Origin of the sequence: Breoghania sp., assembly GCF_030066895.1 — a bacterium.
Taxonomy (GTDB): Bacteria; Pseudomonadota; Alphaproteobacteria; order Rhizobiales; family Stappiaceae; genus Breoghania.
Genome location: NZ_JASJAV010000033.1, coordinates 1 through 54113, shown reverse-complemented (window position 1 = coordinate 54113; position 54113 = coordinate 1). Strand labels below are relative to the sequence as shown.

At 62.4% G+C, this 54113-nt stretch carries 64 protein-coding genes and 16 pseudogenes; 36 read left to right on the top strand and 44 right to left on the bottom strand.

Annotated elements, in window-relative coordinates:
* Nucleotides 1-103: 103 nt before the first annotated feature.
* Together QNJ43_RS25000 and QNJ43_RS24995 are read left to right on the top strand one after the other, a co-directional pair.
* On the top strand, nucleotides 104-238 hold the full coding sequence (locus QNJ43_RS25000) for a hypothetical protein (protein WP_300474393.1): 135 nt from the start codon (nucleotides 104-106) through the stop codon (nucleotides 236-238).
* 15 nt (nucleotides 239-253) lie between these two features.
* A pseudogene (locus tag QNJ43_RS24995) lies at nucleotides 254-1459 on the top strand (aminotransferase class I/II-fold pyridoxal phosphate-dependent enzyme); the annotation flags it as partial.
* A gap of 4 nt (nucleotides 1460-1463) precedes the next feature.
* On the opposite strand, the gene QNJ43_RS24990 reads toward QNJ43_RS24995, so the two are convergent.
* The 3 genes from QNJ43_RS24990 to QNJ43_RS24980 form a co-directional block, all read right to left on the bottom strand.
* Entirely contained in the window at nucleotides 1464-1754 is a 291-nt protein-coding gene (locus QNJ43_RS24990) for a LysR substrate-binding domain-containing protein (protein ID WP_300474530.1), read from the bottom strand.
* Nucleotides 1755-1766: 12 nt separating this feature from the next.
* A complete protein-coding gene (locus tag QNJ43_RS24985; protein ID WP_300474391.1) occupies nucleotides 1767-2348 on the bottom strand; it encodes a LysR family transcriptional regulator in 582 nt (193 codons plus the stop codon).
* Between the two features lie 238 nt (nucleotides 2349-2586).
* A complete protein-coding gene (locus QNJ43_RS24980) occupies nucleotides 2587-3342 on the bottom strand; it encodes a LysR family transcriptional regulator (protein ID WP_300474527.1) in 756 nt (251 codons plus the stop codon).
* A 200-nt stretch (nucleotides 3343-3542) separates the two neighbouring features.
* Between QNJ43_RS24980 and speB the strand changes: the two are divergent.
* The 13 genes and pseudogenes from speB to QNJ43_RS24915 all read left to right on the top strand — a co-directional run bounded on the left by speB (nucleotide 3543) and on the right by QNJ43_RS24915 (nucleotide 15181).
* A pseudogene (gene speB, locus QNJ43_RS24975) lies at nucleotides 3543-4542 on the top strand (agmatinase).
* Between the two features lie 275 nt (nucleotides 4543-4817).
* Nucleotides 4818-5600, top strand: a pseudogene (locus QNJ43_RS24970) (ABC transporter substrate-binding protein); the annotation flags it as partial.
* 29 nt (nucleotides 5601-5629) lie between these two features.
* The gene (locus QNJ43_RS24965; protein ID WP_300474390.1) at nucleotides 5630-6259 is read left to right on the top strand and encodes an ABC transporter permease subunit; all 630 of its coding nucleotides are present in this window, start codon (nucleotides 5630-5632) and stop codon (nucleotides 6257-6259) included.
* The gene (locus QNJ43_RS24960) at nucleotides 6186-6413 is read left to right on the top strand and encodes an ABC transporter permease subunit (protein WP_300474389.1); all 228 of its coding nucleotides are present in this window, start codon (nucleotides 6186-6188) and stop codon (nucleotides 6411-6413) included. Before QNJ43_RS24965 ends, QNJ43_RS24960 begins: the two co-directional genes overlap by 74 nt.
* A gap of 10 nt (nucleotides 6414-6423) precedes the next feature.
* On the top strand, nucleotides 6424-7203 hold the full coding sequence (locus tag QNJ43_RS24955) for an ABC transporter ATP-binding protein (protein WP_300474387.1): 780 nt from the start codon (nucleotides 6424-6426) through the stop codon (nucleotides 7201-7203).
* Nucleotides 7204-7591: 388 nt separating this feature from the next.
* The gene (locus QNJ43_RS24950) at nucleotides 7592-8263 is read left to right on the top strand and encodes an FCD domain-containing protein (RefSeq protein WP_300474385.1); all 672 of its coding nucleotides are present in this window, start codon (nucleotides 7592-7594) and stop codon (nucleotides 8261-8263) included.
* Nucleotides 8253-9297 (top strand): annotated as a pseudogene (locus QNJ43_RS24945) (ABC transporter ATP-binding protein). The gene QNJ43_RS24950 and the pseudogene QNJ43_RS24945 overlap by 11 nt, the downstream one beginning before the upstream one ends.
* Nucleotides 9298-9436: 139 nt before the next feature.
* Entirely contained in the window at nucleotides 9437-9706 is a 270-nt protein-coding gene (locus QNJ43_RS24940; RefSeq protein WP_300474383.1) for an ATP-binding cassette domain-containing protein, read from the top strand.
* Nucleotides 9654-10418 carry an ABC transporter ATP-binding protein gene (locus tag QNJ43_RS24935; RefSeq protein ID WP_300474381.1) on the top strand — a complete coding sequence of 255 codons (765 nt, stop codon included), beginning with the start codon at nucleotides 9654-9656 and terminating at the stop codon, nucleotides 10416-10418. Before QNJ43_RS24940 ends, QNJ43_RS24935 begins: the two co-directional genes overlap by 53 nt.
* Before the next feature lie 3 nt (nucleotides 10419-10421).
* Nucleotides 10422-11884 (top strand): annotated as a pseudogene (locus tag QNJ43_RS24930) (ABC transporter substrate-binding protein).
* Between the two features lie 115 nt (nucleotides 11885-11999).
* Nucleotides 12000-12923 (top strand): ABC transporter permease, encoded by a 924-nt coding sequence (locus tag QNJ43_RS24925; RefSeq protein ID WP_300474524.1) that lies wholly within the window; start codon nucleotides 12000-12002, stop codon nucleotides 12921-12923.
* Between the two features lie 41 nt (nucleotides 12924-12964).
* The gene (locus QNJ43_RS24920) at nucleotides 12965-13390 is read left to right on the top strand and encodes an ABC transporter permease subunit (RefSeq protein WP_300474522.1); all 426 of its coding nucleotides are present in this window, start codon (nucleotides 12965-12967) and stop codon (nucleotides 13388-13390) included.
* Nucleotides 13391-13425: 35 nt separating this feature from the next.
* Nucleotides 13426-15181: pseudogene (locus QNJ43_RS24915) on the top strand (gamma-glutamyltransferase family protein).
* A 41-nt stretch (nucleotides 15182-15222) separates the two neighbouring features.
* Here the strand turns inward: QNJ43_RS24915 and QNJ43_RS24910 are convergent.
* From QNJ43_RS24910 to dctP, 9 genes and pseudogenes are all read right to left on the bottom strand, one after another.
* Nucleotides 15223-15528 carry a hypothetical protein gene (locus QNJ43_RS24910; protein WP_300474378.1) on the bottom strand — a complete coding sequence of 102 codons (306 nt, stop codon included), beginning with the start codon at nucleotides 15526-15528 and terminating at the stop codon, nucleotides 15223-15225.
* Between the two features lie 3 nt (nucleotides 15529-15531).
* Nucleotides 15532-15693 carry a hypothetical protein gene (locus QNJ43_RS24905; RefSeq protein WP_300474376.1) on the bottom strand — a complete coding sequence of 54 codons (162 nt, stop codon included), beginning with the start codon at nucleotides 15691-15693 and terminating at the stop codon, nucleotides 15532-15534.
* A 25-nt stretch (nucleotides 15694-15718) separates the two neighbouring features.
* Nucleotides 15719-16036: a hypothetical protein gene (locus tag QNJ43_RS24900; RefSeq protein ID WP_300474373.1), complete on the bottom strand. Its 318-nt coding sequence runs from the start codon at nucleotides 16034-16036 to the stop codon at nucleotides 15719-15721.
* Nucleotides 15918-17276 (bottom strand): annotated as a pseudogene (locus QNJ43_RS24895) (hydroxymethylglutaryl-CoA reductase). Before QNJ43_RS24895 ends, QNJ43_RS24900 begins: the two are co-directional and overlap by 119 nt.
* A gap of 66 nt (nucleotides 17277-17342) precedes the next feature.
* On the bottom strand, nucleotides 17343-17765 hold the full coding sequence (locus QNJ43_RS24890) for a TRAP transporter large permease subunit (protein WP_300474371.1): 423 nt from the start codon (nucleotides 17763-17765) through the stop codon (nucleotides 17343-17345).
* Nucleotides 17735-18487: a TRAP transporter large permease subunit gene (locus QNJ43_RS24885; protein WP_300474368.1), complete on the bottom strand. Its 753-nt coding sequence runs from the start codon at nucleotides 18485-18487 to the stop codon at nucleotides 17735-17737. Before QNJ43_RS24885 ends, QNJ43_RS24890 begins: the two co-directional genes overlap by 31 nt.
* Entirely contained in the window at nucleotides 18484-18903 is a 420-nt protein-coding gene (locus tag QNJ43_RS24880; RefSeq protein WP_300474367.1) for a TRAP transporter small permease, read from the bottom strand. The genes QNJ43_RS24885 and QNJ43_RS24880 overlap by 4 nt, the downstream gene beginning before the upstream one ends.
* A gap of 107 nt (nucleotides 18904-19010) precedes the next feature.
* Nucleotides 19011-19190, bottom strand: coding sequence for a hypothetical protein (locus QNJ43_RS24875; RefSeq protein WP_300474364.1), 180 nt, complete (start codon nucleotides 19188-19190; stop codon nucleotides 19011-19013).
* Nucleotides 19151-20017 carry a TRAP transporter substrate-binding protein DctP gene (gene dctP / locus QNJ43_RS24870; protein WP_300474361.1) on the bottom strand — a complete coding sequence of 289 codons (867 nt, stop codon included), beginning with the start codon at nucleotides 20015-20017 and terminating at the stop codon, nucleotides 19151-19153. The genes QNJ43_RS24875 and dctP overlap by 40 nt, the downstream gene beginning before the upstream one ends.
* Before the next feature lie 286 nt (nucleotides 20018-20303).
* Between dctP and QNJ43_RS24865 the strand changes: the two genes are divergently transcribed.
* The gene (locus tag QNJ43_RS24865; protein WP_300474358.1) at nucleotides 20304-20450 is read left to right on the top strand and encodes a GntR family transcriptional regulator; all 147 of its coding nucleotides are present in this window, start codon (nucleotides 20304-20306) and stop codon (nucleotides 20448-20450) included.
* Nucleotides 20447-20635, top strand: a complete 189-nt coding sequence (locus tag QNJ43_RS24860; RefSeq protein ID WP_300474355.1) for a hypothetical protein — start codon at nucleotides 20447-20449, stop codon at nucleotides 20633-20635. Before QNJ43_RS24865 ends, QNJ43_RS24860 begins: the two co-directional genes overlap by 4 nt.
* A gap of 154 nt (nucleotides 20636-20789) precedes the next feature.
* Here the strand turns inward: QNJ43_RS24860 and QNJ43_RS24855 are convergent, their stop codons facing one another.
* On the bottom strand, nucleotides 20790-21023 hold the full coding sequence (locus tag QNJ43_RS24855) for a hypothetical protein (protein WP_300474352.1): 234 nt from the start codon (nucleotides 21021-21023) through the stop codon (nucleotides 20790-20792).
* Between QNJ43_RS24855 and QNJ43_RS24850 the strand changes: the two genes are divergently transcribed.
* Complete coding sequence (locus QNJ43_RS24850; RefSeq protein WP_346433128.1) at nucleotides 20952-21674, top strand: PLP-dependent aminotransferase family protein; 723 nt, start codon at nucleotides 20952-20954, stop codon at nucleotides 21672-21674. The genes QNJ43_RS24855 and QNJ43_RS24850 overlap by 72 nt on opposite strands.
* Before the next feature lie 88 nt (nucleotides 21675-21762).
* Here QNJ43_RS24850 and QNJ43_RS24845 read toward each other — a convergent pair whose 3' ends face one another.
* From QNJ43_RS24845 to QNJ43_RS24815, 7 genes are all read right to left on the bottom strand, one after another.
* Nucleotides 21763-22014, bottom strand: a complete 252-nt coding sequence (locus tag QNJ43_RS24845; protein WP_300474349.1) for a hypothetical protein — start codon at nucleotides 22012-22014, stop codon at nucleotides 21763-21765.
* Between the two features lie 17 nt (nucleotides 22015-22031).
* Nucleotides 22032-22427 (bottom strand): alpha/beta fold hydrolase, encoded by a 396-nt coding sequence (locus tag QNJ43_RS24840; protein ID WP_300474348.1) that lies wholly within the window; start codon nucleotides 22425-22427, stop codon nucleotides 22032-22034.
* A gap of 151 nt (nucleotides 22428-22578) precedes the next feature.
* Entirely contained in the window at nucleotides 22579-22836 is a 258-nt protein-coding gene (locus tag QNJ43_RS24835; protein ID WP_300474347.1) for a hypothetical protein, read from the bottom strand.
* On the bottom strand, nucleotides 22805-23299 hold the full coding sequence (locus QNJ43_RS24830; protein ID WP_300474344.1) for a hypothetical protein: 495 nt from the start codon (nucleotides 23297-23299) through the stop codon (nucleotides 22805-22807). The genes QNJ43_RS24835 and QNJ43_RS24830 overlap by 32 nt, the downstream gene beginning before the upstream one ends.
* Nucleotides 23300-23311: 12 nt before the next feature.
* Nucleotides 23312-23773, bottom strand: coding sequence for an MFS transporter (locus tag QNJ43_RS24825; protein WP_300474342.1), 462 nt, complete (start codon nucleotides 23771-23773; stop codon nucleotides 23312-23314).
* Nucleotides 23774-23833: 60 nt separating this feature from the next.
* Nucleotides 23834-24283 carry a PaaI family thioesterase gene (locus QNJ43_RS24820; RefSeq protein WP_300474340.1) on the bottom strand — a complete coding sequence of 150 codons (450 nt, stop codon included), beginning with the start codon at nucleotides 24281-24283 and terminating at the stop codon, nucleotides 23834-23836.
* Entirely contained in the window at nucleotides 24280-25476 is a 1197-nt protein-coding gene (locus QNJ43_RS24815; RefSeq protein ID WP_300474337.1) for an acetyl-CoA C-acyltransferase, read from the bottom strand. Before QNJ43_RS24815 ends, QNJ43_RS24820 begins: the two co-directional genes overlap by 4 nt.
* Nucleotides 25477-25581: 105 nt before the next feature.
* Here QNJ43_RS24815 and QNJ43_RS24810 point away from each other — a divergent pair, with 105 nt between their 5' ends.
* Both QNJ43_RS24810 and QNJ43_RS24805 read left to right on the top strand, forming a co-directional pair.
* Nucleotides 25582-25926 (top strand): TetR/AcrR family transcriptional regulator, encoded by a 345-nt coding sequence (locus QNJ43_RS24810; RefSeq protein WP_300474334.1) that lies wholly within the window; start codon nucleotides 25582-25584, stop codon nucleotides 25924-25926.
* Between the two features lie 31 nt (nucleotides 25927-25957).
* On the top strand, nucleotides 25958-26137 hold the full coding sequence (locus tag QNJ43_RS24805) for a hypothetical protein (protein WP_300474331.1): 180 nt from the start codon (nucleotides 25958-25960) through the stop codon (nucleotides 26135-26137).
* Between the two features lie 464 nt (nucleotides 26138-26601).
* Here the strand turns inward: QNJ43_RS24805 and QNJ43_RS24800 are convergent, their stop codons facing one another.
* The 6 genes and pseudogenes from QNJ43_RS24800 to QNJ43_RS24775 form a co-directional block, all read right to left on the bottom strand.
* A complete protein-coding gene (locus QNJ43_RS24800; protein WP_300474329.1) occupies nucleotides 26602-26988 on the bottom strand; it encodes a hypothetical protein in 387 nt (128 codons plus the stop codon).
* A gap of 21 nt (nucleotides 26989-27009) precedes the next feature.
* Nucleotides 27010-27521 (bottom strand): annotated as a pseudogene (locus QNJ43_RS24795) (threonine/serine exporter family protein).
* Between the two features lie 217 nt (nucleotides 27522-27738).
* Nucleotides 27739-28272 carry a sulfite exporter TauE/SafE family protein gene (locus QNJ43_RS24790; protein WP_300474327.1) on the bottom strand — a complete coding sequence of 178 codons (534 nt, stop codon included), beginning with the start codon at nucleotides 28270-28272 and terminating at the stop codon, nucleotides 27739-27741.
* 676 nt (nucleotides 28273-28948) lie between these two features.
* Nucleotides 28949-29671 carry a sugar kinase gene (locus QNJ43_RS24785; RefSeq protein WP_300474517.1) on the bottom strand — a complete coding sequence of 241 codons (723 nt, stop codon included), beginning with the start codon at nucleotides 29669-29671 and terminating at the stop codon, nucleotides 28949-28951.
* Between the two features lie 17 nt (nucleotides 29672-29688).
* Nucleotides 29689-29835, bottom strand: a pseudogene (locus QNJ43_RS24780) (PfkB family carbohydrate kinase); the annotation flags it as partial.
* A gap of 59 nt (nucleotides 29836-29894) precedes the next feature.
* Nucleotides 29895-30307, bottom strand: a pseudogene (locus QNJ43_RS24775) (hypothetical protein).
* On the opposite strand from QNJ43_RS24775, the gene QNJ43_RS24770 reads away from it, so the two are divergent.
* On the top strand, nucleotides 30245-30403 hold the full coding sequence (locus QNJ43_RS24770; RefSeq protein WP_300474533.1) for a hypothetical protein: 159 nt from the start codon (nucleotides 30245-30247) through the stop codon (nucleotides 30401-30403). The pseudogene QNJ43_RS24775 and the gene QNJ43_RS24770 overlap by 63 nt on opposite strands.
* A gap of 458 nt (nucleotides 30404-30861) precedes the next feature.
* Here the strand turns inward: QNJ43_RS24770 and QNJ43_RS24765 are convergent, their stop codons facing one another.
* The gene (locus QNJ43_RS24765; RefSeq protein ID WP_300474324.1) at nucleotides 30862-31008 is read right to left on the bottom strand and encodes a hypothetical protein; all 147 of its coding nucleotides are present in this window, start codon (nucleotides 31006-31008) and stop codon (nucleotides 30862-30864) included.
* Nucleotides 31009-31059: 51 nt separating this feature from the next.
* Nucleotides 31060-31329, bottom strand: coding sequence for a response regulator (locus QNJ43_RS24760; RefSeq protein ID WP_300474321.1), 270 nt, complete (start codon nucleotides 31327-31329; stop codon nucleotides 31060-31062).
* 242 nt (nucleotides 31330-31571) lie between these two features.
* Between QNJ43_RS24760 and hemA the strand changes: the two genes are divergently transcribed.
* A complete protein-coding gene (gene hemA, locus QNJ43_RS24755; protein WP_300474318.1) occupies nucleotides 31572-32852 on the top strand; it encodes a 5-aminolevulinate synthase in 1281 nt (426 codons plus the stop codon).
* 267 nt (nucleotides 32853-33119) lie between these two features.
* On the opposite strand, the pseudogene ccoS reads toward hemA, so the two are convergent.
* The 4 genes and pseudogenes from ccoS to QNJ43_RS24735 all read right to left on the bottom strand — a co-directional run bounded on the left by ccoS (nucleotide 33120) and on the right by QNJ43_RS24735 (nucleotide 34365).
* Nucleotides 33120-33305: pseudogene (gene ccoS, locus QNJ43_RS24750) on the bottom strand (cbb3-type cytochrome oxidase assembly protein CcoS).
* A gap of 24 nt (nucleotides 33306-33329) precedes the next feature.
* Entirely contained in the window at nucleotides 33330-33878 is a 549-nt protein-coding gene (locus QNJ43_RS24745) for an HAD-IC family P-type ATPase (protein ID WP_300474316.1), read from the bottom strand.
* Nucleotides 33830-34165: a hypothetical protein gene (locus tag QNJ43_RS24740; RefSeq protein WP_300474314.1), complete on the bottom strand. Its 336-nt coding sequence runs from the start codon at nucleotides 34163-34165 to the stop codon at nucleotides 33830-33832. The genes QNJ43_RS24745 and QNJ43_RS24740 overlap by 49 nt, the downstream gene beginning before the upstream one ends.
* Before the next feature lie 35 nt (nucleotides 34166-34200).
* On the bottom strand, nucleotides 34201-34365 hold the full coding sequence (locus tag QNJ43_RS24735) for a hypothetical protein (protein WP_300474311.1): 165 nt from the start codon (nucleotides 34363-34365) through the stop codon (nucleotides 34201-34203).
* 12 nt (nucleotides 34366-34377) lie between these two features.
* Here QNJ43_RS24735 and QNJ43_RS24730 point away from each other — a divergent pair, with 12 nt between their 5' ends.
* The gene (locus tag QNJ43_RS24730) at nucleotides 34378-34749 is read left to right on the top strand and encodes a radical SAM protein (RefSeq protein WP_300474309.1); all 372 of its coding nucleotides are present in this window, start codon (nucleotides 34378-34380) and stop codon (nucleotides 34747-34749) included.
* Between the two features lie 129 nt (nucleotides 34750-34878).
* On the opposite strand, the gene QNJ43_RS24725 is transcribed toward QNJ43_RS24730, so the two are convergent.
* Nucleotides 34879-35112, bottom strand: coding sequence for a hypothetical protein (locus tag QNJ43_RS24725; protein ID WP_300474308.1), 234 nt, complete (start codon nucleotides 35110-35112; stop codon nucleotides 34879-34881).
* Nucleotides 35113-35215: 103 nt separating this feature from the next.
* Between QNJ43_RS24725 and QNJ43_RS24720 the strand changes: the two genes are divergently transcribed.
* Nucleotides 35216-35545, top strand: coding sequence for a hypothetical protein (locus QNJ43_RS24720; RefSeq protein ID WP_300474305.1), 330 nt, complete (start codon nucleotides 35216-35218; stop codon nucleotides 35543-35545).
* A 357-nt stretch (nucleotides 35546-35902) separates the two neighbouring features.
* On the opposite strand, the gene QNJ43_RS24715 is transcribed toward QNJ43_RS24720, so the two are convergent.
* The 7 genes and pseudogenes from QNJ43_RS24715 to QNJ43_RS24685 form a co-directional block, all read right to left on the bottom strand.
* Nucleotides 35903-36229, bottom strand: a complete 327-nt coding sequence (locus QNJ43_RS24715) for a helix-turn-helix domain-containing protein (RefSeq protein ID WP_300474303.1) — start codon at nucleotides 36227-36229, stop codon at nucleotides 35903-35905.
* Nucleotides 36145-36447 (bottom strand): cyclic nucleotide-binding domain-containing protein, encoded by a 303-nt coding sequence (locus tag QNJ43_RS24710; protein WP_300474301.1) that lies wholly within the window; start codon nucleotides 36445-36447, stop codon nucleotides 36145-36147. Before QNJ43_RS24710 ends, QNJ43_RS24715 begins: the two co-directional genes overlap by 85 nt.
* A gap of 589 nt (nucleotides 36448-37036) precedes the next feature.
* Complete coding sequence (locus QNJ43_RS24705; protein ID WP_300474299.1) at nucleotides 37037-37384, bottom strand: response regulator; 348 nt, start codon at nucleotides 37382-37384, stop codon at nucleotides 37037-37039.
* A gap of 341 nt (nucleotides 37385-37725) precedes the next feature.
* Nucleotides 37726-38339, bottom strand: a pseudogene (locus tag QNJ43_RS24700) (response regulator).
* Between the two features lie 69 nt (nucleotides 38340-38408).
* Nucleotides 38409-38719: pseudogene (locus tag QNJ43_RS24695) on the bottom strand (ATP-binding protein).
* Nucleotide 38720: 1 nt separating this feature from the next.
* Nucleotides 38721-39104 (bottom strand): histidine kinase dimerization/phospho-acceptor domain-containing protein, encoded by a 384-nt coding sequence (locus QNJ43_RS24690; protein WP_300474511.1) that lies wholly within the window; start codon nucleotides 39102-39104, stop codon nucleotides 38721-38723.
* A 66-nt stretch (nucleotides 39105-39170) separates the two neighbouring features.
* A pseudogene (locus QNJ43_RS24685) lies at nucleotides 39171-39581 on the bottom strand (PAS domain S-box protein); the annotation flags it as partial.
* A 463-nt stretch (nucleotides 39582-40044) separates the two neighbouring features.
* On the opposite strand from QNJ43_RS24685, the gene QNJ43_RS27740 reads away from it, so the two are divergent.
* Genes QNJ43_RS27740 through QNJ43_RS27720 form a run of 5 tightly spaced genes read left to right on the top strand, consistent with a single transcriptional unit; the run spans nucleotide 40045 to nucleotide 43434 of the window.
* Nucleotides 40045-40509 (top strand): hypothetical protein, encoded by a 465-nt coding sequence (locus QNJ43_RS27740; protein WP_346433122.1) that lies wholly within the window; start codon nucleotides 40045-40047, stop codon nucleotides 40507-40509.
* A complete protein-coding gene (locus QNJ43_RS27735; protein ID WP_346433121.1) occupies nucleotides 40510-41577 on the top strand; it encodes a hypothetical protein in 1068 nt (355 codons plus the stop codon). It abuts the gene before it with no gap.
* Nucleotides 41529-42242: a PAS-domain containing protein gene (locus tag QNJ43_RS27730; RefSeq protein WP_346433120.1), complete on the top strand. Its 714-nt coding sequence runs from the start codon at nucleotides 41529-41531 to the stop codon at nucleotides 42240-42242. Before QNJ43_RS27735 ends, QNJ43_RS27730 begins: the two co-directional genes overlap by 49 nt.
* Nucleotides 42161-42724 (top strand): PAS-domain containing protein, encoded by a 564-nt coding sequence (locus tag QNJ43_RS27725; RefSeq protein WP_346433127.1) that lies wholly within the window; start codon nucleotides 42161-42163, stop codon nucleotides 42722-42724. The genes QNJ43_RS27730 and QNJ43_RS27725 overlap by 82 nt, the downstream gene beginning before the upstream one ends.
* Nucleotides 42697-43434, top strand: a complete 738-nt coding sequence (locus QNJ43_RS27720) for a hybrid sensor histidine kinase/response regulator (RefSeq protein WP_346433119.1) — start codon at nucleotides 42697-42699, stop codon at nucleotides 43432-43434. The genes QNJ43_RS27725 and QNJ43_RS27720 overlap by 28 nt, the downstream gene beginning before the upstream one ends.
* A 233-nt stretch (nucleotides 43435-43667) precedes the next feature.
* Here the strand turns inward: QNJ43_RS27720 and QNJ43_RS24675 are convergent.
* Nucleotides 43668-44317, bottom strand: a pseudogene (locus QNJ43_RS24675) (response regulator transcription factor).
* A 491-nt stretch (nucleotides 44318-44808) separates the two neighbouring features.
* Here QNJ43_RS24675 and QNJ43_RS24670 point away from each other — a divergent pair.
* The 4 genes from QNJ43_RS24670 (at nucleotide 44809) to QNJ43_RS24655 (ending at nucleotide 48672) form a co-directional block, all read left to right on the top strand.
* The gene (locus QNJ43_RS24670; RefSeq protein ID WP_300474296.1) at nucleotides 44809-45681 is read left to right on the top strand and encodes a hypothetical protein; all 873 of its coding nucleotides are present in this window, start codon (nucleotides 44809-44811) and stop codon (nucleotides 45679-45681) included.
* Nucleotides 45584-46654, top strand: coding sequence for a hypothetical protein (locus QNJ43_RS24665; RefSeq protein WP_300474294.1), 1071 nt, complete (start codon nucleotides 45584-45586; stop codon nucleotides 46652-46654). Before QNJ43_RS24670 ends, QNJ43_RS24665 begins: the two co-directional genes overlap by 98 nt.
* 119 nt (nucleotides 46655-46773) lie before the next feature.
* Nucleotides 46774-47733 (top strand): alpha/beta hydrolase, encoded by a 960-nt coding sequence (locus tag QNJ43_RS24660; RefSeq protein ID WP_300474291.1) that lies wholly within the window; start codon nucleotides 46774-46776, stop codon nucleotides 47731-47733.
* A 69-nt stretch (nucleotides 47734-47802) separates the two neighbouring features.
* Nucleotides 47803-48672: a thioesterase family protein gene (locus QNJ43_RS24655; protein WP_300474289.1), complete on the top strand. Its 870-nt coding sequence runs from the start codon at nucleotides 47803-47805 to the stop codon at nucleotides 48670-48672.
* Between the two features lie 366 nt (nucleotides 48673-49038).
* On the opposite strand, the gene QNJ43_RS24650 is transcribed toward QNJ43_RS24655, so the two are convergent.
* From QNJ43_RS24650 to QNJ43_RS24640, 3 genes are all read right to left on the bottom strand, one after another.
* On the bottom strand, nucleotides 49039-49272 hold the full coding sequence (locus QNJ43_RS24650) for a hypothetical protein (RefSeq protein WP_300474286.1): 234 nt from the start codon (nucleotides 49270-49272) through the stop codon (nucleotides 49039-49041).
* 114 nt (nucleotides 49273-49386) lie between these two features.
* The gene (locus tag QNJ43_RS24645) at nucleotides 49387-50007 is read right to left on the bottom strand and encodes a 2-hydroxychromene-2-carboxylate isomerase (RefSeq protein ID WP_300474284.1); all 621 of its coding nucleotides are present in this window, start codon (nucleotides 50005-50007) and stop codon (nucleotides 49387-49389) included.
* Between the two features lie 108 nt (nucleotides 50008-50115).
* On the bottom strand, nucleotides 50116-50505 hold the full coding sequence (locus tag QNJ43_RS24640) for a nuclear transport factor 2 family protein (protein WP_300474282.1): 390 nt from the start codon (nucleotides 50503-50505) through the stop codon (nucleotides 50116-50118).
* A 294-nt stretch (nucleotides 50506-50799) separates the two neighbouring features.
* On the opposite strand from QNJ43_RS24640, the pseudogene QNJ43_RS24635 reads away from it, so the two are divergent.
* The 3 genes and pseudogenes from QNJ43_RS24635 (at nucleotide 50800) to QNJ43_RS24625 (ending at nucleotide 54039) form a co-directional block, all read left to right on the top strand.
* Nucleotides 50800-53317 (top strand): annotated as a pseudogene (locus QNJ43_RS24635) (ligase-associated DNA damage response DEXH box helicase).
* A 59-nt stretch (nucleotides 53318-53376) separates the two neighbouring features.
* Nucleotides 53377-53673: a hypothetical protein gene (locus tag QNJ43_RS24630; RefSeq protein ID WP_300474278.1), complete on the top strand. Its 297-nt coding sequence runs from the start codon at nucleotides 53377-53379 to the stop codon at nucleotides 53671-53673.
* Between the two features lie 117 nt (nucleotides 53674-53790).
* On the top strand, nucleotides 53791-54039 hold the full coding sequence (locus tag QNJ43_RS24625; protein ID WP_300474276.1) for a hypothetical protein: 249 nt from the start codon (nucleotides 53791-53793) through the stop codon (nucleotides 54037-54039).
* The last annotated feature ends 74 nt before the right edge of the window (nucleotides 54040-54113 follow it).

The following is a 54113-nucleotide window of genomic DNA, read 5'->3' as shown; positions in this document are numbered from 1 at the left end:
ACCTCCTCCCGGAAACAAAGGCCCGGAGCCCCAAATGGACGCCCTCTCTAAGGACCACTTTGTCCCCGCTGCCCGTCTTTCAGAGATCGGAGTGTCGGCAATCATGCTGATCGATGCCGAGACCCAACGTCTGTGCGAATGCGGACATTCGATCGTCTCTCTGGCCGTCGGAGAACCGAACATCGCGATGGAAGACCGCATCGCCGCGGCAATATCGAAGGCGATTGACGACGGTTAGACGCGCTATACTGCCACCGAGGAACGCGCGGAGTTGAAGCGCGCGATTGCGCACTATGAGCACGGCGAACTTGGATACCGACCGGAAAATGACGAAATCGTCTGCACGGTGGGAGTAAAGCAGGCGATTTCCGATGCCATGCTCGCCAGTCTGAACGCGGGTGATGAAGTCCTCATCCCCGCCCCTTGCTGGACCAGCTACATGAGCATCGTGGCGATGGCGGGCGGAAAGGTCGTTCCCGTGCAGACAGATCCGGCAGACGATTTCGTCCTACGGGCAGAACTGCTGGAACGCCATATCGGCCCGCGCACCCGCTGGATCTTTCTCAATTCCCCTTCAAATCCCACCGGCGCGATGCTGTCACAGTCCAATCTGCAATCGCTTGCCGAGCTCTTACGCCGTCACCCGGGCATCCGTATCCTCTGCGATGACATCTATCACCGGCTCATTCTGGACGAGCGCCCCTTTCTGCGCCTGAGCGCTCTCGCAACGGACCTGCGCAACCGTATTCTGACCGTCAACGGCGTGTCGAAGACCTATGCCATGACGGGCCTTCGGATCGGCTGGGCCATCGGCGACGTAGATTTGATCAAGGCCATGACGATCGTGCAGAGCCAGACGAGTTCCTGTCCCAACTCCGTCGGTCAGGCCGCCGCCATCGAAGCACTTGGCGGATGTCAGGATGGGGTGTCACGCGCCCGTGCGTTCTATCGACGGCGGCGCGACATACTCCTTGAACGGTTGAGCGAGGTTCCCGATTTGAAGCTTCTTCGTCCGGCGGGCGGCTTTTTCGCCTGGGTCGGCTGTTACGATCTCATCGGCAGATGCGACAAGGAGGGCAAGGTTCTGCAAAACGATATTGATGTCGCCTCCCATTTTCTTGCCCACGGAGTGGCAGTGTACCCGGATCGGCCTTTCAGGGCGAAGGTCATCTGCGCCTTTCCTTCGCCGCAAGCAAGGAGCGTCTGGAGGAAGGAGGCAGACGCATCGCCCGAGCCGTCGAAGCACTGCAAAGCGCTTCGACGCCACTTACCGACCTCCTGCCGTCCTTTCCCTCTCCAGGGGTGCACTGATCCGTTCACAGCGCGTAGCCGCAGATATCCGGTCGTCGGATTACTTCTCACACGCTTTCGCTCATCTGCATGCGAGCGGCGTGGTCCGTCGCGATATCCGCGTAGAGCGAGACAATCGGCCCGGTCGTCGTCGGATGCGGCGGTGTAATGAGTTAAAGATCCCATTTGAGCATCGGTTCGAACGCGCGACATCGCAGATCCAGCATATCGATGTCGGCTAGATAGCTGCGCGGTGCGATCGCGACGCCGATCCCTTCACGCACCATGTTCAGGGCTGTCATTGCCAGATGATTGCGAACGAACTCCGCCCTGCATCCAGCCGCCTCCAGAAGTGGCGCAATTACGGTTTCGCACCCGTTGGTGAGCAGGACGATCTTTTGCGATTTCAGATCCTCAAGCGACAGCGCCTTCTTGCGCAGGAGCGAATGCCCCACGCGCAGAATGACGACGAGTTCCTACTTCATCAGGAATTTCGTATCAACCTTGGGCGAGGCGAAGGCGGTAATTCCGATATCGACGACGCCGATACTCACCCATTCGTTGATCTCCATATGATCACCTTCAAACAGTCTGACGTTGACATAAGGATGAAGCGCCTGGAACTCGCGCGTGCGACCGGAAACGAGATCGTGAAGAGCATTCGAAACACTCGCGATCTTGAGGATTTGCGGCGCACGGGCCCCGGGCGAAAGGACGAGGCCATCTATTCGAGAGGTCGCCATGAACGCAACCTGCGCATATTGAATGACCTGCTCGGCCAATCCTGTCTGTTCGACCCCGTTCCGGGTACGCTGCAAAAGTTTCCGACCCAGGAGGTTTTCCAGCGATGAAACGGCTTGGCTGGCTGCCGACTGTGTAATCCCGAGCTGACGACTTGCTCTGCCGATACTTCCAGTCTCTATAACAGTGCGGAGTTTCCTTAGTTGGCTGAGCGTTACTCGGGACCGCGCTCTACTTGCAAGATGATTCATCCCAATATCTCTTCCCTCGATATATTCTTTAATAAAAATACATAATTTATTTTGATAAAGAATCATATATATCTAAAATATAATATGAATTAATTTTTTAATATAAATTATAACAAATTAGTTTTTTTTCAGATATTTCTCCTATATTATTTTATATAAAATATATGTTTTGAAACATTTAAATATAATCGAAATGTAATATGGCGAATATTAACCACATTAGGTGGAGGCCATATTTCTCGATTGATGCAAAAGACGAGCCAACACCCACCGGACGGGGTGAGGTTCAGGCCGACATCGCAGCTCAATGCACCTCAAGCAGGCAGCCGCAGAAGATTTCGGCGACCCGCGATAGTGTGCTGACGGGGTAGTAGGCGATGCACATGCCGATCTGGAAGCTGACGAGATCCGACCGTAGGGCCCGCATCTCGCCGCGTTCCACCCATCGACGTGCGTAGTGATCGGGCAAAAAACCGACGAAGCGGCCGCTCAGGATTAGGTGGACCAGACCTTCCATGGAATAGGTCGTCGCCATCGGTACGTTGGCAAAGACGGAACTGTAGGCGGTCGCGATCGTATAGCCGCACCGGGCGTGGGTCAGGCCGGAGATCCTCTCAAGCGTCAGCTCCTGCGGCTCGAAGAAGAGCTGTTGAAGCTGCACCGCCGCGTTCAACGGCTGATTGGCGACGATGACGACCTCGACTTGCTTGTTCAGGAGCGCACTGCTGAGCTGGTTGGACGTGAGCACCATGATCGTCAGTTCAACGCCCGGCACCCGCTCGTTGAAGAGCGCAATCGCATCCGACAGTCGGCATTTCGGATTCTCGACCAGCGCATCGACCGCACCGATGCGCAATTCTCCCATCAGCCCGCCCCGCATGGCGCCGACTTCGTTGCGAAAATTCTCCAGTGCGGCAAAGCACTTGATGGCCTCAACGTAGATCTTTTGGCCCTGCTCGGTCAGCGAGAAGCCGGAGCGACCGCGGCGGCAGAGCTTCAGGCCGAGCCGGGTTTCCAGGGCCGCCATCTGAGCGCTAATCGTGGAGCGCGCAAGCCCCAGCTCATCCTACGCGGCGGTGAAGCCCGTGCTAGACCACTGCGCGGAAGATGAGAAGCTGGCGCAGGTCGATGTCGCTCAAGGGAGAAACGGGGGAGACCATGATACGTCTATTTTCCCGGACGTTTATTCTTGTAATTCGTTAATATCGAACGTGTTGGTGCGTGGCAACATGAGAGGGTCGCAATCAAGCGGAGCCCGCCATGTCCGAAACGATCCAGCCTGCGTCCGAGGACACCTCCGACTTCTTCCAGCCGACCTCCGGCTTCGACCTGCCCCGCTATGCAGGCGTTCCCACCTTCATGCGCTTGCCGCTGCTCGACCTGGAGAATGAGCGGACGAAGAAGGTCGATATCGGCATCGTCGGCGTGCCCTGGGACGGGGGGACGACCAACCGGCCGGGCACCCGCCACGGCCCGCGCCAATTGCGCGATCTGTCGATCATGATCCGCCGCATTCATCCCGCCAACGGCACGCGCCCCTTCGAGGCCCGCAACATCGCGGATCTGGGCGATGCGCCCGTCAATCCCGCCGATGTCGCGAACGCGCTCGATCGTATTTGCGGCTTTTTCGCCAAGCTGAAGGCACAGGGCATCACGCCGCTGAGTGCGGGTGGCGATCATCTCGTCTCAATATCCGATCCTCAAGGCGATCGCGGCCGATGCGCCGGTCGGCATGATCCATTTCGATGCCCACACGGATCTCTTCGACAGCTATTTCGGCGGGTTCAAGTACACGCACGGTACCCCGTTCCACCGGGCGATCGAGGACGGCTATCTCGACCCCAAACGCGTCGTCCAGATCGGCATTCGCGGCACGATGTATGACGACGAAGATATCCGCTAGGGCCTGTCGCAGGGTGTGCGGATCATCCGCATCGAGGAACTCGACGAACGCGGCGTCACCGACGTAATGGCAGAAGCGCGCGAGATCGTCGGAGAGCAGCCGACCTATGTCAGATTCGATATCGACGGCATAGATCCTGCTTTCGCTCCGGGTACGGGAACGCCCGAGATCGGCGGCTTCTCCACCCGCGAGGCACAGAAGATGGTTCGATTGCTCAACGGGCTGAACATCGTCGGCGCGGATCTCGTCGAGGTGTCGCCGCCGTTCGCCCCCTCGGGTGGCACGGCCTGGGTCGGCGTGCCGATCATGTTCGAATTGCTCTGCATTCTCGCAAGAGCGCCGGGGACGAAACGCTGAAGGGCGCCATAAGCCAACGACAACATCAAACCAGAGCATCACCATTCCGGAGCAGAACAGATAAAAACGATTTTTCAGCATATCGGGGCGGTCGCGATCGCAGCCGTGACGGCGTTCTCCGTTCCCGCAGCCATCTCCGCGGCACAGGCGGTCGAAAAGCTGGTCATCGCCCATTCCACCTGGGTCGGCTACGGGCCGCTCTACATCGCGCACAACAAGGGGTTCTTCAAGGAGGAAGGGCTTGATGTCGAGCTGACGATTATGGAGGACGTCAAGACCCTCAGCCTGCACTCGCCGCCGGGCGCATCGATGTCGCGGTGGCGACCATCGACACGGTTCTCGCCTTCACCACGCCCAAGCGCCCGCTGGTCTACCTGTTCGCACTCGACGACAACAGCGGCGGCGGTATCGTCGCCAACAAGGAGATCACCTCGATCACCGGACTGAAGAGCAAGAAGATCGCCTATACGGAAGGCTCCGTCTCCCAGTTCTTTCTCAGTGTGCTGCTGAAGAAGGGCTGAAAAAGGAGGGCATGACCGCTCGCCGACGTGGAATCGCTGAACATGACCGCAGGCGATGCGGGCGCGGCCTTTGTGGCCGGTCGGGTCGATGCCGCCGTCACCTGGGAACCGTGGCTGACGCGGGGCAAGGAAAGCGAGCAAGGAACGCTGCTCGTCGACAGCTCCTCCACCCCCGGTCTCATCACTGACATCGCCGTGACCACGAAGAAGATGCTCGGCGAGCGCAAGGGCGCCCTTCAGGCCTTCTACCGGGCCTGGGCCAAGTCGGTGGACTGGCAGAAGGAGCACGAGAAGGAAGCCGACGAGATCATGGTCAAAGGCGTCGGCGGCTGGCTGAAGGATCCCGCCACCTTTGCCGAAACGCGTACCGACATCACCTTCTACGACATTGAAATAAATAACAAATTAATGGATCCGGCGAATGAGGGCGGCATTCTGACCACCGTTACCGACGCCAAGACGCTCGGCGAGGAGGCAGGTCTGTTCAAACTCGACGCCGATCCGAAATCCATGATCGCCACCGACATTGTAGAGTAAGGCGCCTCGGCAGACATGGAGCAGACACCATGAACATCGCATCTCTGCTTTCACCGAAAACCGAGATACCACGCAGCCTTTACGTGGGGCTGAGCGTCGCCTCCGTCCTGGCGGTGTTGTGTTTGTGGTGTCTGCTTACCTATGGCGGTTATATCCCGTCCGACTTTCTGGCAACGCCCTTGCAGGTGCTGACCGCGGGCGTTACGCGGATCGAGGATCTTTCCCTGTTCGAACACATGGGATCGAGCCTGACGGACATCCTGTCCGGCTTCTTCTTCGCCTCCTTGCTGGCGGTGCCGCTCGGCATCCTGATGGGCAGCTTCCGCGCCGCGCAGGCGGTGCTGGAGCCGATCACCGGCTTCATGCGCTACATCCCCGTCTCCGCCCTGATCCCGCTGCTCATCCTGTGGATCGACATCGGCATCGAGCAGAAGGTGACGGAGATCTTCCTGGGCACGTTCTTCCAGCAGCTGATCCTCATTTCCGACGTCTCGGCCCGCGTCAGCAAGGATCTCACCGATTGCGCCTATACGCTGGGGGCGAACCGTCGTCAGCATCCTGCTTCCCGCCTGCCTGCCCGGCGTGATGGACAATCTGCGCGTCACGATGGGATGGGCGTGGACCTATCTGGTGGTCGCGGAACTGGTCGCCGCCAATAGCGGGCTCGGCTACCTGATCCTCAACGCCATGCGCGGCCTTTACACGGACGTGATCCTGCTCGGCGTCTTCACGATCGGCATTCTCGGCCTCCTGACCGACTTCCTATTCAAATGGCTGCGCCAGAGGCTTCTGCCCTGGTCCGCCGAATTCTAGGTCCCGTCCCATGAACCTTCTGACCCTCAACGACATCACCGTGCGGTTCGAGCCCAAGGGAAAGCCTGCCGTTCTGGCACTCGACGATGTCTCGCTCACGGTCGTGCACAACACGTTTGCGGTCATCGTCGGGCCGTCGGGCTGCGGAAAGTCGACGCTCCTGCGTCTCGTCACCGGGCTGGAGATCCCGACCGCCGGACAGCTCACCCTCGACGGCTCACCGATCGTCGGGCCTTCCGCCGATCGCGGCATGGTGTTTCAGAGCTACACGCTGTTTCCCTGGCTTAACGTGCGCGAGAACGTGATGTTCGGCCCGAAGCTGAAGCATCTGCCGAAATCGCAATGCGAGGATATCGCGGACGATCCGATCGCCTCGGTTCATCTCAAGGGGTTCGAGAAATCTTACCCGAAGGAGTTGTCCGGCGGCATGCGTCAGCGCGTGGCGCTCGCCCGCACGCTCGCCAACGATCCGCGCATTCTGCTAATGGACGAACCTTTCGGCACGCTCGACAGCCAGACGCGGCAACTGATGCAGGAACTGCTTCTGGAGATCTGGCAGGATCGGCGCAAGACCGTGCTGTTCATCACCCACGATATCGATGAGGCGGTCTTTCTCGGCGACGAGGTGCACGTCATGACGGCGCGGCCGGGTCGCATCAAGTCGACACTCTCCATCAACATAGAACGCCCGTGCGGCATCGACGTTCTGACCTCGCCCTGCTTCACCGACTACAAGCGCGAAATCCTTTCGTCGATGCACGACGAATCCGTCCGCGCGCAAATGACCTGAAACCCTCCCGAAACGTCCGGTCCGGGGCGCACAAACGCCCCCACCGCCTGACTGGCACGGTAGCTCGCGCGTTGCGCGAATTGCTCAGTTTTTACACACCACCTGCTCAGCTTTCGAACACGGGAGACCAATTCGGCGGGGTGATTCCCGCCGGTTGCGGTGGTGCGCACAAGTTCAAAACCTCTTTTGAATCAGCTACGAGTCCTAATCGACGTACGGTTTTCCGGACCGCCGCGACGTTACCCCCCAGCTTGTCGCACCCGCGCCCAATTCTGCGGCTTGCGTTGATGCAAAGCGGGACCAATACTGGAACCAATGTGAATTGGTCCACTAAGTTTCGCTGATATCCGACGAAGATCGTCCAACCGCGCGCAATTCCAGCCTCACTTTGGAGCGGCTTCGCGTCATCCTCAATCAATTCGAGGCTGAGGGACGCGACCAATTGCCGACCGAGCGGGAGTTGGCGGAAGAGATCGGCGTCGGCCGGCGTGCCGTGCGTCCCGCGCTGGAGGTTCTGGAGGCGGAAGACCGCATCTGGCGGCGGCAGGGTGCGGGCACGTTCATCGGCGCGGCGCTGGAGAGGTCGGACGCGAGCCTGCGCGACCTCGCCCAGCAGACGAACATTCTGGAAATGATGGAAGTGCGGTTGCGCATCGAGCCGGTTCTCGCCCAGCTCGCGGCATTGCGCGCAACCCCGCCGGACATCGCCAAGCTTCGCAACACCACCGAAAAGCTCGAGCAAGCCGGAGATTCCGACGTGCGCGAACTGTGGGACAGCGCCATTCACCGCACCATCGCCAACATGGCGGGCAACCGGTTGTTTCTGGCCCTGTTCGACGTCATCGACCGGGTTCACCAGGATGAAAACTGGCGCCATACCCGCGAGGCGGTGCGTACTCCCGACTCCATGCGCCAAGCCACCCAGCAGCACCGCGATCTGGTCGAGGCAATTTCCCGCCGCGATCCGCTGGCTGCCGAACGCGCCATGCGCCGACATCTGACGTTTCTTCAGGAGAACTTCCTGATGCTGAACACCGAGGCCCATATCGATGGCGCCTAGGTCTCGCAAAGCCTCCGATCTTTCGGCTCACGACACGTCCGGAAAGGACGCGCCGCTGTTGGACGTTCAGAAACTCGCCATCCGTTTTGCCGGCGCTTCGGCCAACGTGGTGGACGGGGTTTCCTTTTCCATCAACCCTGGCGAGACGCTGTGCATCGTCGGCGAAAGCGGCTGCGGCAAATCGGTGACGGCGCTGTCGTTGATGGGGCTCCTGCCGATCCCGCCGGCCGAGATCGTCGACGGACGGGCGATGTTCAAGGAACGCGACCTGCTGTTCCTACACCGGCGCAAGATCAACGAGATCCGCAGCGATCAGATGTCAATGACCTTTCAGGAGCCGATGACCTCGCTCAATCCGGCCTACCGGATCGGCGACCAGATCGCTAAAATCGTGCTGAGCCATCGCAAGGTCTCCCATGCCGAGGCGCGCGCACGGACGCTGGAAATGCTGGACCGGGTGAGGATCCCGGCCGCCGCCAAGCGGCTGAACGACTATCCGCACCAATTGTCCGGCGGCATGCGCCAGCGCGTGATGATCGCCATGGCGCTGGCCAACGATCCCGCACTGCTGATCGCCGATGAGCCGACGACCGCTCTCGATGTGACGATCCAGGCGCAGATCCTCGATCTCATTAGCACCCTTCAGAAGGAAACCGGCACGGCGCTGATGCTGATCACCCACGATCTCGGCGTGGTCGCACAGATCGCGAACCGTGTGGCGGTGATGTATGCGGGACGGATCGTCGAGCAGAGCAGCGTCGTCCAGATCTTCGAGGACCCGCAACACCCCTACACGCTCGGCCTGATGAGCTCGATCCCTTCGCTTGGCGAGCGCACCGGTCGGCTGACGACGATCTCCGGCATGTTCCGACCTTCAATACGATGCCCGCCGGGTGTCGGTTCACGCCTCATTGCCCGTTTGCCGACAAGGCCTGCGCGACGGCGGTTCCCCCGCTTGTCGAAATCGAACGGGGACACGCGGCGACCTGCTTCGCGCACCGTTCGAAACGACCTTCGCGGAGGCGGGACAATGACCGACGCGGTTGATCACAACACACCCTATATCCTGGAGATCCGCGATGTGGTCCGCCACTTCGATGCCGGAGGCCCGCTTTTCGGGCCCCGGCAGGTCGTTCGCGCCATTGACGGGGTCACGCTTGGCGTCAAGCCGGCGTGGGCGAGAGCGGATGCGGGAAATCCACCCTGGCCCGTCTTCTGGTCCGGCTGCTGCAACCGACGGATGGCGCCGTGCTCTATCGCGAGCGCGATATCAGCGACCTGTCGGACAACGAGATGCGCCACCTGCGGCGCGATCTCCAGTTCGTGTTCCAGGATCCGTTTTCCTCGCTCAACCCGCGCATGACGGTGGGTGCCATCATCGAGGGAGCCAATGCGTGTGCACGGGCTAGGCGACAAGACGCAGCGTCGGCACAAGGTAGGTGAGCTTCTCGCCCGCGTCGGGCTCAGGGCCGAATTCGCCGAGCACTATCCGCACGAGTTCTCCGGCGGCCAGCGCCAGCGCATCGGCATCGCGCGGGCTCTGGCTTGCGGCCCGAAAGTGGTGATCGGCGACGAACCGATCTCCGCCCTCGACGTCTCCGCTCAGGCGCAGGTGATCAACCTGCTGGAAGACCTGAAGGAAGAATACGACCTGGCGCTCGTTCTGATCGCGCACGATCTGGCCGTCATCCGCCACATGAGCGACCGGGTCGCGGTCATGTATCTGGGCCAGGTGGTGGAACTGGCGGAGACCAACGCCCTCTACGATACGCCACTGCATTCCTACACCCAGGCCTTGATGCGGGCGATCCCCGTCCCCTCACCGAGTGCCCGTACGATGAACGGCGGGCTGACGGGGGACGTCCCCTCCCCGATCGCACCGCCTTTGGGGTGCCGCTTTCACACGCGCTGTCCCATGGCGGACGCGGTGTGTTCCGAGAAGGAACCCCTTCTCAACTCCGCCGGCAACGGACGTTTCGTGGCTTGCCATCACTGGCAGGCAGAAGCCGGAAACGTCACGCCGCGCGACATCGGAACGGAACGTTCAGCCGCAGCCAAACGCCGTTTCACTCTCTACCGAAACCATAGCCTAGGGCGGAGAACCGCCCAGCCTGCCCCATATTCCACACCCTCACCTGCCACGAAGGAGAGGTAACACATGAATAAGAAGCTACTTGTCGGATTGATGCTCGGCGTGGGCCTATCGATCACGCCGGCACTCGCAGCCGATCTCCGGATCGCTCTGAATTCCGATGCCGACATGCTCGACCCAGATCAGTCGCGCACGTTCGTCGGCCGTATCGTCTATGCCTCGCTGTGCGACAAGTTCATCGACATTACCCCGGAACTGAAGATGATCCCGCAGCTTGCGACTTCGTGGTCGTGGAGCGACGACGGCAAGACGCTGACGATGGAGCTGCGCAAGGGCGTTACCTTCCATGACGGCGAACCCTTCAACGCGGAAGCCGTTGCTTACAACATCAAGCGCTCGATGACGTTGCCGGAATCGAAGCGCAAGTTCGAGTTCACCCCCGTCGAGTCGACCGAAGTGACCGGCGAATACGAGATCAAGTTCCACCTAAAGAACCCCGACGCCACGCTGATGGCGCAGCTCGCCGATCGCGGCGGCATAATGATCTCGCCGAAGGCGGCTGAGGCCAAAGGCACCAATTTCGCGGCCAATCCGGTCTACTCCGACCCGTTCAAGTTCAAGGAACGCGTCGCCCAGGACCGCATCGTTCTGACGAAGTTCGACAAGTACTGGAACGCCGACCAGATCCATTTCGACAGCGTCACCTTACTGCCGATCCTCGATACGACCGTGCGCCTGGCCAACCTGCGCTCGGGCGACATCGACATGCTGGAACGTCTCGCGGCGACCGATATCGCCTCCACCAAGGCCGACAGCAAGCTCAAGGTCGAAGCGGCGACCGGGCCAAGACCCCGTTCGGCCAGAACAAGCTCCTGCGTCAGGCCCTGTCATATTCGATCGACTGTGAAGCCCTGAACCAGGTCGTCTTCGAAGGCGCCTTCCAGCCGGGCAACCAGCAGATCTCGCCCGCGAGCCCCTGGTACAACAAGGACGTCCCCGTCCCGGCCCGTGACGTGGAAAAGGCGAAGACCCTTGTGAAGAAAGCCGGGTTCGACAGCGTCGAGATCGAATATTCGGTCCCCAACAACCCGGTCCAGATGCAGATCGCGCAGGTCGTTCAGTCGATGGCGGCGGAAGCCAACATCCACATCAAGATCGTCTCCAAGGAGTTCGCCAAGCTGCTCGATGACGACAGCTCGGGCAACTACGAGGCACGCCAGATCGGTTGGTCCGGCCGCATCGATCCCGATGGCAACATCCACCAGTTCGTCACCTGCGGCGCCGGGATGAACGATGCCGGGTACTGCAATCCGGAGATCGACAAGCTGCTGAACGCCGCGCGCTCGGCCCCCGACGATGCGGCCCGCAAGGCGCTCTACGACAAGGCGACCAAGATCCTCGATGACGATCTGCCGCTGATCTACTTCTACCATGTGAAGTGGATCTGGGCGCTGTCGAACAAGATCGAGGGCTTCGTGCCCTACCCGGACGGGATGATCCGCCTGGAGAAGGTCAAGTTCGCCGACTGATCCCCCGATCGATACGCATTACGTCCGGGGCGCCGCCGAGGTGTCCCGGACCGCTTTTCCCCGAAGGTTCGCGGAACCAGCCATGCTGTCCTATATCGCCTGACGCCTCGCCGTCATCATCTCAACGCAGATCCTCGTCTCGATCTTCATCTTCACCTTGCAAAAGTTGCAAAAGATCCTGCCGGGAGACCCCGCGCTCGCACTTGCGGGCGAGGAACGCGATGCGGTATCGTTGGCTTTCATCCGCGAAAAATACTACCTCAACGATCCGATCTATCTGCAGTACATCAACTGGGCCGGATCGGCCCTGAAGGGCGATCTCGGCATTTCGCTGCGCACCAACGAGCCGGTGACGCAGCTGATCGGCGAGAAGCTGCCCGTCACGATCCAGCTTGCCATCATGGCAATGATCATCGCGTTCCTGGTCGGCGTTCCAGCAGGCGTGTTGTCGGCGGTCAAGAAGGGCACGGTTATCGACTACCTCGCCAATATCGTGACCCTATCCGGGCTATCGATACCGAATTTCTGGCTCGGCATCATGCTCATCCTGCTGGTCTCCGTGAACCTGGGCTGGCTACCGGCCTCGGGCTACGAGTCCATCTTCAAAGACCCGGTACGATCGTTACAGACGATGATCATGCCCGCCTTCGTGCTGGGCACATCGCTCGCCGCAACACTGATGCGACATACCCGCTCCGCCATGCTAGGCGTACTGAAGGCCGACTATGTGCGCACCGCCCGCTCGAAAGGCGTGTCCAAGCACTCGGTCATCATCAAGCACGCCTTCCGAAACGCCCTTCTGCCGATCGTGACGCTGAGCGCAGTGCTGTTCGGGCAGTTGCTGGCGGGCGCCGTGCTCACCGAGCAGATCTTAACCATTCCCGGCTTCAGCAAGCTGATCGTCGATGCCGTCTTCACCCGCGACTATGCCGTCGTGCAAGGCGTCGTGCTGTGCACCGCCATCGGCTTTCTCGGCATGAACCTGATCGCCGACATCGCCTACTTCCTGCTCAATCCGCGCATGAGGAGCATGCTGTGAGTGCCGCCTTCGATACGGTCGACACAGCCGAAACAGAGGTCCTGCCGCCTCGTTCGGGCAGCCGCGCCTGGAAAAAGCTGAAGCGGAACCGCAGTGTGCTGGTCGGTCTGGTGCTGGTCGTCTTCTTCATCATCATTGCGCTGGCCGCGCCGTTGCTGCCTGTGCCGGATCCGGCGGCGACAAGCTGGAGCGCGGTACGCAAGGCACCGTCGGCCTCGCATTTCCTGGTGCAGGCAACGCTGACGCTTGCCACCGCGATCATCGCGGAGGCGAGCCTGTCCTTCCTGGGCCTCGGCCAGCAGCCGATCTCACCCAGCTGGGGCTCCACTCTCAACGTCGCCAAGAACTTCCTAACCCAGGCGCCGTGGATGGCGTGGTGGCCGGGGGCCGCGATCTTCCTCGTCGTGCTCGGCTTCAACCTGCTCGGCGACAGTCTGCGCGACGCGCTTGATCCGCGCGAAAGCTGATCACACCGCAAAACAACAATAATCAGGGAGTCACCATGTCGTTTTTCACAATGAAACCAGAGATTCAGGGGACGTTCGGCGTCGTCACCTCGACGCACTGGATTGCATCCGACGTCGGCATGCGGATGCTTGAACTGGGAGGCAACGCCTTCGATGCGGCGATCGCGGCCGGTCTGGTTCTGCAGGTGGTCGAGCCGCATCTGAACGATCCGGTCGGCGATCTGCCGATGGTCCTCCACAATGCCAAGACCGGCAAGACGGAGGTGATCTGCGGTCAGGGCCCGGCACCGGCCGGCGCCACCATCGAGCACTATCGCGGCGAGGACCTGTCGCTCATTCCCGGCGACGGATTTCTGGCAACCGTCATTCCCGGCTCGTTCGATGCGTGGATGCTGATGCTGCGCGATTACGGCTCGCTGCCGCTGCGCACGGTGATGGAACCGGCAATCTATTATGCTGAGGCTGGTCACCCGATCTTATCGCGCGTCACGGCCACGATCGCCGGGCTGGCGGATTTCTTCCGCGACGAATGGCCAATCTCCCATGCGACCTGGCTTCCCGGCGGCAAGGTGCCCGAAGCCCGTTCCCTGTTCCACAATCCCGTTCTAGCGCAGACCTGGACGCGGTTCCTCGCTGAGGCGGAAACTCGGCAGGGCCGCGAGGCGCAGATCGAGGGCGCACGCTACTGCTTCTATCGCGGCTTCATCGCCGAGAGCATCGTCGCCTTCCTGAAGGATGCCGAGGTTCGCGACGGCAGCGGCGAGAAGCACAAGGGTGTTCTGAGCGTCGAGACGCCGCTGGCCTACGATTATCACGACTGGACCATCACCAAGATCGGTCCCTGGGGTCAGGGCCCGGTGCTGTTGCAATCACTGGCGCTCTTGAAGGGCTTCGATATCGGCAAGCTCGATCCGACGGGGTCGGATTTCGTGCATGTGGTCACGGAAGCGATGAAGTTCGCCTATGCGGACCGCGAAGCCTATTACGGCGATCCCGCCTTCATCGAAGTGCCGATGGAGCATCTGCTGTAGGATGCCTACAACGACGAGTGTCGCAAGCGGATCGGGGAGAAGGCCTCCTTTGATCTCGTGCCGGGAACGGTTCCCGGCTTCGAGGCGCAAGTGAAAGAGATGATGGCCGTCAGACAAGGCGGGCGTCTCGCCGACCGGCGTCTACGAGCCGACCATGGCGCATCCGTCGGAAAAGCGCGGCGACACGGTGCATATCAACGTCATCGACCGCTGGGGCAACATGGTCGCGGCAACGCCCTCGGGCGGCTGGCTGCAATCTTCGCCGGTCATTCCCGATCTCGGCTTCTGCCTCAATTCGCGCGCGCAGATGTTCTGGCTTGAAGAGGGCCTGCCGGGTTCGCTGATGCCGGGCAAGCGGCTGCGCACGACGCTGACCCCGTCCATCGCCTTTCACGAGGGACGCCCGACGCTGGCTTTCGGCACGCCGGGCGGCAACCAGCAGGACCAGTGGCAGCTCTCGCTGTTCCTGCGGCTTGCCCATCACGGACTCAACCTGCAGGAGGCGATCGACCTGCCACTCTTCCACACGACCCACTTCCCCGGTTCGTTCTATCCGCGCCAGCGCCAGCCCGGTCATCTGATGATCGAGAAGACCATCGACGAGGAAACGCTCGCCGCCCTGCGCGCCCGCGGCCACGAGGTGGAAACGGCACCGAAATGGTCGATCGGCAGACTGACGGCCACCAAACGCGAACCGGACGACCTGCTGAAGGCAGGCGCCACGCCACGCCTGATGCAGGCCTACGCCATCGGGCGCTGAGCTGGTAGGCACCGGTGTGAAGGACGCGCACTCCTCTCCGCTCACGGGAGAGGAGCAGTCGGCAACGATTCGACGTGTAGCCCATCCTTCGAGACGGCGCTTGGCTCGAAAAACACGGCTGACCGCGCAATGCCGATTTCATCTCGGCAATAGGCGGCCGCATCGAGCAAGACGTTGAGGTCGATCCCGATCTCGACCCCCTCGCCATGCAGCAGATAGACAATGTCCTCGCTTGCGACATTGCCGGTCGCACCAGGGGCAAACGGACACCCGCCGAGATCGCCGACGGCCGCGTCCACCGTACGGATGCCGAGCCGCACCGCCTCACGGACATTCGCCACGCCCATGCCTTATGTGTCGTGGAAATGCGCGGCCAGAGCCTCCATCGGCACAACGGCTGCCACGACCTCGATGAAGGCTGCGATCCGACGCGGCGTCGCCCGGCCGAGCGTTTCACAGAGCAAGATCTCACCGCATCCCATGTCCATCAGGGCGCGCGCGACAGGCGCCACGGCTTGCGGAGCGACCTCGCCAGAATTAGGGGCAATCGGTGATCGTCGAAATATAGCCGCGCACCGCGATATCGGCCGCGCGGGCCCCTGCAACGATGGGTGCAAAACGCTCCAGCGAGGCAGTGACCGTACAACCGATGTTCTTTTCCGCAAAGGCATCGCTTGCGGCGGTGAAGACGGCGACGGACGACGCCCCGGCGTCGATCGCCTGATCGAGACCGCGCTCATTGGCGACCAGCACCATGTCGCCGGGTTGCTCGCGCGAGCCGACGGCCGCCATCACGGTCGCGGTGTCGGCCATGCTCGGCACGCGGGTCGACGAGACGAAGGCGCCCACCTCCATCCGCTTGACGCCCGCCTTGCGCAGACCTTCCACCAGACCGATGCGGGCCTCCGTCTCGATCGGCCGCGACCAGACCTAGAGGCCGTCGCGCGGGCCGACTTCGACGAGGGTGACGGAGCTCGTTACGCCTGCTCCTGATGCGTGCGAGGATCTCTTCGGCCAGATCCTGACGAACCTTGCCGAGCGCCTTCAACTCGTTCGCCACCGTATCGATCTCATCGCCCACGGCACCGACCATCAGGGCAACGTTCTGGGCGTGCAGCGCCATATGGCACTTCTGGATACCAGTCAGCGCAAGCGCCCGCATGGCGCCGAAATTCTGCGCAAGGCCCACCGCAACGATGACACGGGCGAGAGCATCGGCCGTCTCCACGCCAAGGATCTGCAGATTGGCCTGTGCGGTCGGGTGGATCTTGGTCGCCCCGCCGATCAGGCCCACGGCCATCGACATTTCCAGGATGCCGACGAGATTGCCGTCACTGTCGGCCTTCCAGCGCGACATGGAGCGATACCGGCCGTCACGCGCCGCAAATGCATGAACGCCCACCTCGATGGCGCGGGTGTCGTTGCCTGTTGCCGGCACCACAGCCGAGACGCCGTTCATGATGCCCTTGTTGTGGGTGGCGGCGCGGTAGGGGTCGGCATCGGCGAAGTGATAGGCCGACAGCATGTTGTCGCGCACTTCCTCTCCGCCGATCTCTTCGACCGGCCACACGGCGCGAGCGCGCACCACGCGCCGGTCGGCCAGATTGGTGAGGATGCGCAAAAGGGTGCGCGCACCGGTCCATTCGCTGAGCTTCGAGGCCAAAGCCTCGGCCATGGAATTGACCGCATTGGCGCCCATGGCATTGCGCGTATCGACGATGATGTGGACGATGCTCATCGGACCTTACTTGACCAGCATCGGGTCGGAGGCGCCGAGCAATTGAATCTGAGCCGCCATCACCGGGCCGGAGGTGGAGGTGACAAACCCGCCGGCGGAGCGGCAACGCTTGGCGGAATTGCACACCGCGGCGGTGACGGAGAACTCTTTGGTGGCCATCGGCACCAGAACCTCCCGGCCGTCGACGACCATGTTGGTGGCGACGCCCACGGGGATAGACATAGTGGAGATGGCGTTTTCGACCAGCCGGTCGGCCAGTTCGATTTGGCCCTCGCCTGCTGCCGCCAGCGTTTCCACGGCGGCATTGCCGAGACCGGCCTGACAGGTCACGGCGGCGAGGCGCTCGGCCGGGGTCATCTTGTGAAGGCCTTCGATACGGGATGATCGCGCGTCGCTCATCGTGTGTCCTGCTTTCTTGGAGAGTTAGTTGATCATGGAGTGGGGCAGCCAGAGCACCAGCTCCGGGAAGGCGGCGCAGATCAGAATTCCCAGCGCCTGAAGAAGGATGAAGGGAATGATCGCGCGGTAGACAGTGCCCATACCGATACCGGGCGGCAGCACGCCCTTCATGTAGAAGAGCGTGTAGTCGAAGGGCGGGGAGATGTAGGCCATCTGCGCGGAAACGAGGAACAGGATGCCGATCTCGTCCAGGAACATGCCGAGGAAGAACAGGATCGCCAGCATCACCGCCAGCACGACCCAACGGTTTGCATCGAGATTTTCGATGAAGCCGAGCAAGAAATCCGCCCCGCCGGTGCCGGTGAAGACCGCCACGAAGGCGCGCGCGCCGATGGTGATCCAAAGGATCATCGTCGTCACCTTGACGACGTCGAGCGCGACGCCCACGGCTGCGGCTTCCATCGGCGTTGCGACCCCCATGTAGATGGCGCCGAGCACACCGAAGATGATGAGGAACGGCAAACCAGCGACTTCAGCGAAGCGATCCGCATGGCCCAGGTGATCGTCACGTCGTCCATTGAGCGTGGGGCGATCGACGGGTTCAACGCAGAACGCAGCACGATGTAGCCGATATAGAGCAAGGCGAGCAGCAGGCCGGGCACGACGCCTGCGATGAACATCTGCCCGATGGAGGCCTGGGCGGTGACTGCGTAGACGATGGTGATGACGGAGGGCGGAATGAGAATGCCGAGCGTGCCGCCCGCGCAGATCGTACCGATGGCGAGTTCCGGCTGATAGCCGCGCTTCAGCATCGAGGGCAACGCGAGCAGTCCCATGGCGGCGATGATCGTACAGATCGCGATGGTGCCGACCGCCAGGCCGCCGGGCAAACGCCGCGACCACAGTTCCATTGCCTTGTAGAAACTTTCGATCACGCCTGCGCACTGCAGGATGCTGACCATCATCACGTAGAGCGGGATCGCCAGCAGCGATTCCGAATGCATCGTGTCGAAGAGGTTGAGCACCGTAACGGTGAGCGCCGCCGGGCCCCAAAGAGTGATGGTGAAGAGCAGAGCCAGCGCACCCAGTGTGAAGGCAAGCGGCACGCCGGTCAGAAGCAGACCGACGAGGCTCACGAACATGATGACGAGAACGAGTTCGGAGCTCATAGGCCGGCCTCCGCATCGGAAGGCTTGCGCACGGCTTCGACGGCCTCAACCAGGGCCTGCGCCAACAGCATGACGAAGGCGAATGGCACGATGAATTTCATCCACCAGATCGGCGGGTTCCAGGCGGAAAAGCTCGTCTCGCCGAGCGCGTAGGCGTTGACCGCCAAGGGCCAGCTCACCTTGGCGAAGACGCCTGCAAAGACCGCGATGACGAGGAAGGAGAACACCTCAAGCACCTTACGCGCCACCCCGCGCGCCGCCTCGCTCAGCGTGTCGACGGCTACGTGACCGCGCAGGTGCAGAAGGTAGGGTCCGGCCAGCATGAAATGCGGCACAAAGACGAACGTGCTTACCTCCATTGCCCAGACCGTCGGCGCATCGAAGACGTAGCGCGCCACGACCTCGTAAAGCAGCATGGGAACGGGCCGGAAAGGCGTGTGGGGACACGCAGATGACGCGAAGGTCGTGCCCCCCCCAGGTCAGGCAGAGAGGCGGGCACGACGTCCGGTCTCGGGAGGAGCCTTTAGAGCAGTCCCAGGGACTGCATGAAGGCGACTTGACTGTCGAGGATCTTGCCCGCCAGGGCATCGTCCTTGGTCGCCTTCTTCCAGGAATTGACCGCCTTCTTGCGGTTTGCGGAGACATCTGCCGGATCGAGACGGATCACCTCGACGTCGGCTTCCGCGTACTTGCCGAGAACCACGGTGTTCTGCACCAGAATGTGCTGGCGCAGCGATCCGGAAATCTCGCGCGCGGCAACCGCGAGCGCGGCCTTGTAGGCATCCGGCAGGGCGTCATAGGCCGCCGATTGGCGACGTAGCTCGTCGCGGTGGTCGGCTGGTGGACGCCCGGCAGGATGATGTACTTGGCGACTTCGGCAAGGCCCGCCTCGTAGTTGGCGGTCAGGTCGCCGCGGTCGGCGAAGTCGATCAGGCCTTTTTCCAGGCTCGTATAGACTTCCGCCGTCGCCATCGGCGTGACGGAAACCCCGAGATCGCCCATCACGGCGGAGGCGAGGCCGACGAAGCGACCCTTCTTGCCCGCCATGTCTGCGATACTTTCCATCTTCACCGTCGAATGGATCGACTCTTCGCCGTAGACAGTCGGCGCGATGTAGAAGAGGCCAGCCTTGGCATAGGCCTCGCGCGCCATGTCCAGTCCGCCCAGCTCATAGAACCAGGCCTCGTACTGATCGGACTCGGGGAATCCGAAGAGGATGGTCGATGTGAAGGCAAAGGCCGAGATCTTGCCTGCCTCGTAGCCGTCGAAGGTCTTCATCATCTGGAATGCGCCGGAGCGCACGGCATCGAACGCCTGGTTCGCCGGAACGATCTGTCCGGCGGAAAAAAGCTTGATCTCAAAATTGCCTTCAGTGAATTCGGCGACGCGGGCGACGAATTTCTTCTCAAACTCGTACGGTGTCGTCCCGCCGTCCCACAGCGCCTGCATGCGCCATTCAACCTTGTCCGCGGCTTTCGCGACGGCAGGCATGGCCAGCGCGGCTACGCCGCCCATCGCCGAAGCAGTCATAAATCGGCGTCGATCCAGGTTCGCCATGTAAATCCTCCCAAAACAGCTCAGCATGCACAGTGCGTTTGTCGTTTGACGCAAAATGTCATAAAAACTATTGGAAAAATCAAGGGATATTTTAAGGTGTTTTTCGTAGTATTTTCCCAGAATAATAGGTGGGACAATTATAATAAACACGACGAATAAAAGGGACACTCGCTCACAAGCCCAAAAGAAAGAGGCTGGCAAGGCTCCCCAGGAGGCAGGCACTGGACAGATCACGCGTGCGGGATGGATCGTCGATCATATGAGCGGGCTTCTGTTCGCCGGGGCCTACAAGCCGGGAGACCGGTTGCCTTCGGTGCACCAGGCGGCACGCGAGCACGACGTCTCCAAAAACACGATGGCGGAGACCTACGACCGGCTGGTCGCGCAAGGCCTGCTGGAGACGTGATCGAGATCGGGCTACTTACCGTCGCCCAGTTCCAGATCCGGCGCCCCGCCGAACCCGCGCCGCACGTGATATCCGCGATGGATGCCGTCTCGCTCCTGCCCAAGCAGCTCGACCCTCACTACGAGCTGCGTCCGGGCGATGGGCGTCCCCCTTCCCTTTGGACGGAAGGCTCCGAACTCAAATGATATTTCTCCAATTTCAAGACCGAAGACGGCGCTGGGGTGGAATTCGGGTACGTTAGCAGCTAGGGTTATGGGCCGCTTCGCGAGCGGTTGCGAATCGTGCTGCTGGAACGCTTCATTGCGGTGGAGCCGGACAGCCTGCTGCTGACCCACGGGGTCAATCACGGTATGGACCCTGATCATCCGGCATCTGATCGAACCGGGTGACACGGTCTTCGTCGATGGTCCCGGCTACTACCCGCTCTTTGCGAAGCTGGCGCTCGCCAAGGCGCGGATGGTCGGTATCCGGCGCGGACCGGACGGGCCGGATCTGTAGGATCTGACCGCCAAACTCGCCCAGCAACGCCCCCAGAACCGGCCGAAGATCTTTTTCATCCAGTTGCTTGCCCACAACCCGGCCGGCAGCACATTGTCGCCCGCCATCGCCTTCGGCCTGATACGGCTTGCCGAACGCTGGGGCTTTCTGATCGTGGAAAACGACGCTCTCGCCGATATCGTCCCTCCGACATTGCCGCGCCTTGCCGCCCTCGATCAGCTCAACCGCGTCCTCTATGTCGGCACCTTCTCCAAGACCCTGTCGGCAAGCCTGCGCTGCGGCTATGTGTCCGGACCGCCGGCGCTGATCTCGTCGCTGTCGAACCTGAAGATGCTGACGATGGTGGCAAGCTCCGACTATGTGGAGCGCTTCGTCTTCAATCTCATTCAGGGCGGACAATATCTGCGCCACCTGCGGCGATTGAAGACGCGGGTGGAGGATGCGCACAATGCCTCGAAAGCGGGGTTGGAAGCCGCCGGGCTTACCGTACACTCGACGGTGACGCCGGGCTTCTATCTTTGGGCGGAATTTCCGGGCAAGCGCGACGAGCTGGACATCTGCCATGCTGCGGCCGAACGCGGCATATTTCTCGCTCCCGGTCAGGTCTTCACACCGAACCGAAAGGCCCATGGCCCGGCCGCCATCCGGATCAACGTGGCCTACGGCACCGGTCCGCGGTTTCTCGATTTCGTGCGCGAGGTCGTCGGGACGTCACCCGAGAGGTGACGAAGGACGATCGGGCGCGGATCGGGTGTGTGGCCATCCTTCGAGAGCCAGCCCCCTCAGCCTCCGATCCAGTCGCGAAGCGCCGCTGTCAGCCTGTCCGGCGCATCTTGCTGGACGAAATGGCCGACGCCCGGCCAGGGGCGGATGGTGGATCCGCTTTCACCCAATGCCACAGGTCGTTCAGCCCGGCCGGTAGCGCATAGGGATCCTCAAGGCCATGAACAACCAGCGTCGGTGCCTTGACCGGGGGCGGCACATCTTCGCTCACCCTGTAGGGAGGTGCCAGAAAGCAGGCCCGATAGTAGTTGAGCATCGCGTTTGCATCGGACAGTTCCATCATCGCCCGTCCGTGACGCTTCAGGAACGCCTTATCCCGGATCCAGGCCGACAGCCTTGCGAAATCGAGCCCCTTGTGGGCCTCCAGCTGCTGGGACATGCGGACATAGGCGCTGCCTCCGCCTGTGCGGGATTGGTCGCCAGTTCGCGCGCGATCGCCCAGGGATGAGGCATGTTCACGATGCCGAGGCGCGAGACCCGGTCCGGCGCATCCATCGCCGTGTGCCAGGCGACGAACCCGCCCCAGTTGTGGCCGATGACAGTAGCCTCTTCGGTACCGCAACCCTCGATGATCGCCAGCACGTCGGAAACGAGCGCTTCGGGCGCATAGGCTTCCAACTCCTCGGGCCGGTCGCTCAGATTGTAGCCTCTGAGATCGGGGGCAACGCACCGGTGGGTGGTCGAGAGGGCTTCCATCTGGCGCCACCAGGTCAGTCAGTGATCGAGAAAGCCGTGCAGAAAGACGATGAGGGGACCTTCGCCGAGAGCGGCATAATAATGAAGGCGGACAGTTCCGTTTTGTGCATGGTCATGGGTAACTTTCCCTTCGAATGAGGAAAGTTCTGTCTCAAGGTCGAAGGCGGGCATGATCAGACTTCCTTAAGCGGCACGAGGCGGGAACGGGAGAGCGCCAGAAACAGCGCAAGCGCGATGCCGGGAAGGTCATCGTCAGTCCGCTGGCGGGAGCCGAGGCCAGGCCCCAGCGGGCAAAGGCCGCCGCACCGATGACGATGCCGAGCCCCTGGCCGAGATAGATCATCGAGCCGTTGAGCAAGAAGGCGAAGGTCGCCGCACTACCCGCCAGTTCTACCAAACGCGACTGCACCAAGGTGCCTGTGGCTGATTGCGCGGCGGGCACCGAGGGAGACGCTTGCGACCATCGCCGTAATGCTGAGCGCGGTCATAGCACCTGCCGCCAAGGACGAGACCAGAATGCCGAGCGAGACGAGCAGCAGCACAAAAGGAACGATGAGCGCAAAGCGCACTTGATGGGTCACGAGTGCCGCCCCCAGCCGAACACCGAGGAGACTGCTCAACCCGACCAGGAACTGCATGGCGGCGATGCCGGAGCCGGTAAAGCCGGTTGTCGCGCGGATGATCGGGCCGATCAGGCCAACGAGCGCGAAAAGCGCGGTGGAGGCGATCAATGTCACGCCGAGATGGGCGAAAACGGCCGCACCGAAGCATGTCGAGGCTTGCCCGCCCACCGCTTGCGCGTCCCTTTCCGGCGCGCCGACGAAGATCGCGACCAGAAGAACGGCGGCCAGACAGATGACGGCGGTTGCCACGAAGCTTGCCTGTCAGCCGAAGGCGTTGCCGGTGACGGAGCCGCGCGGCATGCCGACGATCAAAGCCATCGGAATTCCGGCATAGACGGTGGAAACGGCCTTTGCCCGCTCAACTGCCGCGAGCCCCGTGGCAGCGAGCGTCGTGGCCAACGGAAAGGCCAGCGCACCGATGCCACCCGCCAGCAGGCGCAGGACAAAAAGGCTGTTGAAGTCGGGCGCCAGCGCGGAAGCCCCATTGAGCAGCGTGAGCAGAACAAGAACGCCGAGAAGCAGCGTGCGTGGCGGCAACCCACGCGTGAAATGCGCCAGCAAGGGTCCGCAAAGCGCGCAGGCGATGGCGAAGACGGATTGCAGCGTCGCAACGGCCGCAACGGTGACGCCGAGCACATCAGCCATCGGGCCGAGCACGCCGGAGAAGACGAAGGCGCCGGTGGTGAAGGCAAACGGACAGAATAGAAGGGCGATGAGCTTCATCCCGCGCCTCCCGCCTGCCGGATGAAACAGGTGGAGATTCCGGTTGCTAGAAGCCGTCCCTCAAGGTCGAAGACCTGTCCGGTGGCGGTGGGCCTTGCCGCGGCTTTGCACCTCTGCACGGCAGCGCACCTGGCCGGTATCGACCAGAACGGGACGGATGAATTTCACCTCCGTTCCCAGCGATACGAAGCTTTCGCCTCGCGCCAGCGTAGTCTGGACGGCGCAACCCAGGGAGGAATCGATAAGCGCCATCGTCCAGCCGCCGTGGATCAGCCCCATCGGATTCAGATAGCGCGGGTCGGGATCGCCGAGGAAGGTGATGCTGCCTTCCTCCACTTCGGAGATCCATTGGTGCATAGTTCCGGCAATGGGTGGTGCGGGAAGACGCTTGCCGACAAAGGCCTGCAGCAATTCCAGCCCGGTCAGGGCGCCCACCTCACGCGGATCTGCGAGACCGTATTCGAGCGCCGACATGGGCACAGCTTCGGGCCTATCGAGGGTATCGGTCATTGGGGTACCTCCAGTGCGATTGCCGTTGCCTCGCCGCCGCCGATGCAAAGGCAGGCGACGCCGCGGCGCTCGCCTCGGGCGCGCAGGGCATGGATGAGCGTGACGATGATGCGGGCGCCGGTTGCGCCTATCGGGTGACCGAGCGCACAGGCTCCACCGTTGACGTTCAGCCGTTCGCGGGGAATGCCGAGCTCAGCGGCGGCGGCCATTGCGACGACGGCGAAGGCCTCGTTGATCTCGAAGAGATCGACCGTCTCCACCGGCCAGCCCACGGTCTCAAGCAGCTTGGAAATGGCGGGGATCGGCGCGGTTGTGAACCAGGCGGGGGCTTGGGAATGGGTGGTATGGCCCAGGATGCGGGCCAGCACCGGCAGGCCGTCGGCCCGCGCCGTGCTTTCAGTCGTCAGCACCAGAGCCGCAGCGCCGTCGGCATTGGCGGACGAACTGGCCGCCGTGATCGTGCCGCCTTCGCCGAAGGCGCTGCGCAGGCTCGGGATCTTTTCCGGCGAGATCTGTTCGGGCCGCTCGTCGCGCGGCACGATCACCTCGCCCTCGCGCGTGCGCACCGTGACCGGCGTGCATTCGGCATCGAACGTGCCGGGGGAGACGGCAACGCGGGCGCGTTCCAGCGTCTCGATTGCATAAGCATCCTGATCGGCGCGGGTGAAGCCATAGCGTGCCGCCGTCGCCTCGCCGAAAGCCCCCATCGGACGGCCGCGCTCATAAGCGTCTTCCAGACCGTCAAGCATCATGTGATCAAGGACCTCAGCCGTTCCGGCCTTGTGACCGGAGCGCATGTCGGGCAGCAGAAACGGCGCGCGGGACATAGATTCCATGCCGCCTGCCATGACGATGCGAGCACTGCCCGAACGGATCAGATCGTGGCCCAGCATGACCGCCTTCATGCCGGACCCGCAGACCTTGTTGATGGTCGTCGCGCCGACGCTGTCGGGCAGATCGGCGGCTCGCGCGGCCTGTCGGGCGGGCGCTTGACCGAGTCCGGCCGGCAGAACGCAGCCCATCAGAACCTCCGAGACCCGATCGCCAGTCAGTCCGGCATCGCCAAGCGCGGCGCGGATTGCGGCTGCGCCGAGTTCCGGCGTCGGCACGCCCGATAGCGCGCCCATGAACGCGCCGAGCGGCGTTCGTCGCGCCGCCGCAATGACGACGGGATCAGCTTCGTTTGTCGGCATTTCGCCCTCCTCCTTCGAAATCGGCGTTAGATTATGATCGTAATCTTTATTGTCAATAATAAGATTACGATCATAATTCAAACCAGATCACAGGAGGGTCACGCCATGAGGAAGAGCCGGCAGGGAGCCGCCGAAAACCGGGAAAAGGTCGTCACGACCGCGAGCAAGATGTTTCGCGAAGAGGGCTATGACGGCGTCGGCATCGCGGCGCTGATGAAGGTCGCCGGGCTGACGAACGGGGCCTTCTACAAGCAGTTCGACAGCAAGGAAGCGCTGATCGCGGAGGCCACCGGGCACGCTCTGGAAGAGAACGTGCGGGCCTGGGAAAAGGTGCTGGAAACCGCGGAAGACGACCCGATCGACGCGGTGGTATCTTTCGGACCGGCACGTCAAGCGGCGCGACATCGGTTGCACCTACGCATCGCTTGCCGGAGAGGCGCCGCGCCATGAGGGAGAGCTTCGCAAGGCCTTCGATCAGGGCATGCGCTGGGCGGTGGAGATGATCGCCGAAGCCTCGGCGAAATCGACGGGTTCGACGCCGGATGACGCGGCCGCGATCCGCTATCTCAGCCGTCTTGTCGGAGCGCTGACATTGGCGCGGACGGCTCACGATTCGGAGCTGTCGGAGCAAATTCTGGAGGCCAACCGCGAACTGGAGTGAGCGACTATCGGCGACACAGATCGCAGATAAGCTATTGGAATAGATAGATTTTATCGGCCTTTTCGCAGGCTTTTTGAACGTTCGAAAAGCGTTCAAATCGAAATGGCAGGATTTCGCCGTTTCCGTTTTGAACGTGCAGTGAAATTTCGTGACATTTCGAAAGCCGCGACGACGGCGTTGCCGCGAGCTGCGTCGTACCGGTGAGCACCGATTGTCCCAGCCCGACAGAACACTGTCGGGTGACTTAATTACCCCCTTGGCGGCGGAGATCCTTTCGGGAAATTCCGGCCGGCGGAAGAGCGAGGTGACGATGGTCAATCCCGCCCCGATGGCGCCGATGGTGAAGACCACGCGCAGGCCGCTCTGAACCACGATGAACATGAGCGCCTCCACGTTGGAGGGTTCGACATGGGAGGTCAGCGTGAAGAGGCCGAAGATCCATTGCGCGGCGGCGCTGCCGGGGATCATCGGGATGCAGCCAGCGACCGCGAGCGCCTTGCCAGCCTGACAGATGTTGGTCGGCATAAGGCCGACGATCTCGACCACCGGCGCCACGGAAATCGCGGCCGCAAACGATGCAGCTTCAAGCGTCCAGTCCAGCCCGCTTCCAGCCCGATCGAGCGGACGGCCAGCGCAACGACGCCCGCCGCCCCGGCGCAGACGAGATTGCCGTAGCCGAAATTGAACAGCACGCCGAACCCGGCCGCCGCTATGGCGCCGTAGATCGTCTGGTGCAAAACACCGTATTTGACCGCATGGACCACGATATCGGTGTTGCCCAGCAACAGCCGCATGGAGCCGACGCCGACAGTGATGAACACCAGCACCATCGCCACGGACACCCCGCGCACGCTACCAAGCGTCTGGAAACATTACATGATATCGATCTGCAAATTGATCGCAGGCACGCCGGGCACCAGCATCAGGACGGCCGCGCTCATGGCGATGGCGACCGTGGTGCTACCGACTTCCGGCGCGATCAGCCCCGCCAGCGCGAAGGCCGCGAAGGACACGGCCGCGGTCATGACGAAGCTGTTGACCTGATAGTGGCGCAGGCGATACCGGCGGCAAAGCAGACGAACAGCGGATGGAAGCGCGGGGTCTCCTTGGCGGTGTCCCTGAGGGCCTTGACCGTCTCTTCGCAGTTCATGTCGCCCTTGCTGACCTTCACGCAAAGTTCGCGCAGCTTGTGATTGAGCCGCATGTTCACGCCGTGATCGCCGACGCCCAGCATGCGGGTGATGGTCCGCTCCGGAGAGCCAACGGTCAGCTCGATGGAGGCGAAACCGACACGGATCTCGACCCGGTCCGCGCCCAAGTCATGCGCAATCATGGACATGCCCTGACGCACGATCGAGATCTTCGCCCCCGTGGACAGAAGCATTTGCCCGGCCTCCAGGGCAGCCAGCGCGATCGGCTCCAGTCTCAACTTTTCAGACCCCGCCGGGTCACGATCCTGCGAGGTCGGCATCGTAAAACCTTCGATACTGCATCCAGTTGCAGCTAACCCACGTGAGGGTCGCACCATATTGCGCAACTAAGCCATGTCGAAGTGGGCGAACTACATAGGAGCATGGCTCCGCATTCGCCGTCCAACTGCGTCACAACGGACAAAAAAGGCGGAAACCGCTGGGTCGGATAAAACCGCCGATTACCAGCTTGAGAGCTAGAATGGCATTCAGGTAGGTGATCGAGATGAGCGCGGAGATGCCCGAGGCCCCTTGCAGGATACCGGCGGGACCGGCGATCACCGTGCCGGGCCCCTCCCCCAGTTGCCAGTGCGGCTGCAGTAGGCGGAAGGCGATATAGATCAGCACCACCACGCCGACGCCGATCTGCAGGTTTTCGGCCAACAGTTCCGCCAGCGCCCAGGTTCCCGCGGCCACGCCTATGACGCCGCCGGCCAGAAAGAGCTTCAGAAACGGCCTACTGGGCAGAAAGCTGCGGTAATGCCAGATCTGCCAGAGGTTGGTCATCAGGTTCGGGATCAGCAGGATGATCACCGCGGTCTTGACGTCGAAGAATATGGCCAGCGCGGGCACCGCGATCACTGGCGTGCCCAACCCCGTGGTGTCCTTCAGCAAGCCACCGACAGCCAGACACAGGAAGATGATGAAGATTTCTGTCATAAGCATGAACAGACCTTCGAAAAGTCGCCGGAAAGCCGGGACCTGGCGTCAGGAGAAGGAGAGACGCGGGCAGGTCCGGCGTCACGATGCGGGATGCGTCACGATGCGGGATTGTGAGAAGTACAGACTACCTTTGCGCGATGCAAGAGCGGGCCAACATTGCGGCGGGTGCGGGGTGTGCGACGGTCGGGAGGGGAAAGGTGGCGTTCGTAGCCTATCCTTCGAGACGCGCTCTGAAGAGCGCTCCTCAGTGTCTGGCCCATAAGTGGTATTGGGCTGCCCGCAATACCCTCCACTCGTCATCCCGGCCTCCGAGCCGGGATCCATTCCGTGATCTATCGGCAGGGAATGCGGTTGGATTATTCTCAAATATCAATATCTTACTGAGATGAAACCTCACGGTATGGATTACCGGTCGGAGCCGGCAATGACGAAAGAAATGTGGCTGAAATAACCCGATACCGTTTTCGGGCCGGATACTCAGGATAACGTTGTGCGTGTCGCTACTTTCTCATGAAACCATGACTTGCGGACGTGTCAGTGGCCGTCCCGAAGGGCGGAAGCCGTCTTGCCCCGGCTGTCATGCCCGCGCAGGGCGTGGAGTACAGGAAGAAGAACACAACGCAAAAGCCGGGAATGCCAGTATCCGGAGAAGCCCCGCCTACAAACGGCGCCCGCAATCCTACGCCAGCATCGCCATAGTCTCGGCGCGGTGCGGGATGGGAGCGATGGCGCCGAAGCCCGCGATAGTGGCGGCGGCGACGGCTGCGGCGCGGCGACCGGCCTCGAAGGGGTCGCCCGTTTCAAGCCAGTAGGCCAGGAAGCCTCCGGCGAAGGCATCGCCGGCACCGGTCGAGTCGACAGCCTCAACCGGCACCGGCGCGATAACGCGACGCTCCTCGCGCGCCGCGATCAAAGCGCCCTCGCCTCCACATTTCAACGCGACAATGCGCGCACCCAGATCCAGATAGAAATCGACGATTTCGTCCGGCCTCTCCCGTCCCGTCAAAAGCCGGGCGTAGTCGAGACTGGGAAAGGCGATATCGACCTGCTGCATCGCGGCGTGGATCGTTGCGCGCGCCTGATCGAGCAGCCACAGTTTGAGACGCAGATTGGTGTCGTAGCTGACCGCCACTCCGGCCTCGCGCGCAACAGCGATGGCGGCCAGAACCGTGTCGCGCGCTGTTTCGCTGATCGCGTGGAAGATGGCCGAGACATGCAGAACGCGGGCCTCCGCAATATAGCGGCGCGGCAGGGATCTGGTCTCAAATCGGGCGGCGGCAGCCCCTTCGCGATAGTAGGTGAAGTGATGCTCGCTTTCGTGAGGATGGACGAAATAGAGCCCTGTCGCGGGGCCTTGGGATCGTCGATCACATGGGAGCTGTCGATCCCCTCTTGCGCCCAGACATCTCGGATCCGGGTTCCGAAGGCGTCAGTGCCGAGCGCACCGATCATGCCGGTCGAGGCTCCCTGACGTGCGGCCGCGATCGCGGTGTTGGAGACATCGCCGCCGATATCGGGGCGGTAGACCTCCCCCAGATCGGCAGAAGTCGCGCACACGAACTCCATCATCGCCTCGCCGAGGCAGACGATATCGGCCGTTGCGGCCTCGGCGGAGGGGATGGATGTCACGAAACGGCGTCCAGCGCCTGACGGGCGGCGGCGCGCGCGGCTTCAGCGTCACCTGCGGAAAGCGCCTTCTCGTCCACCAACTTGCCGCCCATGCCGACGCAGATCGCACCTGCATCGAGATAGCTCTGGGCGTTGTCGGCGGAAATGCCGCCGGTCGGCATCACGGCGATATCAGGATAGACGGAACGGATCGCCTTGACGAAGCCCGGGCCGCCGAGCTGGGCGGCAGGGAAGAGCTTCACGCCGGAGCCTCCCATCTCGTGCGCCTCCAGCACTTCGCTGGGGGTCGCGGCCCCGAGGAAGAAGGGCAGATCCATATCGCGCGCCACATCGGCGACACGAGGAATTGCGCACCGGCCTCGGCCATGCGGCGGGCCTGTTCTCCGGAAAGAACCGTGCCCACCCCGATGACGATCCGCTCATCCTTGGCAAAGCACGCGATGACGGCTTCGACCAGGCATTCGACCGCGAATTCCGCGCTTTTGCGAGCCGTGGGCCGTGGTGAGCATGACCGGAACGATACGGGCGCGGACGAAATCGTCGAGTTGGAGCGGCATGCTCGTGTCCCCTTCAAAAGGTGTGCATTGTCGGTGTAACGCCTACCGCCTTTGATTTGAAGGGAAGGAGCTGTACGCCGTCCTTCCGATGCCGGGCATCCTGAGGAAATTTGCGAAGAACGGGAAGAAATGCGGCCACGGTCTCAGGGGGGGGAGAGGACCGAAAGCCGCCAGTCAAAGAGCGATGTTGTTATTGCGTCGAGTGTACCGACGTGGTTCACCCTAGCATCGTTGCCGGAGTTGCCGGAGCGAAAAGATCGTGAGGACCACGCACATATTGGCACGCACGTAGCAATCCGCACGCCTTCGGACACAGAGCCCCAAAGGCAGGGAATCGATTCCGGCGATTTCGTCGGATTTTCGTCTTGCAAGTGCTTCCGCAGAACGGGTGCGACAAAATATTACGCTAGGGAATTCGACCGCCATCCACGGCGGCGGTGTCCTGCCAGATCTTCTGACGATTGCGGATTTCGCGCGGCGCCGGTCCGAAATAGCTGGGCGCCGGTCCGAAATAGCTGGGCGTCTTGACGAAATCGTGCAGGTGCAGGATCACCGCGGAAACACGCTGGTAGAGCGCCTTGGCCGAGATCGGTTTCGACAGGAGTTAATGGATACCGAGACGGCGCGCCTCTATGATGCGGCTGTGCTCGGTATGACCGGCGACCATGATAATGGGTATATAGGCAAAGGGATTTTGCGGAGTGCGGATCATGCGCACCATATCCGCCCCGTCCAGGATGGGCATAACCCAGTCCAGAATCAGGATATCGGGATTGGCACGTTCCATTGCCTCCAAACCGGAGGCGCCATCTTCCACCTCGACAATCCTTCTTGCGCCGAAACCTTGCAGCATGGTGCGCAAGATCGTACGCATGTAGGCGCTGTCTTCAATCAGCAGGAAGGTGAAGTGAAGCCAGGTCGAGACTCACCGCATAGATCCTCCGTACCAGACGTCGTTGTCACATAAAAAGGTGAACGGAGCGTTAGGCGTGTTTCATTGGTGCGTACAACATCGATCCGTGCAACACCGAAACGGACCTAACGCGACAAACTGACATTCGACATCTCCGGCGAACCGCGATAGGTTCACCTTAGAATGAATAAAAGGACGGACGAATGGACTATCAGGCCATTTTCGAGACCGCCGTCGATGCGTTGCGCGACGAGAAGCGCTATCGGGTCTTCGCCGATCTGGAACGTATCGCAGGGAGATTTCCGCGTGCCCTCTGGCGCGCGGAAAACGGCCTTGAGCGCGAGATCACCGTTTGGTGTTCGAATGACTATCTCGGGATGGGGCAACACCCCGAGGTTCTTGAAGCGCTGAAGATGACCGCAGACCGCATGGGCGCGGGTGCGGGCGGAACGCGCAACATTTCCGGCACCAACCATCCGCTGGTGCTTCTGGAAGAGGAACTCGCCGGACTTCACGGCAAGGAAGCCGCGCTGGTGTTCACTTCCGGCTTCGTCTCCAACGAGGCCGCTATCTCGACCATCGCCAAGCTTCTGCCGGACTGCCTGATCCTGTCCGACCAGCTCAACCACGCCTCGATGATCGCGGGCGTGAAGAACTCCGGCATGCACAAGCAGGTCTGGCGGCACAACGATCTGGAGCGTCTGGAAGAGTTGCTCAAGAACGCCGGCAACGAGCGGGCCAAGCTGATCGTGTTCGAGTCGGTCTACTCCATGGACGGCGACATCGCCCCCATCGAGAAGACCTGCGATCTCGCCGACAAGTACAACGCGATGACCTATATCGACGAGGTTCACGCGGTGGGCATGTATGGCGAGCACGGAGCAGGCATCGCCGAGCGTGACGGCGTGATGGATCGCATCGACGTCATCGAAGGAACGCTTGCCAAGGCGTTCGGCGTGATGGGCGGCTACATTGCCGGCTCCACGGCGCTGGTGGATGCGGTGCGTTCCTATGCACCGGGCTTCATCTTCACCACCGCCATTCCGCCGGGACTGGCGGCGGCGGCCGCCACCTCGATCCGTCATCTGAAGGCATCCGGCGTGGAGCGCGAGGCGCAGCAGCGCCAGGCACAGCGCACCAAGGACGTGCTGAGGGCCGCCGGTCTGCCGGTGATGCCATCGGAGACGCATATCGTGCCGGTGCTGGTGGGCGATCCGGAGAAGTGCAAGAAGGCGAGCGACATCCTGCTGGCCGATCACGGCATCTACATCCAGCCGATCAACTACCCGACCGTGCCGCGCGGCACCGAGCGTCTTCGCATCACGCCGACGCCGTTCCACAACGATGCGCTGATCGACCACCTGCGCGACGCGCTGGCCGATGTGTGGGAGCGTCTGGGACTGCCAAAGGGCTCCGCCTCGCAGGATGCGACCGCACGAGCTGAAACGCTCGACCAGAACATCTTCACCGCCTCCGGCGGCTGACACGACTTCACGAGTTGAAGTGGGAGAAGGAAAGGGTTCGCGCTCCGGCGCGGGCCCTTTTTGTTTGGTCGGGCGTGAGATGCTGGGGGAAGTTGGCGGTGTGAATTGGTGCGGATGCCGATCCTTCGAGACGGGCCTATCGGCCCTCCTCAGGATGACCTTGAACAAGGTGATGGGGACATCAGGACCACCCCACGATAACGTCATCCTGAGGAGGCCGCGTCAGCGGCCGTCTCGAAGGATCGGCATCCGCACCGAACCGCTGACCTACCCGGCCTCCTCATGCGGCTTCTCCGGCCGCCGGTCGGTGGGAAGGTCATCACCGGACAGGCCCCGCCACTTGGCGCCTTCCAGGTCGTCGTACTGGCCGCTTTTCAGCGATCACAAGAAGCCGACGAGGCCGAGGCCGCCGAGGAAGAGCGCGATCGGGATGAGATAGATCAGGACGTCCATGACACCATTACCTAACCGACCCTCTCACCACGTCAATCGTCTCACGTAAAACGCAACCGCAGGGAGTTGCCCGTCACAATGATGGAGGAGGCCGACATGGCAAGGGCGGCAAGCAGCGGCGTGACGAAGCCAGCGACCGCGAAGGGCACCGCGATGCAGTTGTAGGCCGCCGCCAGCACCAGATTCTGCCGCATGGCCGTGCGCGCGGTGCGCCGTCGTCAAAGCGGACGGCACGGCGGCGAGGCTTTCGCCAAGGAACACCGCATCGGCCGCCGCCTGGCTCAGGTGAACGGCGGAGACCGGCGACATGGAGACATGGGCTGCGGCCAGCGCGGGTGCATCGTTCAGCCCGTCGCCGACCATCAGCATGGTGCGCCCCTCGCCCTTCAGGGCTCCGAGCCGGGTGATCTTGCCACGCGGATCGAGGTGGGTGGCATAGTCGGCAACCCCCAATTCGTTTGCGACCATGGCAACGGCCGCCTCGTGATCGCCGGAGAGGATCTCGATCCTGAGGCCGCGCGCCTTCAGATCGGCGATGACCTCAACCGCATCAGGGCGCAAAGCCTGACGCACGGCGAAGAGCAGGGCTCGGCTCCCTCGCGCGCCAGGACGATCAGCGAGGCATCGGGGTGACGCTCTAGAGCAGATGCCGCCAGATCCGGCGCAACCTCGCAGAATTTCGGGCTATCGAGACGCCATTCGACGCCGCCGACCGTTGCCTTGACACCGGAGCCCGCCGCTTCGCGGGCCCCTGCAACGGGTTCCGTCGCTCCGCTGGCCCGCGCACAAGGGCGGCTGCCAGCGGATGACGGTTTGCGAGCGCCAGACGGGCCCGCCAGCGCCAGAGCTTCCGGATCCACCGCATCGGCGTTGGCGAGGGCTGCGTCGGGGAGCGTCAGCGTGCGGTCTTGTCGAAGACAACCGTATCGACGGCGGCAAAGCGTTCCAGCGCATCGCCAGAATTGAGCAGGATGCCCTTCTTGAACAGCAGACCGCTGGCGACGATCTGAACGGCGGGGATGGCGAGGCCCAGAGCACAGGGGCACGTGATGATCAGCACCGCGAAATGGCGATGACCAGCGAGGATTGCGGCTACAACACCAAGGCGAGCCACAAGGACGCACCGATCGTCGCCTATGGCGAGACGCTCAATGCGGAAATCAAGCTGATCGGCTCGCGGATCGAGGGCCCGCGCCGGGTGCGCCATATCCATTGGGGCAGCGGCACGCCGAACTTGATGCCGCGTCCTTCGTTCCTGAAGCTGGTGGAGACGCTGCGCGACGGCTTCGAGATCGATCCCGATTGCGAACATGCCATTGAGCTCGATCCGCGCACGGTATCGATTGAACTCGCCGAAACGCTGGCCATGGCGGGCGTCACGTACACCAGCCTCGGCGTGCAGAATTTCGACGTGACGGTTCAGGAGGCGATCGGCCGGATCTAGCCCTATGAGACCCTGGTCGAGGCCGTCGACGCGCTGAAGGGCGTCGGGCTCGATGCCATCAATTTCGATCTCATGTACGGCCTGCCCCGACAAACGGAAGATTCCATTCGCCGGACGGCGGAGCGCGCCCTACTGCTCGCGCCCAGCCGCATCGCGCTGTTCGGCTATGCGCATGTGCCGTGATTCAAGAAGAACCAGACGCTCATCAACGAGGCGGATCTGCCCGATGCATCTGCCCGGCGTACGCTGGCGGAGGCCGCGCGCGAGGAGATCCTGGCCGCGGGCTACGTGCCGATAGGCATCGACCATTTCGCACGTCACGACGATTCCATGGCGATCGCTCTTGAGACGGGTCACCTGCACCGCAACTTCCAGGGCTACACGCCGGACGATGCGGATATGATGTTCGGCTTCGGCGCCTCCTCCATCGGCCGCCTGCCGCAGGGCTACGTGCAGAACGCGCCTGATGTCGGCGGCGATCGAGGCCGGACGGGCGCCGATCGCACGCGGTGTGGCGCTGGACGCCAACGACCGGGCGCGCGCCCAGATCATCGAAGCGCTGATGACGAATTACGTGGTCGATGTGGCCGCGTTTGCTGCGCGCCACGCACTGGCGCCCGAAACGATGACCGACGGTTTCGAACACTTGCAGGAACTGGTGCGCAACGGACTGTTAGAAGTCGACGGCTGGCACGTCCAGGTCACAAAAGCCGGCCAGCCTTTCGTACGCGTCGCCGCCGCCGCCTTTGACAGCTATCTGGCAGAGGGCGAGGCCCGGCACTCCGTCGCGGTGTGAGGGTACGGCGAGAAGCCGTAGCTGCTGCTGAAGCCCCAAGAAAGACCTCTTTTTGAAGGCGTTCTCGCATCGCTCGATTGTCATCCCCGCGAAGGCGGGGAACCGGCATCCCGTGGGGTTGGCGTTTTAATTCGATAAGCGAAATCGAGTGGTTACTGGATCTCCGCCTGCGCGGGGATGACAGTCAGGTGCAAAATCGACCCCTCCGGACAGCACGTTGCGGGGTGCCCACGTTGCTTGGCGCGGAACGCACAGCACGAGATCCCGTGCCTGCGCAGCAGCATTTGCATGGCTGGAGCGCGCACAGGATGACGCTGAGGATCTCAGTGGAGAGGCAGGTGCGAATGCCGTTCCGCGTCAGTGCATGCCGGTGAGGCGGCACAGGTTGCAGATGCGCGGGACCATGATGCGGTCCTGCTTCTCGATGCGGATCAGGCCGCGACGCTTCAGTTCGGAAAGCGCCCGACTGACCGTCTCGATGGTCAGGCCGAGGAAATCAGCGATTTCCTGGCGGGTCATGCTCAGTTCGATCATTCCCTCGTCGACATCGCCGACGGGACCGGCGCATTCGGCGGAGCCGCGGCCGGGCACGAAACGCATCAGATAGCTCGCCACCCGCTCCATCGCCGACTTGCGGCCGAGCAGCATGGCGTGATCGTGCAGGGATTCCATCTTGGTGAGCATACGGTCGCCGACATAGCGCTGAGGCTGAGCAAGACGTCGATGTCCTTGCGGATGAGAGCGCGCAGTCCGACGTTGGACAGGGTCTCCGCCGTGCAATCGTAGTTGCAGCCGCGCTGGAAGCCGAACAGATCACCTGTTTTCAGGATTTCCACCATCTGACGGCGACCGTTGGGCAGCAGCTTGTAGAGCATCACCGCGCCTTTGGTCACTTCGTACATGTGGATCGGCGGGATCGCCTTCGTAAAAGACCGCCTCGTGCGGCGCCAATACGACTTTTCGAATTTTCGGGCTGTTTACGTAATCTGTCCAAACGGCCTCGATATCCGCAAGCTCCGCCCCGGCTACAGCCAGACCGAGTGCCTCCGGAGAATGCTCGACGTAGGTCATAGTCACATCCCCTCCTTCACGGTGATCCGGAAAGCAGTCCGTCCCACTGCCACCCCAGATCAGTCACGAAATCACTGTGTCCAACGTGGGGATTTCTCCGGGAGAACGGTATTCCGCAAAACGCCGCAGGGCGCGACCGGCCCGTTCGTCCACTCGAAACAACATTGACAGAATTACACTATCCGGCCGAGTGCAGTTTCGTAGCGGTAATTAAGTGCAGTTTCGTAGCGGTAATAATAGCTATGCGAATGCAATGCGCCTATAAAATTTTCATTGAAAGCCGACGCTCAGGCAGAAATATCTGGAAACGCACGCAACCGCCTGAATTTCGGAAATTTTCATGAGCGCCTCCGCTCCGTCAGCGCATCGGGCGTCCGCAGAGGGAGGTACGAAAGGGAATCACAGAGCTGTTCCGGCCGGTTACAGCCAGGGCGTGAGTCGCGCCGCAGAGAACGGCATACGTAGGAGAACGGGAATTTCGAGATCGGTCAACCGGCGCGCGATCTCGTCACGGGACTGGCCGGAAAAGGCGACCAGCTTGGGACTTGGGAGAGGGGTCGGCAGGGAATTGACCCAACGCACAATCCGCGGGCCGATCACATTCTGAAGGTTCATGTCGACGACAACCGTATCGCCGGGTTCGGGAGGCGGACCGGCGACGAACGCCGACGCGTCGTCCACCTCGACGACGTCGTAGCCAAACTGCTCAAGCATGAGGACCAGCGCATCGGAGAGGCTGGCATCTTTCACGATCACAAATACGGCCAATTTCTTCTTCCAAAACCAACGGACGGCCAAAATCCCGAGTCCGGCGGAACTTGAATCCCACCGGCAATGACTGGCATCCAGTGTCGGGTCTGATGGTTATAATATCGTTTCTACTTGCGTATTCGTCATCGGGGAGAAGACGTATGTAGCAACTTCCGACAACGGGATAGCGGGGAAAACTTCATCGCGGGTAGGGATAACAAATAGTCGTAGACCCGAAAGAAATTAATCCGGCGAATCAACTCCACGGCCGAAGCCCCGCACCGTTGGAATAAGACGCAAGGCTACGATCTTTACGCAGAGGTATTTCTGCCAATAGGCTCGGCGAAGATCAGCGCCGCCTACTCGGACTTCTCGCCCGTCAGGACGATCCGCACGAGATCGGCGGCATTGCGGGCGCCGAGCTTTTCCATGATGCGGGCGCGATGCACTTCGATGGTGCGCGGGCTGATGCCGAGCGTACGGCCCGCCTCCTTGTTGGACGCACCGCCGGTGATCTGCTCCAGAACCTCGCGCTCGCGCGAGGTCAGGGTCTCGGCGCCGGGAAGTTGCGCACCTTGTCGCCACGGTCGCCGCGCCGCGCGGAAGCCGCGATCCCATCGCGGACGCGCTGGACCACCGCGTCGGCATCGAACGGCTTTTCGATGAAATCGAACGCGCCCTGCTTGATGGCGTTGACCGCCATCGGGATATCGCCCTGGCCGGAGATGATAGACACGGGGGCGGGGTATTCCTCCGCGTTCAGGCCCTTGAGGATGTCGATCCCGGAGCGGCCCGGCATATGAACGTCGAGTATCACGGACGCCGGCTCTTCGCGCGCGGCCGCCATGAGGACCGCATCACCATTGTCGAAGGACTCCACGCGGAACCCTTCCATGTCGAAGACGATGGACAGGGCGTCATGCACGGACGGGTCGTCGTCGACGATGTAGATCATGTTCGATTCTGCAGCCATTCCAGTTTCCTCGCTCTACGAACTGTTCGGGGCTTTAGGGGATGTCGTGGGCTCTGGTGAGCCTCCTCCTCAGGAAACGTCCGGATCGGTGACGGACCCGGAAGCTCCCCGATCCAGGGGTAGCTTCAATGTGAAAATCGCGCCACTGCCGTCGCCGCCGGGATCGACGGACAGATCGCCGCCGTGGCTCTGGGCGATCGACTTGGAAATCGCCAGACCGAGCCCCAGCCCCTTCTTCTTGGTGCTGGAGAAGGCCCGGAAGAGATTGCACAGGTTGGCCGGCGAATGCCGGGCCCGCTGTCGGCGACCTCGATCACCACGTCCTCGCCGTCGCGCCGCGACGAGATGCGGATCCAGCGTTCCTCCCCATCCTTGACCACCTCAAGCGCGTTGCAGATGAGATTGACCAGGATCTGCTGGATCTGGACCGGATCGACGTCGATGGGGGGGAATGCCGTCTTCGTCGTCACGGATAACGTTGACCGACAAGGTGTACTGACCGAGCAGCACGAGTTCGAGGGACTCGTCGATCAGGTCCTCGACGCTGGCGCTGCGCCGCTCCGCCTCGCGGTTTTCAACGAATTGCCGCACGCGCTGGATGATCTGGCCCGCACACTGGGCCTCGCGCACCGTCTTGACGAGAATATCGAGGATCTTGGGATCGAAATCGGCATCCTCAGAGCGCGCCTTGCGCGAGATCGCCTGCAGATAGAGCATGACCGCCGTCAGCGGCTGGTTGAGTTCATGCGCGATCGCGGTGCCCATCTCGTCCATGGCGGTGACGCGGGCGAAATGAACGAGCTGCGACTGCATGCGGTTCAGCCGCTCTTCCTGGATCTTGCGCGGGCGCAGGTCACGCAGGATGCCGACGAACTGGCGGCCTTCCGGCGTCTGCGCCTCGCCGACCGACAATTCCACCGGGAACTCGCGCCCGTTCTTGTGGCGGGCGCGGACCTTGCGGCCGTAGCCGATGATCTTGGCGGCGTCCGTCTCCACCTACCGGGCGATGAAACCGTCGTGCCAGGAAGCGTAGTTTTCGGACATGATCCGCTTGATGTTCTCGCCGATCATTTCCGCCGCGGTGTAACCGAACAGGCGCTCGCAGGCGCGATTGAAGGTGAGGATCCGGCCCTCCTTGTTGATCACGCACATTCCGTCGACCGCCGTGTCGAGAATGCTCAGGAGACGTGCTTCGGAAACGGAAGGGTAATTGGCCGTCAGATCGGTCAGTTCTTGCCGCATGCAAATCTCCACACTTCCGATTGCCCCCCCCCGCAATCATCGCCCTCGGCAGCCGTCATCCCGCAACACCCATGAAACTGACTACTTAGAGATTGTATTCGTCCACTTCCTCGAAAGATTTCGTCACTCTTGTTTAGTTCTTCACTCAAAATTTCGACGGAACCTTTCAATTCACACGCCTGAGATTCAGGCTAACAGGCAAAACGACGAGTGAGAAGCCCTTAAGAAGATCGATAACATTGACAGAAATGACAGTTTATCCTTACCGTTCCTAGCGCCGTTTTACATTTACAACCAGAGCGATAGGCGCCAAACGCCGTTCACCGAGCGTCCGCCTCGGCTTTCGCGAAGTGACGCAGAGGTGCTTTTTCGCTATAGCGCGAACATGGACATCGACACGCAACTGTGATCCGATCAATCGGCAACAAAGAGGGAAAACGGCCGCCAAGACCGATGAGGGTGGATGCTTCAGAGCTGGGTCGTCGTCTCCGCGCTCGTCTATATCGGCTTGCTGTTCGGCGTGGCGAGCTACGGCGACCGCGGTGCACGCAAGAAGCCGCGCATACGCGGTCGGCCACTGATCTATGCGCTGTCGCTGGCCGTCTACTGTACGTCGTGGACGTTTTTCGGCACCGTCGGCCTCGCCTCCCAGAACGACTTCCAGTTCCTGACGATCTATATCGGCCCGGCCATCGTGGTGGCGCTCGGCTATCCGCTGTTGAAGCGGATCGTGCGCCTTGCCAAGGCCGAACGCATCACCTCCATCGCCGCGCGCTACAGCAAGAACCAGGCGGTCGCGCCCGTGGTCACCATCATCACGGTGTGCGGCACGATCCCCTATATCGCGCTGCAGCTGAAGGCGGTGTCGCTGTCCACGACGACGCTGTTCATGCGCGCGGGCGGCGCCGGGGGCGCGACGACGGACTAGGTGATCAGCGATATCGCGTTGCTGGTCGCGCTCGGCATGGCCGTCTTTGCCGTGCTGTTCGGCGCCCGCCATATCGATGCGACCGAGCATCAGGAAGGCTTGATGCTGGCGGTGGCAGCGGAATCGATCGTCAAGCTGGTCGCCTTTCTCTCCGTCGGGCCTTACGTCATCTACGGGCTGTTCGACGGGCCGGGAGAACTGCTTCGCGCCGCGCGCGCGACGCCCAGGGTCGCTGACGTCTTCACCGGACCGCCGGATCGCAACGGCTGGCTGGTCATGACGAGCCTGGCCATATTCGCCGCCATTCTGCTGCCGCGGCAGTTTCACGTCATGGTGACGGAGAACAACGACGAGGGCGAGCTGAAGCTCGCGCGCTGGATGTTCCCGGTCTACATGGTGCTGATCAACCTGTTCGTCGTTCCCATCGCGGCCGCGGGGTTGTTGCGTTTCGGCGGCGCGGTGGATGCGGACATCTTCGTGCTGGCGCTGCCGATGACGGCGGATCAGCCGATCTTCACCATGCTGGCCTTCATCGGCGGGCTTTCGGCCGCCACTGCCATGGTGATCGTCGCCTGCGTGGCACTGGCGATCATGATCTCCAACGATCTCGTCATCCCGCTGGTTTTACGTCGTCGTCCGGGCGATACGGACGAAATGCACGACATGGGGCGGTTTCTGCTCTATGTGCGCCGCGCCGCGATCTTCGCCACGCTGCTGCTGGCCTATGCCTATTACCGCGCGGCCGGCGACAGCGCCGCGCTCGCTTCCATCGGGCTTCTCTCGTTCACCGCGATCGCGCAATTCGCGCCGGCCTTTTTCGGCGGGCTGTTCTGGCGGCGGGGAACCGCGCGCGGGGCGATCGCCGGCATGGTATCGGGCTTTGCGGTGTGGTGCTACACGCTGCTGCTGCCGACCTTCGCCGATTCCGGCCTTCTGTCGAGTACCTGGCTGAGCGATGGCCCCTTCGGGCTGATGTTCCTGCGCCCCCAGGTGTTTTCGGAATTCAGGGCGACCCGCTCGTGCACGGGCTCCTGTGGTCGTTGGCGGTCAATATCGCCTTCTATATAATCGGCTCGCTGAGCCGGGCGCCGGAATCGATCGAACGGTTGCAGGCGAATGTCTTCCTGCCCGACGGCTTCTCTCCTTCGCCCTCCCTGAGGCTGTGGCGCACGGCGGTGACGGTGGAGGATCTGCGCACTACGGTCGCGCGTTATCTCGGCTCGGAGCGTACCGACCGCTTTGCCCACGAACAGCAGATCCCGCCTTCGCCCAACGACCCGGCCGATGCGCGCATGCTGCGCTTCACCGAGCAGTTGTTGGCCTCCGCCATCGGTGCTGTCTCCTCGCGGCTCGTGCTGTCGCTTCTGGTCAAGCGCCGCGACCCGGCGACCAAGGGCGCGATGAAGCTGCGGGACGATGTCTCGGCCGCCATCCAGTACAATCGCGACCTGTTGCAGACCGCGCTAGATCAGATCGGCCAGGGGATCTCGGTCTACGATCAGAATCTCCAGCTGATCTGCTGGAACCGGCAGTTCCGCGAGCTTCTGGGCCTGCCGCCGGAATACGGTCAGGTAGGCACGCCGCTCGATGCAATCCTGCGCTACACTACAACGCCGAGCGCGGGGAATTCGGCCTCTCGCCGGTTGAGAAGCTGGTCAACGAGCGGCTCGATGCGCTTGCCGTGCGCATGGACACGTTCCAGGAGCGCATCGCCTCCACCCAGACGGTTCTGAAAGTGCGCACCAGCCCGATGCCGGGCGGCGGTATCGTCACCACCTACACCGACATCGCCGAACGGGTTCACGCCGAACAAGCGCTGGCGCGGGCCAACGAGAACCTGGAAAAGCGGATCCGGGAACGCACCGAGGAACTGACCCACGTCAACGACGAGCCGGTGCGCGCCAAAAAGGAGGCGAACGAGGCCAATCTCGGCAAGACGCGGTTCCTGGCGGCGGCCGGTCACGACATCCTGAAACCGCTGAACGCCGGCCGCCTTTACCCCTCCACCCTGATGGAGCGTTTCGAGGCCGGGCGCGACTACGATCTGGTGCACAATGTCGAGCGTTCGCTGGATTCCGTGGAGGAGATCATCGGCACGGTGCTCGACATTTCCCGTCTCGATACGGGGCGCATGCAACCGGAAATCAGCAGCTTCCGGCTCGACAGCATCCTCTCGAGTTCGAGCCGATGGCACGCGAAAAGGAGCTGGATCTGAGGATCCTGCCCACGCAACTGTCGGTGCGCTCCGACCGCAGGCTGCTCAGGCGCCTTCTGCAGAACCTCGTCTCCAACGCGCTGAAATACACCCGTCAGGGACGCATTCTGGTAGGCTGCCGGCGGCATCACAACCGGGTGAGCATCGAGGTTCTGGATACCGGCATCGGCATTCCCTCCTCCAAGCACGAGGCGATCTTCGAAGAGTTTCACCGGCTGGATGACGGCGCCAAGGTGGCGCGGGGGCTCGGGCTCGGCCTGTCGATCGTCGATCGCATCAGCCGCGTGCTCGATCATCCGGTGACGATCGGATCGCAGGTCCACGGCGGGTCGCGCTTCGGGGTTTCGGTGCCGATGGCAGCCCCCATTCCCGCCGACCAGCCCGTCTCCGGCCCGCCGACGGCGCGCTCCTCCAGGCTGCAAGGCATGCTGGTTCTCTCGCTCGACAACGAGGCCAGCATTCTGGAGGGCATGGAGGCCCTGCTGGCTGGATGGGAATGCCGCATCGTGACCGCGCTTGATCCGGCGGAGGTGGCGATGAAGATCTCCGAGATCGGCGAGATCCCGGAAGTGCTGCCTGTCGACTATCACCTCGACCGGGGCAACGGCATCGACGCGGTGAAGCAGTTGCGCTGGAAATTCGGCATCGACGACATTCCCGCCATCCTGATTACTGCCGACCGCGCGCCGCAGGTGCGCCGAGACGCGTAGAACCGCGGCATTCACATGCTCAACAAGCCGGTGAAACCCGCCGCACTGCGCGCCTACCTGACCCGCCTGCACAACGAGGCGCGGAGCATGGAGACGGCCCCGAAACCGGCCGCGGTGAGCGAAGGGGGCTGCCGGTTTCGACGGCACCCTCCGCCCACTGGAGGGAGGGAAACGCTCGAACCAGACACACCTCTTCCCTAAAACGGGAAGAGGAGCCAGAAGTCCCTACACCCTCACCTGCTGACGGCGGCCTGCCACTGGCCGGTTTCTATTTTGGAGGCCGCGATGACGGCCTGGGTGCGGCTTTCGACGCCGAGCTTTTGCAGGATGGCGGAGACATGCGCCTTCACCGTCGCCTCCGAGACGTTCAGCTCGTAGGCGATCTGCTTGTTGAGAAGTCCCTCGCTCAACATCATCAGAACGCGCACCTGCTGGGGTGTCAGCGTTGCAAGGCGCTGGACCAGACCGCTCGTCTCGTCGACGGCGGAGAGATCCACATCGGAGGGCGACTACACCTCGCCCGCCATGACCGCGGCAACCGCCTCCCGCAGTGCCTCAATACCAAGCGATTTGGGAATAAAGCCGGAGGCGCCGAATTTCATGCAATTACGGATCGCGGTCGGATCTTCTTTGGCGGAAAGGATGACGACCGGAATTCCCGGATATTGCGCGCGCAAGAACACCAACCCCGAGTAGCCGCGCATGCCGGGCATCGTCAGATCCGGCATATGAGATCAACGTCGTCCAACGCTTCAAGCCGTGCGGAAACATCCTCAAACGCGCCAACTTCGAAAATACCGGCCCCCGGATACATGCTCTCGATCGTCTGCCGCAAAGCGCCGCGAAACAACAGATGATCATCCGCAACGACGAAATTATACAGATGGCTTGTCGGTCAAACCGCCTATCTTCCCTTACCCCAAAACACCCACGAGACGGGCCTTCCCGTTGCGGAAATGCGCACCAAACAGGCTTGTTCGGCGATCACCTTGCGGAACCTCGTCACGTGTTCGACCTCGGCTTTCCTTGAACCGTACCGTCGGTCTTGCCGGTTATGGTTATTGTCGTCTTGCAAACCGGCACATGTTTATTGATAGGCTTTCAGAGGCGATCAGGCAAACATGCGTTTTCTCGAATTGACGGGGGCGTCTTGCCGCATGCGATTGCGCCTGTCAGAAAAATCTGAAAAAGAATGCGGTTCGCGCGGCAGGCGCGAGAAAGGGGCGCCAATTTGCCCCGCCCCCAACTTGCGAGAGGCGCGACAGCGATGAAAGCTAACCCGACAAAGGCCAGACGGTGCGAATCCCGACTGCCTGCGCCCCTTCCCCTTGCACGTTTTGCGGGAGTGGGCCCGGTGTCCGTCAAGGTTTCCGGATGATACGCAGAGCCCTCGCCGCACGCTCGTCCGCGCAAATCACCGCAGGCGCAAGCAGACGACTGGGATGGAGTTTCGTCCTTCTGGCGGGAATATTCCCGCTCGCGCTGCTCATTTTCTCCGTTCTGGAACGACTCGGCTTGCCCTATACGGTGCTCGCGGTCCTCGTTGCCGCGGTGCCCGTCATTTTGGGCCTGCGCGCATGCACGATGCTGGTTGGCGAGTTCTACCTCGCAGGCCGCCGGGTGCCCGCCCCCGCCAATGGGACCATCGCCGCGCAATGGCTGTCGGGGGCGCTCGTCATCGGCCTGGTCGGGGTCATCTACACATCCGGCTCGTCCTCCGCCTCCGGCGCGATGGGACTGGACGTCTGGCTTTATGTTGTGGGCTGGTGCAGCGGGCTCGTGCTGTTGGCCTTGCTCCTTGCGCCCTATCTCAACAGATCCGGCGCGTTGACGGTGCCCGATTTTCTGGCCGCGCGGTACGGCGGAAAGATCGTTCGGCTTCTGGCGTTGGCGGTGCTGGTCGCCACGTCATTCCTGCTGCTCAGCGCGCAACTGGTCGCAACCGGGTTCGTCGCCTCAAGGTTCCTCGGATTTTCCCATGAGATCGCGATCGTCACCGTTCTCGCGATCATGCTCGTGTGCACGCTGGCGGGCGGCATGCGGGCCCTGACATGGGCCGCAGAGCGCACTCTATCTCGTGATTGCCGCCGCCCTACTGATCCCGCCTGTCGCGTTCTCCTTCCACACATACGGTCAGCCGATCCCGCAGGTGGCGCTCGGCTCCGTCATTGCCGATCTGCGCACCGCACTTGCTGGGTTGCCCGGCGACCATCTTGCCGCCGCAGCCAGTACCCTGCCCTGGCCTAAGACCGGGGGCGATGCTGCCCGCATCGCCGGATTGCTCGTCTGCCTTTGCGTGGGAACCGCCTGCCTGCCGCATACGCTGACGCGCTTTCTCACGGCTCCGAGCGCGCAGCAGGCCCGCAGGACCGCCGGTTGGGGCTTCGTTTTTGTCGCGCTGATCGTGACCGCCATTCCGGCCTATGTGCTCATGACCAAGCTGGAGATGGTGCGCACGCTCCCCGGATTGCCGCTCGATGCCTTGCCCGCCTGGGTGCACCGACTGAGCGTGGAAGGGTTGGTCATCATTTGCGGCGTTCCGGCGGTCTTGACGGAGGCAATCCGCACCGCTTGTGCGGAAATCGACAGCTATTACAGCGCGCTTCGTCTTCAGGATTTTGCGCTCAATCCGCGCGCCGTCGTTCCCGCCTTCTCCGAAATTCTCGGCCTCGGCGGGACCTTTTCCGACTTTCTGGCAATCGGCGTACTGGCGGCGCTTTTTTCAGCGGGAAACGGGCTGCTGCTGACCATCGCCAACTCGCTCGCGCATAACGGCTTCCACCGCACCCTGTCGCCGCGGGCAACGGCAGCGCGGAGGCTGTTCGTCACGCGTTTGGTGCCCCTGCCGGTGGCGGAGCTTGCCGCCCATGTCGCGCTTGCGGGGGTGCTCGTGCTTCCCGGACTGGTGACGAGCGCTCTGGTTCTGGCGGCGGCGGTCTTCTTCCCCGCGCTGGTGCTCGGCATCTGGTGGAAGCGCGCAACGGCGGCGGCAGCGGGCATGGCGGCGGAGATTGCGGTTGCCTGCGCGCTGCAGATGGGTGTGGATATGGGGTTTGGGGCGGGCATACTGTCGGCCGCGCCTTTCGGCATTGCGGCCGAGTTCATGGTCGCGATCGTGGTGAGCCTCGTCACGGCGGCGCCGGGCAGCGAGGCGACACAATTCGTCAATGCCATCCGGCGCCCGACGGTAGATCCCGCGTTGAGCGACAACGCCATGTAATTATTGTTGATACACGAAGCGGCGCCGATTTACTCGCCATTCGCCCAAGCCGGGGTCTTGGCAGGGTTGAAGCGGACGAGTAGCGTTCCGGGCTGACCCCGTAGACGAAGGCACGCGCCATGCAGCTCGATCCCGCTCTTTTCACCGACGACGCCATCAGCGACGAGACCCGTCAGTTCAATATCGAAAAGACCGCCGAGCTGACGGCAATGCCGGACGTGTGGAGCATACCGCCGGCCCAGGTGCGGGAATTGCTCGCAAAGGGGCTCGACGCTTTCCCGCTGCCGCCCAAATGCCCGCGCGCCGAGACGGTAACCATCGAAGGGCCGCACGGCTCGATCGTGATCCGCCAGATCCTGCCGGAAACGGGACACCCGCGCGGCGTCTACCTGCATATTCACGGCGGCGGCTGGACATTCGGCACCTCGGATTCGCAGGACGACCGTCTGGAGGAAATCACCCGCACGACCGGGGCCGTGGCGCTGTCGGTGGAATATCGGCTGGCGCCGGAGAACCCGTATCCGCAAGGGCCCGACGATTGCGAGACGGCGGCGCTGTGGCTCGTGTGCCAGTCGCCGTTCCGCGACCTACCGCTCGTCATCGGCGGGGAATCGGCGGGCGCGCATCTTTCGGCTGCCACGTTGCTGCGCCTGCGAGACAAGCACGGGCTGACCCCGTTTGCCGGGGCGGTGCTGACGGCGGGCTGCTACGACCTGCAACTCACGCCGAGCGCGCGCAACTGGGGGACGGAGAAATTGATCCTGACCACGCGCGACATCTCCAAGTCCACTGAAGCCTTCCTGGGCGAGGACGGAGATGCGAGCCCGGCCGACATTTCGCCCATTCGCGCCGATCTCAAGGGCCTGCCTCCCACCCTATTCTCGGTGGGAACGCGCGACGCGCTGCTCGATGACAGTCTTTTCATGGCCTCGCGCTGGCTGGCGGCGGGCAACAAGACGGAGATTTCCGTCCATCCCGGCGGATGTCACGTTTTCCAGGTGTTTCCGTTGGAAATTTCGCGCAAGAGTAATGCCGAAATAGACACCTTCATCTGCGCCGCCTTTGCGGCTAAAAGCTAGCCACTGGGACGCGCTGGAACCATTGACGGTTCGCGCCCCGCTCAGATCAAAACGAAAAAACGGAACCTCATGCCCACCCTGGATACGCTCAAATCCTTCGTCAACACGTGGGAATGCGACGAGAACGATCACCTCAACGTCCAATTCTATTTCGCGAAATTCGAGGAATCCGACCGTCAATTCCGGTTTCAGACCGGGTTCAGCGAGGCACAGGCGGGGCCGCGCCGCGTTCGTCACGTGCGCTATCACGGCGAGCTTTATGCGGGCGCGCTGGTAAGCGTCACCTCCCACGCGACCTTCGACGGGCCGCATCTTCTATCCGTCGTCCATGTGATGCGCGATGCCTCCACCGGGCGGATCGCGGCGACCGCGCTTGACGGCTATGCGCCCTCCGAGCGCGCGCTGACCGATCTACGCAAGCGCCTGCAGGGTGCGGCCGAGCCGATGCCCGAACAGGCGGCCGCGTGCAGCTTCGAGACCTCTCCCGCCGCGCTCGACATCAAGGAAGCCGACCTCATCGCCGCGGGCGCGATCCTGGTCAACCGGGCCACGGTTCTGCCGCGCGACTGCGGGCTGGACAGCAACGCGGAGGATCGTTTCCTGCTCGCCTGCTTCACCGACGGTGCGCCGCATCTTTGGGAACATGCCAAGCTGACCCGGTCCTGGCTCGACAAGAACGACTACGGCCGCGTGGCACTGGAAATGAAGCTGACCCGCGGCCTGCCCGCCCGCGCGGGCACGACACTGCACGTTATCTCCGGTCTGACGAGCGCGAGCCAGAAGACCTTCACCTTCCGCCACCACATGTTCGACGGCGCCGCCGGACGGGTGATTGCGACGCTCGACGTGACCGCCATGATCATGGATCTGGAAACGCGCAATCCCGTGCCGCTCCCCGAAGAGGCCCGCAACGAGATCGCCGCACGCTCGATGATCTGAGGCGGGGCGAACGAAGGGAGTCGTCCGCATATTTTCCCGTGACTGTCATCCCCGCGAAGGCGGGGATGACATTGGAGCTTGTGGCGCTCCTCGTGAAAGATCGCAAACTCCCCTGGGGCACACATTCGCGTCAGGTGCGGTCCTCGAATTCGCGCTTCAGCGTCTTCACGACGCCGAAGAAGTGCATCAGAACGCGTTCGGACATTTCCGAAGCGATCGATCTCGCGGCTTTCGTGCGGCGTGATCAGCCGTTCCTCGCGCTTCTTCTTCGGCGCAGGCGCATCGGTTGCCGACAGGCGGTGTTCCAGCTCCGCCACCCGTGCCTTCAGGCGCTTGTTGTCGGCCTCCAGCGCGCGGACCTCCGTCTCATAGGCGGCAACCGCATCGGGGGACCGGGGCGCAGGTCCATTCGCCGTATTTCGCCCGGCAGAGCGACACCTTGCCGGTTTTGCGATCAAGCCGCAGCCAGCCTTCCGACATCTCGTGCAAGGTGTAGCGATCGCTGTCGACGGGCGAAAGCTCGTCCGCAATGCTCGCGGACGGGACAAGCAGTGCCGCAGCCAGCAGCGCGGCGCAAAACGATCCGGCAAGGATGCGCATCGACCCCTCCGATGCAAATGGCAACAAGACGGACGGCATACGGGGCCGATGCCCGGCCTCGTATCGAGGGATCCAATCTAACCGGATTCGTCGCCAGATTGTATCGCTGAGCCCTCAGAGAGGCCGATAGGGTGCGCGCCCGCTCTCCAGCGCCGATCCCAGCAGCTCGAGCCGGTCCTGTCCCCAGAAGGCCTCGCCGTTGAGCCTGTAGACCGGCGAACCGAAGGCACCGGCGGCTGCCGCCTGACGGGCATTTTGCGCATAAAGCGATTTGACGTCGTCGGAACGCGCGGCGACGAGGAGATCGCCCTTTCGCTCGCCCAGATCGTCCAGAATCCCTGCGATGACGTGCTCGTCGGCGATATCGCGATCCAGTTCCCAGCAGGCGCGATAGGCGCGGTGAGCGAAGTCGGCGACGTTGCCACCATATTGGGCGAGCACGATGGCCGTGCAGTCGGCGAGCGTCGGATCGGTGGGGAAGTGGGCGGGCTGAAAGTTCAGCGGCATCTTGCGCGCCTCGCGCCAGCGCTGAAGTTCCAGCCAGCGATAGGACTGGCGGGCGGAATGGCGCTTGGACAGGGGCAGGCCGCCGGTTTCGGAAAACAGCGCGCCGAGATTGACGGGAAAGAAGCGGATCGTCGCTCCATGCTTTTCAGCGACGTCCAGAGAGGAGACGTGCCCGAGATAGGCAAAAGGCAAAATCAGAGCGAAGTAATAGTCGATCGTCGGTTTCACGTCGGCTCTCCCCACCAGATCTAGTCGGTTGCTTGCGGCCCGAACGTCAAGACAATGCCGGGCCGCGCGGAGAAGAGCAAGCTTCGCTTACTGCGACAAATCACGATGTCAGACATTTTCATTGAAAATGGAGGCAATCAGCCATTCGCCTTCGATATTGACCAGGTGATAGTGGCACGTGAAGGCAAGTGCGACTTCGCCGTCCTCGCGCTGCTGCTTCCAGAAAACGCTGGCCAGCGCGGTGGGGCCGGAAACGGACAGCGCCTGCACCTCATAATCGGAATGAACGACCGCTTCCTTGTCGAGCACGGCCAGCAGAGCCTCGATATTTTCCAGAAGCTCCTCGTCGTCCTCGAACATGTTGCCGCGGTCGAACTGCCAGATCACGACCGGATAGGCGAAGAGATCGGCAATCGCATCGGCGTCGAAATCGTTGAACCCGCTTGCATAGGTCGCAAACAGCTCACGGATGGCATTCGTGTCCTGGTCCGTTTTCATCGGCGTCGACCTTGCATTCTTCTCAGGGGTCCGATCCTGGCAGACTGCCCATCTTTCGCGCCACGTCAATTCGCGATCCGAACGGTGGTCACCAAAGCGGATATAGCGCTTCGCGAAGCCCGCGGCGATGGGGGTGATGCACTCATCCCAAACTCTTCGCAAATCTCTTCGCCAAACTTTTTGCAAAGACCCCGGGCGCAAAGGCCTAGCCTTGCCAGAGATCGGGTGCGGAGATTAGGAGGAAACGGGCGAGATGGCGCCCGAAAGCGGCATCCGGTCGGCAGGTATCAGGAATTGCAGCACAATGCGCAGGCGGGCCGCGAGGCCCTGCTCCCTCCCCTCTTCCGGGACTGGTTCTCCGCACGCGGATGGTCGGTGCGCGCCCATCAGCTCGATCTGCTGGAACGAGCCCGGGAGTGCCGCTCGACCCTGCTGATCGCGCCCACCGGCGCGGGCAAGACGCTGGCCGGTTTTCTGCCGAGCCTGACCGCGCTCGCCGATCGCAAGCCGGGCGATCCCGTTCGGCGCGGCATCCACACGCTCTACATCTCGCCGCTGAAGGCGCTCGCCGTCGATATCGCGCGCAATCTGGAAGCGTCGATCGCAGAGATGGGGCTTTCCATCGAGGTGGAGACGCGCACCGGCGACACGCCCGCCCACAAGCGCCAGAAGCACGCCCCGCCCGATATCCTGCTGACGACCCCCGAACAGCTTGCCCTGCTGATCGCCTCACCCGATGCGGAGAGCTTCTTTTCCGGGCTAACCACGGTCATTCTCGACGAGTTGCACGCGCTCACCACTTCCAAGCGGAGCGATCTCCTGTCGCTCGGCCTTGCGAGCCTCAACCGGCTCGCCTCGAAGATGCGCACCATCGGGCTCTCGGCAAAACGGTCGCTGAGCCCGACGATCTGCGCGCCTGGCTCGTTCCGCAAACGAAAGGGCAAGAGCGCGCGCTTTCGGATCTCGTCACCGTCCGCGAGGGGGCGGCGCCCGATACCTCCATCCTGCAGTCAGAGGAACGCATTCCCTGGTCGGGCCATTCCGCCCGCTATGCGCTTCCCGAGATCTATGCAGAGATCAAGGCGCACCGCACGGTGCTGGTCTTCGTCAACACGCGCAGCCAGGCAGAGTTGCTGTTTCAGGAACTGTGGCGGATCAACGAGGACGGGCTGGAAATCGCGCTCCATCACGGCTCGCTCGATGCAGGCCAACGGCGCAAGGTGGAAGCGGCGATGACCGAAGACCGCCTTCGCGCGGTCGTTTGCACCTCCTCGCTCGATCTCGGCATCGACTGGGGCGACGTCGATCTGGTCATCAATGTGGGGGCCCCGAAGGGCGCGAGCCGGTTGATGCAGCGCATCGGGCGGGCCAATCACCGCATGGACGAGCCGTCGAAGGCGCTTCTGGTGCCCGCCAACCGGTTCGAGATCCTGGAATGCCGGGCAACCCTTGAGGCGGCACGCGCGAGCACGCAGGACACGCCGCCGCTGCGCACCGGCGGTCTCGACGTTCTCACCCAGCACCTTCTGGGACTCGCCTGCGCGGGACCGTTCGAGACGCAGGAAACGTTTGAGGAAATGACGAGCGCCGAACCCTATCGCGATCTCGATTTCACGACCTTCAAGCGCTGCATCGATTTCGTGGCAACAGGCGGATATGCGCTGAAATCCTATGACCGCTATGCGCGGCTCAAGCGCATGCCCGACGGGCGCTGACGCATATCCTATCCCCGGATCGCTCAGCAATACCAGCTGAATGTGGGCACCATCGTCGAAGCGCCGGTGCTGAAGGTTCGCCTTGCGCGCTCGGCCGCGGGCGGACGACGGGCACCGGTGGGACGCGGCGAGCGGATCCTGGGTGAGGTGGAGGAATGGTTCATCGAGTAACTGACGCCCGGCGACACGTTCGTCTTCGCCGGCGAGGTCGTGCGTTTCGAGATGCTTCGCGAAAACGTCGTCTTCGTTTCGCGCGCGGAAGCCCAGACGCCGAAGGTTCCCGGCCTATATGGGCGGCAAGTTTCCGCTTTCCACCTATCTGGCCGACGGCGTGCGCGCCATGCTGGCGGAGTCGGACTACTGGCGCGCCTTGCCCGACCAGGTGCGCGAATGGCTGGAGATCCAGCGCGACAAATCGCTGCTTCCCGGGCGCGACAGCCTGCTGGTGGAGACGTTCCCGCGCCGCGCCAAGCACTACATGATCTGCTACCCGTTCGAGGGGCGGCTTGCGCACCAGACGCTCGGAATGCTGCTGACACGGCGGCTGGAACGGGCGCGGCTGAAGCCGCTGGGCTTCGTCGCCAACGACTATGCACTGGCCGTTTGGGGGCTTGCCGACATGGGCGCGGCCATCACGCCCGGGGATCTGTCGCTTGAGGCGCTGTTCGACGAGGACATGCCGGGCGACGATCTCGATGCGTGGCTTGCCGGGTCGGCGCTGATGAAGCGGACCTTCAGAAATTGCGCGGTGATCGGCGGGCTGATCGAGCGCCGCCATCCGGGACAGGAAAAGAGCGGCCGTCAGATCACCGTGTCCTCCGACCTCATTTATAACGTGTTGCGCGGGCAATGAACCCGACCACATTCTGCTGCAGGCGACCTGGGCAGACGCCGCGACGGGCCTTCTGGACATTTCGCGGCTAAGTACACTTTTGCGCCGCATTCGGGCACGAATCACGCATACTGCCCTGAGTTGCATATCGCCGCTCGCCGTACCGATCATGCTTGAAATCGGCCGCGAGCCTGTGTATGGCGAGGCCAACAAGTCACTCCTCGCCGAATTCGCCGACGATCTCATTGCGGAGGCTATGACGTGAATCTCGGTGCGAGCACCTTTTGGCGGCACACGCCCTCTATTGACTGGCTCGAAATATCCGTGGCCGGAGAAATCCTGACGCTGCACCTGTCCGGTGTGGTGTGGTGGGAAGCAGAACGCACGCTGATCGTTTCCGATCTGCATATGGAAAAGGCCTCCGCATACGCCATGCGCGGCGTGATGCTGCCGCCTTACGACACCACCATCACCCTCGATCGGCTGGCCGCCGTCATCGACCATTTCGAGCCCATACGCGTGATCTCGCTGGGCGACAGCTTCCACGACGCGGAAGCCGCGCACCGCCTTTCGATGGCAGATCGCACACGGCTTGCCATGCTGCAACTCGGGCGCGAATAGATCTGGATCACCGGCAACCACGATCCGGAAGCCAGTGCGGGACTTTTCGGCGATTGCACCGATTGCGCGGATTTCGGCGCACTCGTCTTCCGTCACGAACCGCTGGTCGACACGGTGATGGGCGAGATCGCAGTCCATCTCTACCCGGTCGGCCGCATCCGGCGACATGGGCGCTCGGTGCGCCGGCCGTGTTTTGCGGGCGACGACACGTGGCTGATATTGCCCGCCTTCGGCGCGCTGACGGGCGGACTGAACGTGTTGGAGGAGCCGTGGGATCCGCTCTTCCGCAATGAGAGCTTCACCGCCTACATGATCGGCGAAGATCGGATCTATCCGATCCCCGCGTATCGGCTGCGGGGCGATTAGGGCGTCACAGTGTCTTGTAGAACTGGCCGTCTTCGCCCCCTCTCCCATGGGGAGAGGGTTGGGGTGAGGGGTGT

Coding starts and splice junctions, on each gene's coding strand:
- QNJ43_RS25000 (WP_300474393.1), top strand. CDS start 104: ATGCTGATCGATGCCGAGACCCAACGTCTGTGCGAATGCGGACATTCG.
- QNJ43_RS24985 (WP_300474391.1), bottom strand. CDS start 2,348: ATGATTCTTTATCAAAATAAATTATGTATTTTTATTAAAGAATATATC.
- QNJ43_RS24965 (WP_300474390.1), top strand. CDS start 5,630: ATGAACATCGCATCTCTGCTTTCACCGAAAACCGAGATACCACGCAGC.
- QNJ43_RS24960 (WP_300474389.1), top strand. CDS start 6,186: ATGGACAATCTGCGCGTCACGATGGGATGGGCGTGGACCTATCTGGTG.
- QNJ43_RS24955 (WP_300474387.1), top strand. CDS start 6,424: ATGAACCTTCTGACCCTCAACGACATCACCGTGCGGTTCGAGCCCAAG.
- QNJ43_RS24935 (WP_300474381.1), top strand. CDS start 9,654: ATGCGTGTGCACGGGCTAGGCGACAAGACGCAGCGTCGGCACAAGGTA.
- QNJ43_RS24910 (WP_300474378.1), bottom strand. CDS start 15,528: ATGGGCGTGGCGAATGTCCGTGAGGCGGTGCGGCTCGGCATCCGTACG.
- QNJ43_RS24900 (WP_300474373.1), bottom strand. CDS start 16,036: ATGGAGGTGGGCGCCTTCGTCTCGTCGACCCGCGTGCCGAGCATGGCC.
- QNJ43_RS24885 (WP_300474368.1), bottom strand. CDS start 18,487: ATGAGCTCCGAACTCGTTCTCGTCATCATGTTCGTGAGCCTCGTCGGT.
- QNJ43_RS24880 (WP_300474367.1), bottom strand. CDS start 18,903: ATGCTGCTTTACGAGGTCGTGGCGCGCTACGTCTTCGATGCGCCGACG.
- dctP (WP_300474361.1), bottom strand. CDS start 20,017: ATGACTGCTTCGGCGATGGGCGGCGTAGCCGCGCTGGCCATGCCTGCC.
- QNJ43_RS24865 (WP_300474358.1), top strand. CDS start 20,304: ATGAGCGGGCTTCTGTTCGCCGGGGCCTACAAGCCGGGAGACCGGTTG.
- QNJ43_RS24845 (WP_300474349.1), bottom strand. CDS start 22,014: ATGATGGAACTGTCCGATGCAAACGCGATGCTCAACTACTATCGGGCC.
- QNJ43_RS24840 (WP_300474348.1), bottom strand. CDS start 22,427: ATGGAAGCCCTCTCGACCACCCACCGGTGCGTTGCCCCCGATCTCAGA.
- QNJ43_RS24825 (WP_300474342.1), bottom strand. CDS start 23,773: ATGAAGCTCATCGCCCTTCTATTCTGTCCGTTTGCCTTCACCACCGGC.
- QNJ43_RS24820 (WP_300474340.1), bottom strand. CDS start 24,283: ATGACCGATACCCTCGATAGGCCCGAAGCTGTGCCCATGTCGGCGCTC.
- QNJ43_RS24815 (WP_300474337.1), bottom strand. CDS start 25,476: ATGCCGACAAACGAAGCTGATCCCGTCGTCATTGCGGCGGCGCGACGA.
- QNJ43_RS24810 (WP_300474334.1), top strand. CDS start 25,582: ATGAGGAAGAGCCGGCAGGGAGCCGCCGAAAACCGGGAAAAGGTCGTC.
- QNJ43_RS24805 (WP_300474331.1), top strand. CDS start 25,958: ATGCGCTGGGCGGTGGAGATGATCGCCGAAGCCTCGGCGAAATCGACG.
- QNJ43_RS24790 (WP_300474327.1), bottom strand. CDS start 28,272: ATGCTTATGACAGAAATCTTCATCATCTTCCTGTGTCTGGCTGTCGGT.
- QNJ43_RS24760 (WP_300474321.1), bottom strand. CDS start 31,329: ATGCGTACGATCTTGCGCACCATGCTGCAAGGTTTCGGCGCAAGAAGG.
- hemA (WP_300474318.1), top strand. CDS start 31,572: ATGGACTATCAGGCCATTTTCGAGACCGCCGTCGATGCGTTGCGCGAC.
- QNJ43_RS24730 (WP_300474309.1), top strand. CDS start 34,378: ATGACCAGCGAGGATTGCGGCTACAACACCAAGGCGAGCCACAAGGAC.
- QNJ43_RS24720 (WP_300474305.1), top strand. CDS start 35,216: ATGTCGGCGGCGATCGAGGCCGGACGGGCGCCGATCGCACGCGGTGTG.
- QNJ43_RS24715 (WP_300474303.1), bottom strand. CDS start 36,229: ATGCTCACCAAGATGGAATCCCTGCACGATCACGCCATGCTGCTCGGC.
- QNJ43_RS24710 (WP_300474301.1), bottom strand. CDS start 36,447: ATGTACGAAGTGACCAAAGGCGCGGTGATGCTCTACAAGCTGCTGCCC.
- QNJ43_RS24690 (WP_300474511.1), bottom strand. CDS start 39,104: ATGGGCACCGCGATCGCGCATGAACTCAACCAGCCGCTGACGGCGGTC.
- QNJ43_RS27740 (WP_346433122.1), top strand. CDS start 40,045: ATGCTTCAGAGCTGGGTCGTCGTCTCCGCGCTCGTCTATATCGGCTTG.
- QNJ43_RS27720 (WP_346433119.1), top strand. CDS start 42,697: ATGGCACGCGAAAAGGAGCTGGATCTGAGGATCCTGCCCACGCAACTG.
- QNJ43_RS24670 (WP_300474296.1), top strand. CDS start 44,809: ATGATACGCAGAGCCCTCGCCGCACGCTCGTCCGCGCAAATCACCGCA.
- QNJ43_RS24660 (WP_300474291.1), top strand. CDS start 46,774: ATGCAGCTCGATCCCGCTCTTTTCACCGACGACGCCATCAGCGACGAG.
- QNJ43_RS24655 (WP_300474289.1), top strand. CDS start 47,803: ATGCCCACCCTGGATACGCTCAAATCCTTCGTCAACACGTGGGAATGC.
- QNJ43_RS24650 (WP_300474286.1), bottom strand. CDS start 49,272: ATGCGCATCCTTGCCGGATCGTTTTGCGCCGCGCTGCTGGCTGCGGCA.
- QNJ43_RS24640 (WP_300474282.1), bottom strand. CDS start 50,505: ATGAAAACGGACCAGGACACGAATGCCATCCGTGAGCTGTTTGCGACC.
- QNJ43_RS24625 (WP_300474276.1), top strand. CDS start 53,791: ATGGGCGAGATCGCAGTCCATCTCTACCCGGTCGGCCGCATCCGGCGA.